Annotated in this window: 50 protein-coding genes and 2 pseudogenes (1 of these 52 cut by a window edge); 22 read left to right on the top strand and 30 right to left on the bottom strand. The window is 65.1% G+C overall.

The genetic code is table 11. The annotated features are described in order from the left end of the window. Positions 1-627: 627 nt before the first annotated feature. Positions 628-744, bottom strand: a pseudogene (locus J2X01_RS15150) (IS3 family transposase); the annotation flags it as partial. Positions 745-991: 247 nt separating this feature from the next. Here J2X01_RS15150 and J2X01_RS15155 point away from each other — a divergent pair. The 3 genes from J2X01_RS15155 (at position 992) to J2X01_RS15165 (ending at position 4,083) form a co-directional block, all read left to right on the top strand. Then, entirely contained in the window at positions 992-1,597 is a 606-nt protein-coding gene (locus tag J2X01_RS15155; protein ID WP_310059088.1) for a hypothetical protein, read from the top strand. A gap of 119 nt (positions 1,598-1,716) precedes the next feature. Continuing rightward, a complete protein-coding gene (locus J2X01_RS15160; RefSeq protein WP_310059091.1) occupies positions 1,717-2,442 on the top strand; it encodes a YcnI family copper-binding membrane protein in 726 nt (241 codons plus the stop codon). A gap of 165 nt (positions 2,443-2,607) precedes the next feature. Next, positions 2,608-4,083, top strand: coding sequence for a PepSY-associated TM helix domain-containing protein (locus J2X01_RS15165; RefSeq protein WP_310059093.1), 1,476 nt, complete (start codon positions 2,608-2,610; stop codon positions 4,081-4,083). Between the two features lie 298 nt (positions 4,084-4,381). Here the strand turns inward: J2X01_RS15165 and J2X01_RS15170 are convergent, their stop codons facing one another. Beyond that, complete coding sequence (locus J2X01_RS15170; protein WP_310059096.1) at positions 4,382-4,624, bottom strand: hypothetical protein; 243 nt, start codon at positions 4,622-4,624, stop codon at positions 4,382-4,384. Between the two features lie 875 nt (positions 4,625-5,499). On the opposite strand from J2X01_RS15170, the gene J2X01_RS15175 reads away from it, so the two are divergent. The 3 genes from J2X01_RS15175 to J2X01_RS15185 all read left to right on the top strand — a co-directional run bounded on the left by J2X01_RS15175 (position 5,500) and on the right by J2X01_RS15185 (position 7,592). Beyond that, a complete protein-coding gene (locus tag J2X01_RS15175; protein ID WP_310059099.1) occupies positions 5,500-5,775 on the top strand; it encodes a YegP family protein in 276 nt (91 codons plus the stop codon). After that, a complete protein-coding gene (locus tag J2X01_RS15180) occupies positions 5,772-6,449 on the top strand; it encodes a PAS and ANTAR domain-containing protein (RefSeq protein ID WP_310059101.1) in 678 nt (225 codons plus the stop codon). The genes J2X01_RS15175 and J2X01_RS15180 overlap by 4 nt, the downstream gene beginning before the upstream one ends. Positions 6,450-7,022: 573 nt before the next feature. Continuing rightward, positions 7,023-7,592 (top strand): DapH/DapD/GlmU-related protein, encoded by a 570-nt coding sequence (locus tag J2X01_RS15185; protein ID WP_310059104.1) that lies wholly within the window; start codon positions 7,023-7,025, stop codon positions 7,590-7,592. A 510-nt stretch (positions 7,593-8,102) separates the two neighbouring features. Here J2X01_RS15185 and J2X01_RS15190 read toward each other — a convergent pair. Further along, complete coding sequence (locus J2X01_RS15190) at positions 8,103-9,287, bottom strand: cation:proton antiporter (protein ID WP_310059107.1); 1,185 nt, start codon at positions 9,285-9,287, stop codon at positions 8,103-8,105. Positions 9,288-9,327: 40 nt separating this feature from the next. Next, entirely contained in the window at positions 9,328-9,723 is a 396-nt protein-coding gene (locus J2X01_RS15195) for a hypothetical protein (RefSeq protein WP_310059111.1), read from the bottom strand. Between the two features lie 593 nt (positions 9,724-10,316). Between J2X01_RS15195 and J2X01_RS15200 the strand changes: the two genes are divergently transcribed. After that, the gene (locus J2X01_RS15200) at positions 10,317-10,448 is read left to right on the top strand and encodes a hypothetical protein (protein ID WP_310059114.1); all 132 of its coding nucleotides are present in this window, start codon (positions 10,317-10,319) and stop codon (positions 10,446-10,448) included. Positions 10,449-10,536: 88 nt separating this feature from the next. On the opposite strand, the gene J2X01_RS15205 is transcribed toward J2X01_RS15200, so the two are convergent. The 4 genes from J2X01_RS15205 to J2X01_RS15220 form a co-directional block, all read right to left on the bottom strand. Continuing rightward, on the bottom strand, positions 10,537-10,968 hold the full coding sequence (locus J2X01_RS15205; protein ID WP_310059116.1) for a DUF1003 domain-containing protein: 432 nt from the start codon (positions 10,966-10,968) through the stop codon (positions 10,537-10,539). 116 nt (positions 10,969-11,084) lie between these two features. Continuing rightward, positions 11,085-12,797, bottom strand: a complete 1,713-nt coding sequence (locus J2X01_RS15210) for an ABC1 kinase family protein (RefSeq protein ID WP_310059120.1) — start codon at positions 12,795-12,797, stop codon at positions 11,085-11,087. Between the two features lie 5 nt (positions 12,798-12,802). Continuing rightward, a complete protein-coding gene (locus J2X01_RS15215) occupies positions 12,803-13,345 on the bottom strand; it encodes a PadR family transcriptional regulator (protein WP_310059334.1) in 543 nt (180 codons plus the stop codon). Positions 13,346-13,470: 125 nt separating this feature from the next. Continuing rightward, positions 13,471-13,713, bottom strand: a complete 243-nt coding sequence (locus J2X01_RS15220) for a DNA-3-methyladenine glycosylase (RefSeq protein ID WP_374724980.1) — start codon at positions 13,711-13,713, stop codon at positions 13,471-13,473. A gap of 97 nt (positions 13,714-13,810) precedes the next feature. Here J2X01_RS15220 and J2X01_RS15225 point away from each other — a divergent pair, with 97 nt between their 5' ends. Beyond that, positions 13,811-14,173, top strand: coding sequence for a DUF488 domain-containing protein (locus J2X01_RS15225; protein ID WP_310059122.1), 363 nt, complete (start codon positions 13,811-13,813; stop codon positions 14,171-14,173). A 398-nt stretch (positions 14,174-14,571) separates the two neighbouring features. Here J2X01_RS15225 and J2X01_RS15230 read toward each other — a convergent pair whose 3' ends face one another. From J2X01_RS15230 to J2X01_RS15260, 7 genes are all read right to left on the bottom strand, one after another. Beyond that, on the bottom strand, positions 14,572-15,123 hold the full coding sequence (locus J2X01_RS15230) for a molybdopterin-dependent oxidoreductase (protein WP_310059124.1): 552 nt from the start codon (positions 15,121-15,123) through the stop codon (positions 14,572-14,574). Continuing rightward, positions 15,027-15,878, bottom strand: coding sequence for a cytochrome b/b6 domain-containing protein (locus J2X01_RS15235; protein ID WP_310059126.1), 852 nt, complete (start codon positions 15,876-15,878; stop codon positions 15,027-15,029). Before J2X01_RS15235 ends, J2X01_RS15230 begins: the two co-directional genes overlap by 97 nt. A 549-nt stretch (positions 15,879-16,427) precedes the next feature. Continuing rightward, complete coding sequence (locus tag J2X01_RS15240) at positions 16,428-18,314, bottom strand: transketolase (RefSeq protein WP_310059129.1); 1,887 nt, start codon at positions 18,312-18,314, stop codon at positions 16,428-16,430. Positions 18,315-18,348: 34 nt separating this feature from the next. Next, positions 18,349-19,872: a glucose-6-phosphate dehydrogenase gene (gene zwf / locus J2X01_RS15245; RefSeq protein ID WP_310059132.1), complete on the bottom strand. Its 1,524-nt coding sequence runs from the start codon at positions 19,870-19,872 to the stop codon at positions 18,349-18,351. After that, on the bottom strand, positions 19,869-20,186 hold the full coding sequence (locus J2X01_RS15250) for an HAD hydrolase-like protein (protein ID WP_310059134.1): 318 nt from the start codon (positions 20,184-20,186) through the stop codon (positions 19,869-19,871). Before J2X01_RS15250 ends, zwf begins: the two co-directional genes overlap by 4 nt. 332 nt (positions 20,187-20,518) lie before the next feature. Next, positions 20,519-21,073 (bottom strand): ABC transporter permease, encoded by a 555-nt coding sequence (locus J2X01_RS15255; RefSeq protein ID WP_310059337.1) that lies wholly within the window; start codon positions 21,071-21,073, stop codon positions 20,519-20,521. A gap of 708 nt (positions 21,074-21,781) precedes the next feature. Beyond that, positions 21,782-22,222 carry a hypothetical protein gene (locus J2X01_RS15260; RefSeq protein WP_310059137.1) on the bottom strand — a complete coding sequence of 147 codons (441 nt, stop codon included), beginning with the start codon at positions 22,220-22,222 and terminating at the stop codon, positions 21,782-21,784. Positions 22,223-22,466: 244 nt separating this feature from the next. Here J2X01_RS15260 and J2X01_RS15265 point away from each other — a divergent pair, with 244 nt between their 5' ends. After that, complete coding sequence (locus J2X01_RS15265) at positions 22,467-22,688, top strand: hypothetical protein (RefSeq protein WP_310059141.1); 222 nt, start codon at positions 22,467-22,469, stop codon at positions 22,686-22,688. After that, positions 22,685-23,455, top strand: a complete 771-nt coding sequence (locus tag J2X01_RS15270; RefSeq protein ID WP_310059144.1) for an MIP/aquaporin family protein — start codon at positions 22,685-22,687, stop codon at positions 23,453-23,455. The genes J2X01_RS15265 and J2X01_RS15270 overlap by 4 nt, the downstream gene beginning before the upstream one ends. 106 nt (positions 23,456-23,561) lie before the next feature. Here the strand turns inward: J2X01_RS15270 and J2X01_RS22050 are convergent, their stop codons facing one another. Together J2X01_RS22050 and J2X01_RS15275 are read right to left on the bottom strand one after the other, a co-directional pair. Beyond that, positions 23,562-23,774 carry an SRPBCC domain-containing protein gene (locus J2X01_RS22050; RefSeq protein WP_374724982.1) on the bottom strand — a complete coding sequence of 71 codons (213 nt, stop codon included), beginning with the start codon at positions 23,772-23,774 and terminating at the stop codon, positions 23,562-23,564. A 70-nt stretch (positions 23,775-23,844) separates the two neighbouring features. Then, positions 23,845-25,032 carry an FAD-dependent monooxygenase gene (locus J2X01_RS15275; RefSeq protein WP_310059147.1) on the bottom strand — a complete coding sequence of 396 codons (1,188 nt, stop codon included), beginning with the start codon at positions 25,030-25,032 and terminating at the stop codon, positions 23,845-23,847. Between the two features lie 98 nt (positions 25,033-25,130). On the opposite strand from J2X01_RS15275, the gene J2X01_RS15280 reads away from it, so the two are divergent. From J2X01_RS15280 to J2X01_RS15290, 3 genes are all read left to right on the top strand, one after another. After that, complete coding sequence (locus J2X01_RS15280; protein ID WP_310059150.1) at positions 25,131-25,535, top strand: VOC family protein; 405 nt, start codon at positions 25,131-25,133, stop codon at positions 25,533-25,535. A gap of 918 nt (positions 25,536-26,453) precedes the next feature. Beyond that, positions 26,454-27,572 (top strand): glycosyltransferase family 4 protein, encoded by a 1,119-nt coding sequence (locus tag J2X01_RS15285; RefSeq protein ID WP_310059152.1) that lies wholly within the window; start codon positions 26,454-26,456, stop codon positions 27,570-27,572. A 15-nt stretch (positions 27,573-27,587) separates the two neighbouring features. Further along, complete coding sequence (locus J2X01_RS15290; RefSeq protein ID WP_310059154.1) at positions 27,588-29,735, top strand: amylo-alpha-1,6-glucosidase; 2,148 nt, start codon at positions 27,588-27,590, stop codon at positions 29,733-29,735. Here J2X01_RS15290 and J2X01_RS15295 read toward each other — a convergent pair. The 9 genes from J2X01_RS15295 to J2X01_RS15335 form a co-directional block, all read right to left on the bottom strand. Beyond that, on the bottom strand, positions 29,732-30,454 hold the full coding sequence (locus J2X01_RS15295; protein ID WP_310059157.1) for a DsbA family oxidoreductase: 723 nt from the start codon (positions 30,452-30,454) through the stop codon (positions 29,732-29,734). The genes J2X01_RS15290 and J2X01_RS15295 overlap by 4 nt on opposite strands. 55 nt (positions 30,455-30,509) lie before the next feature. After that, positions 30,510-31,046, bottom strand: coding sequence for a GNAT family N-acetyltransferase (locus J2X01_RS15300; RefSeq protein ID WP_310059161.1), 537 nt, complete (start codon positions 31,044-31,046; stop codon positions 30,510-30,512). 121 nt (positions 31,047-31,167) lie between these two features. Continuing rightward, the gene (locus J2X01_RS15305) at positions 31,168-32,016 is read right to left on the bottom strand and encodes a sugar phosphate isomerase/epimerase family protein (protein WP_310059163.1); all 849 of its coding nucleotides are present in this window, start codon (positions 32,014-32,016) and stop codon (positions 31,168-31,170) included. A gap of 88 nt (positions 32,017-32,104) precedes the next feature. Beyond that, on the bottom strand, positions 32,105-33,328 hold the full coding sequence (locus J2X01_RS15310; protein WP_310059165.1) for a substrate-binding domain-containing protein: 1,224 nt from the start codon (positions 33,326-33,328) through the stop codon (positions 32,105-32,107). Further along, a complete protein-coding gene (locus J2X01_RS15315) occupies positions 33,328-34,440 on the bottom strand; it encodes an ABC transporter permease (protein ID WP_310059168.1) in 1,113 nt (370 codons plus the stop codon). The genes J2X01_RS15310 and J2X01_RS15315 overlap by 1 nt, the downstream gene beginning before the upstream one ends. After that, entirely contained in the window at positions 34,437-35,474 is a 1,038-nt protein-coding gene (locus J2X01_RS15320) for an ABC transporter permease (RefSeq protein ID WP_310059171.1), read from the bottom strand. Before J2X01_RS15320 ends, J2X01_RS15315 begins: the two co-directional genes overlap by 4 nt. Then, the gene (locus J2X01_RS15325) at positions 35,471-37,051 is read right to left on the bottom strand and encodes a sugar ABC transporter ATP-binding protein (protein ID WP_310059174.1); all 1,581 of its coding nucleotides are present in this window, start codon (positions 37,049-37,051) and stop codon (positions 35,471-35,473) included. Before J2X01_RS15325 ends, J2X01_RS15320 begins: the two co-directional genes overlap by 4 nt. Positions 37,052-37,116: 65 nt before the next feature. After that, complete coding sequence (locus J2X01_RS15330; RefSeq protein ID WP_310059176.1) at positions 37,117-38,139, bottom strand: sugar phosphate isomerase/epimerase family protein; 1,023 nt, start codon at positions 38,137-38,139, stop codon at positions 37,117-37,119. Position 38,140: 1 nt separating this feature from the next. Further along, positions 38,141-39,304: a Gfo/Idh/MocA family protein gene (locus J2X01_RS15335; protein ID WP_310059340.1), complete on the bottom strand. Its 1,164-nt coding sequence runs from the start codon at positions 39,302-39,304 to the stop codon at positions 38,141-38,143. 391 nt (positions 39,305-39,695) lie between these two features. Here J2X01_RS15335 and J2X01_RS15340 point away from each other — a divergent pair, with 391 nt between their 5' ends. Continuing rightward, positions 39,696-40,907: an ROK family transcriptional regulator gene (locus J2X01_RS15340; RefSeq protein WP_310059180.1), complete on the top strand. Its 1,212-nt coding sequence runs from the start codon at positions 39,696-39,698 to the stop codon at positions 40,905-40,907. A gap of 112 nt (positions 40,908-41,019) precedes the next feature. After that, positions 41,020-42,213 carry an MFS transporter gene (locus J2X01_RS15345; RefSeq protein WP_310059183.1) on the top strand — a complete coding sequence of 398 codons (1,194 nt, stop codon included), beginning with the start codon at positions 41,020-41,022 and terminating at the stop codon, positions 42,211-42,213. A gap of 192 nt (positions 42,214-42,405) precedes the next feature. Here J2X01_RS15345 and aceB read toward each other — a convergent pair whose 3' ends face one another. Beyond that, positions 42,406-44,070, bottom strand: coding sequence for a malate synthase A (gene aceB, locus J2X01_RS15350; RefSeq protein ID WP_310059185.1), 1,665 nt, complete (start codon positions 44,068-44,070; stop codon positions 42,406-42,408). A 105-nt stretch (positions 44,071-44,175) separates the two neighbouring features. Continuing rightward, positions 44,176-45,489: an isocitrate lyase gene (gene aceA / locus J2X01_RS15355; RefSeq protein ID WP_310059188.1), complete on the bottom strand. Its 1,314-nt coding sequence runs from the start codon at positions 45,487-45,489 to the stop codon at positions 44,176-44,178. A gap of 142 nt (positions 45,490-45,631) precedes the next feature. Between aceA and J2X01_RS15360 the strand changes: the two genes are divergently transcribed. Together J2X01_RS15360 and J2X01_RS15365 are read left to right on the top strand one after the other, a co-directional pair. Then, positions 45,632-47,140 (top strand): helix-turn-helix domain-containing protein, encoded by a 1,509-nt coding sequence (locus tag J2X01_RS15360; protein ID WP_310059192.1) that lies wholly within the window; start codon positions 45,632-45,634, stop codon positions 47,138-47,140. Between the two features lie 98 nt (positions 47,141-47,238). Continuing rightward, the gene (locus tag J2X01_RS15365; RefSeq protein ID WP_310059195.1) at positions 47,239-48,987 is read left to right on the top strand and encodes a pyruvate dehydrogenase; all 1,749 of its coding nucleotides are present in this window, start codon (positions 47,239-47,241) and stop codon (positions 48,985-48,987) included. A 29-nt stretch (positions 48,988-49,016) separates the two neighbouring features. Here J2X01_RS15365 and J2X01_RS15370 read toward each other — a convergent pair whose 3' ends face one another. Further along, positions 49,017-49,886, bottom strand: a complete 870-nt coding sequence (locus tag J2X01_RS15370; RefSeq protein WP_310059198.1) for a hydroxymethylpyrimidine/phosphomethylpyrimidine kinase — start codon at positions 49,884-49,886, stop codon at positions 49,017-49,019. A gap of 142 nt (positions 49,887-50,028) precedes the next feature. Here J2X01_RS15370 and J2X01_RS15375 point away from each other — a divergent pair, with 142 nt between their 5' ends. Both J2X01_RS15375 and J2X01_RS15380 read left to right on the top strand, forming a co-directional pair. Beyond that, the gene (locus tag J2X01_RS15375; protein ID WP_310059200.1) at positions 50,029-51,441 is read left to right on the top strand and encodes an MFS transporter; all 1,413 of its coding nucleotides are present in this window, start codon (positions 50,029-50,031) and stop codon (positions 51,439-51,441) included. A gap of 277 nt (positions 51,442-51,718) precedes the next feature. Next, complete coding sequence (locus J2X01_RS15380; protein ID WP_310059203.1) at positions 51,719-52,414, top strand: queuosine precursor transporter; 696 nt, start codon at positions 51,719-51,721, stop codon at positions 52,412-52,414. 115 nt (positions 52,415-52,529) lie between these two features. Here the strand turns inward: J2X01_RS15380 and J2X01_RS15385 are convergent, their stop codons facing one another. Continuing rightward, positions 52,530-53,543, bottom strand: coding sequence for a LacI family DNA-binding transcriptional regulator (locus J2X01_RS15385; RefSeq protein ID WP_310059206.1), 1,014 nt, complete (start codon positions 53,541-53,543; stop codon positions 52,530-52,532). A gap of 154 nt (positions 53,544-53,697) precedes the next feature. Here J2X01_RS15385 and J2X01_RS15390 point away from each other — a divergent pair, with 154 nt between their 5' ends. From J2X01_RS15390 to J2X01_RS15400, 3 genes and pseudogenes are all read left to right on the top strand, one after another. Further along, on the top strand, positions 53,698-54,876 hold the full coding sequence (locus tag J2X01_RS15390; protein ID WP_310059209.1) for a Gfo/Idh/MocA family protein: 1,179 nt from the start codon (positions 53,698-53,700) through the stop codon (positions 54,874-54,876). Beyond that, positions 54,873-55,892 carry a sugar phosphate isomerase/epimerase family protein gene (locus J2X01_RS15395; protein WP_310059212.1) on the top strand — a complete coding sequence of 340 codons (1,020 nt, stop codon included), beginning with the start codon at positions 54,873-54,875 and terminating at the stop codon, positions 55,890-55,892. Before J2X01_RS15390 ends, J2X01_RS15395 begins: the two co-directional genes overlap by 4 nt. A gap of 188 nt (positions 55,893-56,080) precedes the next feature. Then, a pseudogene (locus J2X01_RS15400) lies at positions 56,081-56,143 on the top strand (Gfo/Idh/MocA family protein) (its annotated part continues 249 nt past the right edge of the window); the annotation flags it as partial.

The raw sequence follows: 56,143 nt of genomic DNA on the forward strand, positions 1-56,143 counted from the left end.
GCCTGGACCGGCCTCGTCATCGCCGCCCTGTCTGAACTGAGCTTCCTCTCGATGGCTATCGAGCCGATCCAATTCCTGCTCCCGATCGGGCGCTTCGGCGGGCTCCTCTGGCTCATCGCAGTTGGCTTCCTCCTGCCACAAAACAGGGCCGCCGCGAATCGGGAAGCACGATGACCGGTGCCGCGCGCCTCGACGGGAAGTTCGCGCTGGTCACCGGCGCGAGCCAGGGGCTTGGACCGGCGGATCTACGCTCACGCCGCTGGGGTGGAGGCAGCGGCTTCGGACGTACATGCCGGCATCGATAGCAGCATGTCTGTGGGACTGAAGGAAACTGCGGGGACTGAAGGAAGTAGGTGCCTGCGCAAAATGATCGTGCTGAGCCGCCCATCAGTAGTCGTACAGTGTCGTTCCCATACGGCGAAAGGTTCGCCTTATGAGGACCGGCGCTCCGGTCAGTCGCGGCCGCCGTTGCGTCCGCGGCAACCCAAGTACGAACAACAGTGGGCCCGCCGACTGTGCCCTCGATATGGATCGTCTGTGGAATTGCTGTGCGGAACCGTTGGGACCGCTGAAGGGTTTAGTTGACAGCTGGAGTCGATGGTTCCCATGCGGCTCAGGCCGCGGTTCAATTGTCTCAAACTCGATGGGTGTAAGCCGTTTGAAGGCGCGTTGACGGGTTTGCGGGCGGTAGCTGTGCTCGATCCAGGTCGTAATGGCCAGCATGAGGTCGACACGGGTCTCCCATACCCGCAACCCGGTTGCGGTTCCGGGGCTGCTCGGGATCAACCAGGAGGACCCACCAGGTTCTCCACGGGACGACCCGTCGTAAGGGGTAGTTTGAACCATCCAGAATTGGGGTTTCCCTGACTTCGGAAGGACTGGACGATGGTATGTGTCATCGTCACGAATGTTCCCGTAGGGGAACCGACAACGCCGGAACCGTAGGATTTGTCGTGGTGACCACCTGGGCCCGGACCGGAAAGGATCGCCAATGACGACGTGCGCTTCTTTCCGGTTGCTCCGTACCGGGTTGATCAGTTCAACTATTCTGGGCCTGGCCGCGGGAGGGCATCTGGCCGGCGGCGGCACACTTCCCGAACCTGTGATCCTCATGGCGCTGTGCGCTTTGACGGTGCTGCCCGTCTCAGTTCTGACGACGTTCCGTTTGAGCATGCCTGTCCTGGCCGGGCTGCTCGGTGCCGGACAGCTCTGGCTGCACTGGGCTTTTCACGCTCTCTCCGGCGCGGCGCCTGCGGCCGGCCCGGCTCTGTCCGGCCACGCCCACCACACGCCCTTCCCGGCCATGGGATCATTTAGTGCCGCCCCCCCGGCCGACACAACGGCCGGGGACTGGCAGATGTTCGCCGCCCATGCCGTGGCGACTCTGGCCACCGCTGTGGTGCTCGCCCGTGGTGAGCAGACCCTGTGGGCGCTGGCCGCCTGGCTGCGCCCGCTGGCCCAGCTTCCCGTCTCGTGCACTATCGTTCCGGCGCGCGTTCCCGGCCCGTGTATGGCTCCCCTCGTCCTTCCCAGGGACCAACTGGTCCGGCGCATGCCTGCACGGCGCGGCCCACCGGCGAGCCTGCCGGCCGACTGAACCCAACCGTTGCCTTTCCCTAACGGGCAGGGATCCGGCGGCAGACCGCTGCTCTTCCCGGCCCGGACGTGTTTCGGGCCAGGTTCCCGACCCGTTTTTGTGTGAAAGGCATCCTTGCCATGAAATCTTCTCTCCGCCGTACCCTCAAAACCGTCTCGGCCGCCACGATGGCCGCCGCGCTGCTCGCCGTCGGCGTTACCGCCGCGTCCGCCCATGTCCACGTCGATCCTGATGACACCGCGGCCGGCGGCTACACCCACCTGACCTTCAACGTCCCCAACGAATCGGCCACGGCCAAGACGAACAAGCTGGAAGTGACCCTGCCGACCGAGACCCCGTTCACCTCGGTGTCAGTGAAGCCGGTCGAGGGCTGGACCTCCCAGATCATCACCGCCGATCTCCCCAAGCCCGTGACCATCGCCGGAGCCACGGTGACCAAGGCCCCCAGCTCCGTGGTGTGGACCGCGGACGCCGCGCACCAAATCGGCCAGAACGAGTACCAGGCATTCTCCCTCTCCGTCGGTGTCCTGCCCGATGCCGGCACCACCGTGACCCTGCCCGCGTCCCAAACCTACACGGACGGCACGGTGGTGAAATGGGACCAGAAGACCGCCGAGGGCCAGGCCGAGCCTGAACACCCTGCGCCCTCGTTCGTGACCACGGCCAAGGACACCGGCACGGCCGCCCCGGCACCCTCCGCGGCAGCAACCCCGGCGCCGGCTGCAGCGCCTGCCGCCGGGGATGGCGGATCTACGGCAGGCTGGTTCGGACTCGCCGCCGGCCTGATCGGCCTGGCCGCCGGCGTCACCGCCTTGGCCCGCACCCGCCCCACCAAGGGCAACTGACCCGCCACCGGCCACACGCGACCCCCGCTGTCCCGGACCCACCGGCACCGCCGGGCTCGTGCTGCCCGCACGCCACCTTGACGGGCGGCCACACCCGCGCATGGCGGTACCTCACAGTCGCGCCCTGCCGCAGACCACAAAACTCCTCTTGAAAGACGCACAGTCATGACTCTTCTGACCAAGCCCCCTGCCGGGGCATCACCCACTCCATCGCAACCCGATCCAGACACCCAGCCGGCCGCGGACCGTGGCTGGTTCCGGGCCTTCCTGCTCAGGATCCACTTTTACGCCGGGATCCTGGCCGGTCCGTTCCTGCTGGTCGCGGCCGTCAGCGGCGGCTTGTATGCGATGGCCCCGCAGCTGGAGCAGGCCATGTATTCCAAGGAACTCCAGGTTCCCGCCGTGACCGAGCCGCTGCCGCTTTCGACTCAAGTCAAAGCGGCCATGGACCATGCCGATGGGGATGCCCTGGTCACCGTCCGGCCCGCCCCCGGACCGGAAGACACCACCCGGGTGCTGTTCGCCGATGCGTCCCTGGGCGAATCCCAGTACCGGACACTGTTCGTTGATCCGGGCACGGCGGAAATCCGCGGGGATCTCCCCACCTACGGCAGCAGCGGCGCACTTCCTGTGCGGACCTGGATTTCCAACCTCCACCGGTCCCTGAACCTCGGCGAACCCGGCCGCGTCTACAGCGAGCTCGCAGCCTCCTGGCTGTGGGTGATCGCCCTGGGCGGCCTGCTGCTGTGGATCGAGAGGATCCGCCGCAAACGCACCACCAAGAACACCGCCCCGAAGCCACGCCCGGCCACGGGGCGCGCCCGGACTGTCTGGCTGCACGGAACCACCGGAACCATCCTGTTGGCGGCGTTTCTGTTCCTCTCCGCGACCGGTCTGACCTGGTCAGAGAACGCCGGCGCCAACGTCAGCACCCTGCGCACCGCCCTGGACTGGACCACCCCGACGCTGAAGACATCGCTGACCGGGCCTTCTTCCGCTGCGGCAGGAGACCACTCCGGCCACGGATCCACTGCCGCGTCTGCCGAGTTGCCGGCGTTCGATCCGGTCATGTTCGACACGGTGACAAGGATCGCCCGCGCCGACATCATCAGCGCACCAATGATCGACATCAAACCCCCGGCCAAACCCGGCACGGCATGGTCGGTCACCGAGACGGGGAGGGAATGGCCCGCCTCGGCCAGCGCCGTCGCCGTCGACCCGGCCACGGGCCAGATCACCAGCCGGCTCGATTTTGATGACTTCAACCCCGCAGCCAAGCTCACCCGCTGGGGCATCGCCGCGCACATGGGGCTGCTGTTCGGCCTGCCGAACCAGCTCGCCCTGCTCGGAATCGCCGCCGGGCTGGCCGCCATGGTCGGATGGGGCTACGTGATGTGGTGGAAGCGCCGCCCCAGCCGTGGCAGCGCCCGTGCCTTCGGCCGCCCGGCACCGCGCGGGGCCTTCCTCCGTGGGCACTGGGCCGGGGTCCTGACCGCGATCACCGTCATGGTCGCCGTCGGGCTCTTCCTGCCGCTGCTGGGCTACAGCCTGCTGGCTTTCATCGCTTTGGACACGCTAGTGGCCGAGGTCAAGCGACGCCAACGCCGCCACCCACTAGACACCACAGCGCCCGGGAAATAACCCTGTCCTCAGTCCCGGCACAGCGAAGCCACCGAGAATTAAAGTTGGAGCCCCCGGACATCCCCAGCCCGGGGGAGGCCCGGAAATCCCGCTGATCAATGCGGGCCTGAAGCCCTGGATCAGGCCCGCATTGCAGCTCGCGCTCAAGGGCGCGTCAAAAGGTTGTGCAGACGGCTTTGAACATTCTGTGCAGACGACTTCGGAAAATGACAGGTGGACTGCTGCCGCGTCGAAACACGTGCGTAGCCGATCAGTTTCGCGCCTGGACGTCTTCGGGACCATGCTCCGTGACGCGTCTTTAACCGCGGTAGGAGGCGAGGTGCGGCAAATGGAGTTCGGTCAGGCGCTCATTGAGGACTAGGACTAGTGCCAGCAGGTTGCAGTCGTGGGCGGGCAGGGGCATCAGTCCGTTCAGATAGGCATCGATGACCCACCGATCCTTGTTGCCCCCATACGCGAAGTACATTAACCAGGCTTCACGGACCTCGAGGTCCGTGAGCAGGAAAGCAACATGCATCAATTTCTGCTGAGATTCAGCCATTAGAATTCATCCCCCGGAGATCGCTCACTTTCGAGAAGTGCGCGACGTCTAGCCTCTGTTGACGGCAGGAGAAACATTTCCGCTCGCTCTTGTGAGGCACAACTGCCCGCACCGCCGCCGTCTCCATGTCAGGCTACCGCGCAGGGCAGTGTTTGACCCGGGCCGGAGTGCCTAAACGATTTACGTTCCCGTTGAGTAGGGCCAGGGGGCTCCCGGCCCGCCGGCAGCCCGGACGTGGACGGCGGTCTTCCATGACGTCCTTCTCGGGCGGCGTCCAGTGGAGTTAGGGGCCAAGGATCAGCTGTTCCGCATTACGCCGTCGGAAATTCCAGGATGCCAGTTTGCCATCAGCGCGTCCGCGCGATGGTGGTCACCACGGGAGCCCTGACGCGGGCCGAGGCTTCCGGCAACCCCGGATAAGGAATACGTGCTCGCAAGCCGTCGGCACGGTCGGTTGCTCGGGTAGTACCAAGCCCCGATGAGCGCCGTGGGGAGCGTATGGACAGCTGTGAAGGCGATTGCCGCGCTCAGGTACGACAATGCGTGCTTTGCACTGGTTCATCCATCGGCAGACCGTTTCAGTACCCGGAGGGGTTACTCGTGGCCGCCGTGAAACTGCTTTCCCGAGGTCGTCTCTGAGCCCCGGGGCCGGCGCAGCCGTGGGTTGCCTAATTTTCCTGCAGGAGCTATAGGGCGTTCAGCTATTTGCGACCAGTGGGAAGGGATTAACGGGCGTGCGAGGTAGAAGGCGATCCCAGCAGCCGCTTACTCGCTCGTACGCGGGTTCATCCGTACCGTTGAGGGTGGGTGTGGCTGGGGTCACAGGGGGTGCGCCCTCTCCCGTTACCGGGCCGGCCGGGGCGCAGCGTTGCGTTTTGGATTTTGATGAGGTCGCCTTTGGTTTTCCGCCGGGCGCCAGAGGGGTAACTATGAGCGGAGCGTTCGAGCTTTTTCACGACGGGAACCTGTCTTTCGGGTTTAGGCTGAAGGCTCCCGATGGGACGGTTGTGGCGGTATCCGGACCGTTCCCGGACAAGGTGTCGGCCGTCGAGGGTATCCGTGTCGTCCGCGAGTGTGCCGGAACGGGTTTGATCACCGATCTTTGCCCCCTACTGGGGGATTCCCACGACGGACTGGTGCGAACGGTATGAGTACTTTGGACAGCATGTTCACCTACTCCAGCGCGCTGGAGGCCACCGATTGCACCGCGGGGGCGTTTCTCACCGATGTCGTGACCGGGGTGATGGTGTGGTCCGATGCGCTTTACCGGATCCACGGATACCAGCGCGGAGAGGTCGTGCCCACCGTTGAACTCGTCCTGGCGCACAAGCACCCCGGTGACAGGGCAAAAATGCGTGAATTGCACACCGACCTGGCCGATGTCGGGGGGTACTTCTCCAGCTACCACCGCCTGATTGACGCCCATCAGCGCGAACACCGGGTACTGACGACCGGGGAGGCCGTCCTCGACGCGAACGACAGGCTCGTCTCCATCACCGGAACCATGGTCGACTTGACCTCAACTGTCCGCGCGGAAACTGAACGGGCCGCCAGGGATGCCGTCGCCGGAGCCGTCCGCGCCCGCGCCGTCATCGAAAAAGCCGTGGGCATTCTTATGGGACGGCTCAGCGTCGGTGCCGATGCAGCTTTCGCTCTGCTCTGTGTCCACAGCAACCACACCAACAAAAAACTGGCCGTCATCGCCTCCCAGCTTGTCGGCCTCGCCGAAGACCCCCGCAGCGCAGCCGCGCTCACTACGCTCGTCCATGACCTTCAACGCCACACAGCTCATGCCACTGCGGTACGCCGGGAGAACGCCCAGTGAGGGTTTGGCTAAGGTATGGGAACCGCCGTCTACTGGTTAATGCAGAAGGCTTCCAGTGGGCAGATGACACATTCCATCTCAAATACGATCCATTACTGAGACGGTCGGCCCATTCTGTTATGCGGAACCGCCGCAAACAGACTCGGGGAGCTCACGAGCGGGTCCGGGCATGGGCCGGCGCTTCCCGCCGCGACCGCACGTCCTAGGAAGATGTAATCTGACCGGAGCCCACTAGGACGGCCTGAACGGTACACGCCTGAGCTGTTCAGTCCAGCGTCCCGAAAGTTCCAGCCATGACGGGGTCATTCTCGATTCACTTGTGGGAGAACTTGGGGGACGGTCAGATTAAGCCGCAGTCCGCGGATTCTTGCAACGGGGGAGTGCCCCACTTGCGCGTCCTGGTTCCAAGGATGTGGGCCCTTCAGGGGGATGTTGTAGGAATCCGGCAACGGCAGCCATCGTTAGTGCACCAGCTGCTCCACCAGCACGATCATCGCGGCGCACAGAAGGCCTTGTAACTAAGGACCCAGTTTTTGTGCCCAAGCCCCGTCCCAGCTTGATAGAACGGACACCATGGAACTCGACGATCTCCTTGAGGCACTGAATGCCGGCGATACCATCACCGGGGACTCGCCCTTGCATGAGGTCATGCACCGGGTCAGCCAGGATGCCCTGCGCATTACCGGCGAACTCAACGGCGGATATCAGGAACCGGCGCGTATACGGGAGCTGTTGGCTCAGCTGACCGGCAAGCCGGTTGACGAATCCGTGACGGTTTTCCCGCCCTTCCACTCCGACTTCGGGAAGAACATCACCCTCGGGGAGCGGATCTTCATCAATTCCGGGTGCAAGTTTCAGGACCAGGGCGGTGTCGTCATTGGGGACGACTGTCTGATCGGGCACAACACGGTGATTGCCACACTCAACCACGACCTTGCACCGAGCCGCCGCGCGGACATGCACCCGGCCCCTGTCGTCATCGGCCGCAATGTTTGGATCGGATCTAACGTCACCATTCTGCCGGGCGTGACTATTGGTGATGATGCAGTCGTGGCGGCTGCGTCCGTGGTCACGAAAGACGTACCCGAAAAGTCCATTGTTGTGGGCTCGCCTGCACGAGTAGTGCGCTCACTGGCCAACTGAGCCGCGCTGGTTCAGCCTTGCTCGGGTCCTCGCGCTACTCCGCTCACCAAGGGTCAGGAGGCGCGGTTTGTTGTGATACGTCCGGGCCTGCCCTGTGCAAAGTCGGCGGCATCTGAACACCGTACGAGCAGCCCCCTGTCCACTCAGGGTCCAAGCTGTTGACAACATCATTGAGACCATACTTCCGAAGTCGGCGCCGGACTAGTTGCTGGGCGGCATCGGTTCGGCGATGCTGCCGGAATCGCCTCGGACGATCAGTTGGTAGTCGTGCCACAACGTTCCGATCTTGCGTCCGTCAGGCAATGTCCATGCTTCCCAGCTGTCCTGGGTGACAAGCCGGCGGCCTCTGTGGCTGCGAGGGCTTGTCGAACTGTCGTCCAACTTCGGGCCGGATCTGGCCGTGAGCGGTCACTGAAGCGCGATGCACGTCGCCCACACGGGGCCGGTTCCAAACGACTGGCACACAAGGGAACTGGCAGACTAGCGAAGTCGCCCTATAGCTTAGGTGAACTACGCAGCCGCGGTCGGGCCGCCCTCGGATGACTTGCCCGCCGACGCCGGGGCGGGCTGCGTAAACGTGCGGGCGGCCAGTGAGCCCGCGGTGGTGCTTGCCCCGATGCTGATGAGGGCCCCGAGGATCATGGCCGCGGCTTCTCCCGGTTCCAGCAGATGCAATTGGGAGCCGATAGTGGCGGCGGCAACCGGTACTCCCAATTGGGACGCTGCAAGAATGGCCAGCGGCAGAGGCTGGCCGAGCAGCCGCAGGCTTCCGTGGACCAGCAGGGTTCCCAGGCCAAGGCAAATCCCTAGGAGAATCATTCTGGGGTTACCCGCAAGGGTGCGCAGATCGAGCGATGCGCCCAGCCAGACGAAGAATACCGGCCCTAGAAATCCATCGCTGACGGCGAAGAGTTGGTGTGCCAGCCGTCGGGGTTCGCCCACCGCTGCGACCACCAGGCCGAAGGAGAACCCTCCCAGCAGGATGGACACGTGGCCCGCGACGGCAAGCCCGGAGAGCGCGAAGAGCAAGGCGAGTTGGATCCGCAGTTCCAAGGCGAATTTCCGGTCTGCGGACATGTCATGCAGCCGTCCGCGGTTACCGCTGTTCTCCAGCCAGCGAAGCACAAAGAACAAAACCGCAGCGCACGCCGCGACGGCGGCTGCCCCGACGGCTGCCCTCGGCGCATTGGGAGGGTCGACAGCAAGCGGAAGCGCGACAATGCAGGCGATGTCCGCTACCGCCACCTGTGCCGTCGTCGTCAGGACCTTCGGTCCCGTCAGCCGCAGCGAATCGACGATCGGCAGGACCAAGGCTGCCGACGAGGAAGCGAGCAGAACGATGTAAAGGGGAGCATGTCCGGTGCCAAAGGTAACGGCAATGACGATTCCGACGGCGGCCGCGAGCACTGCGGCGATGCCGGCACGCATGGCGCCACCACCGAGTGCGGGGCGGATGGCTTTGTCCCGCATCGGGACGTGCGTCCCGGCGACGAACATGATGAGGGCGAACCCGACGTCGGCCAGAAAGGTGAACGTGGGATCCGAGGATTCCACCAGCCCCAGACCCGTGCGCCCGATGACGATACCCGCCAGCAACTGACCCAGCACCACGGGAATGTGCCATTTCCGAGGCAGTGCCAGCAGCGGGCCGAGGAGCGCGACCGCGGCGATCAGCGAAAGCTGTAAGAACGACACGTTCCTCCTTCTAACGGCATGGCGGTTGGCTTGCAGGTGGTTATCGGGGTGCGTCAGCCAGTTTGACTGGAATGTCGGTGTTTTCGTCCGTGTAGTAGCTTGCGCATACCCGGTGGTAGCCATCGGCGACCTGCGCGGGAATGCCCCGGGCCAGGTCGCCCTTGATCATCAGGATGGGCGAGAGCTTCTTGCCTTCCTTGATTTTCTTCAGGTCCGAGGCCACGTGGGCGTTGTCCTTGGGCAGCAGCACCAGTCTCGCGGCCCGGAGGATGTCCTTGGCCTTGCGATGCTGGATTGGGGCGACCCTGAGCGACGCGACAATCGAGGAAACCACATCGTCGGATTCAAGTAAGGAAAGATACCCCGCAGCGCTCGGATAATCTTGGTCCTCAGGCTGTGGCAACCAGCGGACCTCGCCCTTGTTTTCGTCAGGCATGCGTTGTACTCCTTGGCTAGCTGTATCGGCCTGCAAACGTGGGCGGCGCCGGCCGGAAGAACCTGGAGGTCCGCGCCGGGGCGTAGTCGTCGTAATTCAAGAGCGAGGGCTTCCTGGCGCCGGGGGCCCCAGCCCAACGGGTCGTTCGCGGAAAGGCGGGCTTGAGCAGCCAGCTTAGCCGCCGGAGCAGCCGGTTTCGATGGGCTGGGCTGCCAGGGCTTCCGGTCCGCCTTCAGCGGCGGGACGAGCCCTGGCGGCAACCCCGGACGGGCCGGGTTTCAATATCGGTCGTCAACGCCGGAGATGAACTTAGGCTTAGAAGCGATGTTGGGGCCGGCATCTCAACTGGACTGTCAGGGTGGGCGCGCCGCTGTGCGGGTCGGAATGTTCCGGAACCCTAGTATGCACTTATTCCCTCATGACGGGGGCCGGTGCCGCGGCGCGGACCGGTTCCGTTCTTGTCCTGACACTGATCGCATTGTGGGTGTTGGTGGTTCTCTCGCGGCCGCTGAACCGGTGGCGGGTATTGATCATTGGTGTCATGTATGCCGCCCTTACGCTCGTGCTGACGGTGCCTCCACTCCGGGATTTTTTTGAGTTCACCGCTGGGCCAGGAACACCTGACGACATCGGTGCTCGTCGCCCTCGCTGGCGTCCTCGCCGTCGAACTCCTGTTTCGGTTCCACCGTCGGCGCCTCAACGGTGATCCGGCCTCCGACATCTAGGGTGGGAACCCTTCCGTGGGCGGCTCTTGAACCTTGACGCCCTTGACGCCCTGGCCCCAAAAAAGGGGGTATACGGCACTGACCGTTCTCAGGGGCTCGACCGGCCCTCGAAGTTGAGGCTCTCCAGAGTCGCTATGTTCTTCAGGTCCTGCAGCATTACCAGTTGCTCACGGTTAATGGATATCAGAAGTTCAATCTCTTCCTTTGCCCTTATATTGGTGTCGAAATCGTGCTGGGCCATGGATGCGGCTATGGCGTCCTGTCGTTTGGCGGCGATGAGGAGAATGGCACCCTGGAGCCCCGCCAACATGGAGAGCAGGAGGTTCAGGAGTATGTAGGGGTATGGGTCCCAGGCCTTGGTCGCCAGCGCCCAGGTGTTGATAGCGGCCCAGATAGACATGAAGCCGATGAAGCTTCCCACAAAGGGCCAGCTTCCCATCCCGTTCCGCATGATGTCGGCCGCGCGTTGGCCTACGGTCAGGGAACCTTTGTGTCTCTCGTGCCAGGCCTTCGAACTCATCGGCCAGCCCCTCCCGACCACCATCGGAGGCAAGTAGCCCGACAAACAACCACCGGAACCCGCAAAATCCCCGCCACGGCGGGGATTTCACGCGTCACCACAGACGTAACTTCGGTTTAGAGACCGCGGCGCCCTACCCACAGACCATGCAGCAGCGGAACCGCCGATGCGATCATCAGCACGCTGCCGAGCACCGTGTCCTCCGCTCGGACCGCGGAACCTGCGATGAGCAGGGCTCCGAAAACCAGCGCCGATGCCGACCGTTGCGCCATGCGGCTAAGCCGTGCCAGTTGCCGTTCCAGGCGCGGGTTGGCCACCGTCAGTGAACCCTCCTCGATTCGGGTGAGAAGCCCATCAACGCGTTTGGGCAGACGCAGGGCGACCCCGGCGGCGTCGAGCGCTTGCCGAGCAGCGTCCTGCACGATGTTGCCGCGCTCGTCGCGCAGCAGCTGCGCCGCATAGGGTTCAACCGAGTCCCACAGATTGAACCGGGCGTCCAGTGAGCTGCACACACCCGACGTGAGTGACATCGCGCGGATGATGAGCAGGAAGTTCTCCGGCAACTGAAAGGGCAACGAGCGAACCACGTCACCGAACTCCAGCGCAAAGTCACGGAACTCCCGCGGGTCCACCTCACGAAGCTCGGCGAAGCCCATCCCGCCGAACCTGGCGAAGAGGTGCGTCATGGCCCGCTCAAGCTCGGCCGTGTCGGCCGACGGAACCAGCACTCCCACGCCTCTGATCGCTGTCACCAACCCCTTACCGTCACGCGAGGCGGCTGCGATCAGCAGCTTCCGCAGGCCACTGCGTGTCGTGGGCGGCACCTCTCCCATCATGCCGAAGTCGATGAACGTCAGCTTCCATGGGTGCTGTGCGGATGAATCGGCATTCGGAGTGACAAAGATATTGCCGGGATGCGGATCGGCATGGAAGAAGCCCGTCGTGAATATCTGGTCGAACATTACCGACGCGAAGACCGGGGCAACCTGCACGGGATCGATGCCCGCCGCAAGAAGGGCCGCCACGTCCGTGATCTTGATCGCCGTAACATCTTCTAGGGTGAGAACGCGGCGGGTGCTCCGCTCCCAGAGGACGTCAGGGACGATCACTCTGTCGTCGTCGTCGAAGTCAGCGGCGAAGCGCTCTGCATTCGCCGCCTCATGGAGGTAGTCGATTTCCTCGAGGCTGGTCTGCGCAAACTCCTCGACCAGTGCGGGCATGTCAGCACGATCGGACACGAGGCGCACGTGGCTGAGCCAGCCGCCAACTTTGCGTAACGCGGCCAGATCGACGTCGACAATCGCGTCGATGCCCGGTCGCTGCACCTTCAACACTACGTTTTCGAGACCGGTGTCCTCGGCATCGGTGCGAAGAAGTTCAGCCCGGTGCGCCTGCCCCAGGGATGCGGCGGCGATGGGCGTCGCCTCGACCGAGGCGAACACCCGGTCCAGTGGCGCACCCAGCTCCGCCTCGGCAAGGGCACGGATTGCTGGGAACGAGACGGGAGGCGCCTCGTCTTGCAGCCCTTCCAGTTCAGCGGTGATCTCCGGCGGGAGCACATCGAGCCTGGACGACAGGAACTGACCAACCTTGATCATCAGACCGCCAAGGTCCACTGCGAGCACATGGAAGCGCTGCGCGAAGTGCCGCATCCTCTTGGCCCGGGTGCGTTCGGCAATCCTGGCCAGCCCGATGCGAGAGAGGAAGAGCTCAAACCACCATGTCACCGCGAGATGCCATGCGGCGAAGCGCAGGATGCGCCGGTATCGGGCACGGGTGTTCCCGGCGCCGGGTACCGGATCTGCCCGGTCCCGGCGAACCGACGCCACCCTCGTCAGTCCTCGGCGAGGATCGAGTACAGCCGACGACGTGCCTCGTCGAGCACCTTTACCGCCTCCTGCACCTGCTTTGGAGAGCCTGTGCGACCCACCTGGGACGCGGCCTGGGCTAGCTCGACGCCAGCCTTGGGCAGCGCCGCGAACCCTGCGCCCGATGCCGGACCCGTAGACTCCCAGAGCTCTGACGCATCGGCACCCGCTACCTCTTCGCGGCCTGCTTCCATCAGAGAGTAGATCTTGCGGCCGTTGGATTCCGCGGCACTGATGAACCCCTCATCGGCCAGCAGTTGAAGCGTTGGGTAGACGGAGCCGGCACTCGGCTTCCAGCTGCCACTGCTGCGCTCCTCGATTTCACGGATGATCTGGTAGCCGTGCATCGGCCGCTCCGCAAGCAGGGCCAGTATCGCCGACCGCACCTCGCCTCGACCCGCGCGGGTGCCCGAGCGCTTCTCAAACCTCGAACGCAGCTCCTCAACGGCCTGCCACATGCCATCGATGTTGGGGCCGACGAATCCACCCGCCGGGTATGAATTACGCATCATGCTCTCCTTCGTGAACCGTGAACCGTGAACCGTGAACGATATACAACGATACTCAACGATACATGGAGACCTGCCCTCTCGGTCCTCTCATTAACGGCACCCCGGCATCTCAAAAACGACCATTAGTGAGACGGTCCGACCGCTCTTGAGGTGACGTAAGGAGTGCCGAGGATGTGGCCCGCAGGTCCGAACATGGTGTTATTTCGGTTGGTTTTGCCGCGGTAGGCGTGCGCTCCGGGATCGCGTTCGCCGACATATGCTTCGACCTCGGTTATCCGGACGGAGACGGTCCCGTCGCCATCCGTGCGTTGAAGGACGCAGCCGAGCACGTGGCTCCTCGGGGGATCGGGAGAGCATAATGTCACCGAGGACGAAGACCCAGAGGGGTTTTCGCCGCTTCGGGCGTCACTGTTCGAAGGATGGTAGCCGCGCCGTGCCGAAAGTCAGCGAGGAGGCTGGGGAATGTCGACTGCAACGGAAGTCCAGGTGCGCCGGGTCTATGACGGGACCAGGGATGACGACGGCGTACGGGTTCTGGTAGACCACATCTGGCCGCGCGGGATGACCAAGGCCAAGGCAGCGCTGGACGAGTGGTGCAAAGACGTCTCCCCGTCAACGGAGCTGCGCAAATGGTACGGCCACGACCCCGCCAAGTTCGACGAATTTGCCAAGCGCTACAAAGCCGAGCTTAAAGACCCTGCCCGGGCGCAGGCGCTTGACCATCTGCGCGAACTCGCTAAGGGCCAACGGCTAACGCTGCTGACGGCAACCAAAGCCGCCGACATCAGCGAGGCCCAAGTCCTGGCCGACCTGATCGGACGGTAGCCACTTTACGTCCGGCGCCCCCAAGAGACAGGCGTCGGGAAGGACCGATCAGTGACCATGAACGGGATCCCCTGACGCTGTCGGAGCTGATTCCCGTCATGTGGTGTGCAACCCCACGGCGCGAGGATCGTGCTGAGGACGATTCCCTGGCCGCACTGCATTCGGCCTTCACGGAAGCGCGGCTCCACGGCGTCGTTACCTCCGTACGGACGGGGGCAGAGGGCCTCCCGTCGCCCAGGTAGAGCCCGACAAGGCCCGCTACTCAAGAGCCCGCCCCAACACGACTTGGCGCCGTGCCGTACACGGGCGGTGGCTTCGGCACCACGTTTTTTAGCGTGGCCCGGTTCTCATGGCAGGTTCCGGGATTTCGTCGGGCATGCCGGGTGTGGGGCGTAATGCTAGACGGATTGGCGGTAGCCGAAGAATTCGTGGTCGTTGTTGTATCCGCCTTCGCCGCCGCCGATGTGGGAGAAGTCTTTGACGAATTCGATGCCTTTGATCCATTTGACGAGTTTGAAGCCGAGCTGGACCTCGTTGCGCAGACGCAGCGGGGCGCGGTGTCCGTAGGTCAGCGGCGCGTTGTTCATGTCGTAGGCGAGCATGGTGAGGTGGTAGCTCATCTGTTCGATCGGCTGCGCGTCGTAGTAGATGCCGCCGTCGGATCCTTCGGCGAAGGAGTAGAAGATCACCCACTTCGCCTCGGGGTCCGGCTGCACCAGGTCGATGATGGTTTGCATGGAGACGCCGCCCCACTTGGCCACGCCGGACCAGCCCTGGATGCAGAAGTGCTGGGTGATCTGCTCGTGGTGGGCCAGATCGTGAAGCTGGGCCAGGTCGAGTTCCACCGGGTTCTTTACGAGGCCGGAGACCTGGAGGCGGTAGTCGGCGAAGCCTGTGGCGAGGAGCGTTTTGTATTCGGTGGATTCGGGGTACTTGCCGTTGTGCCACATATACGGGGAATGTCTTTTTCGGTGTACCGGCAGGGTTTTGAATCGAGGTGCTCGAACAGCTGTTGCGCCGGGCCGATGGGGGCAAACCCGATCCGCTGGACCATCCGTGGATGCCGGTAGGTGAGCGGGGTGACGCCCACCCAAATCACGATCATGAGGGCCAGGGATGCGGCGAAGATCCAGAACCCGTACCAGTCGCCGGAGTTGCGGTCCGCGTACATGTAGTTGAAGTTCCGCAATGCCTCTGTCGCGACGACGAGGGAGACGTGCATCACGATGAACAGCAGGAACCAGACCAGGACAAGGAAATGCAGCGACCGGGCGGCTTGGATGCTGAAGACCCTGCTGATCCACCTGAATTTTGTGGACAGGGCCGGGGACATGCCCAGCCCGGTGATGAACGCCAGCGGTGCGGCGATAAAGACCGTTATGAAGTAGGCCATGACCTGGAGACTGTTGTAGGCGACCCAGCTGTCGTCGGTTGGCCAGTTCAGGGAGGCGTACTGGATGGACATCGAGAGGGCATTGGGGATGACCTCCCAATTGGTGGGCACCAGACGGAGCCACTGATCCGTGGTGAAGATGAGAATGTAAAAGACCAGGCCGTTGAGCAGCCAGAGCGTGTCCATACCCAGGTGCCACCAGCGGGCCAGCCCGATCGAGTGCCGCCGGCCCGGCAGACCCACGCCGTCCGGGAGGGTGATGGAGTCCTGCTTTGCGGTGTAAAGCGGGTCCGTGGGTACCGGCGTCTGCATCCGGAACCATTCCTTGCCCGGGGTTGAGTGCCGGGTCCAGTACAGCCGGGATGATCGGCAAGGATGGCTAACCCTGCCCGGATGATGGGGATCAGGAGCAGCATGTTGAAGAAATGCTGCCACCCGATCCAGGGAGGGAACCCTGCCCGGGCTTCGGCTCCGGGCGGAACAACCCGGCCTGGATATTCCCTGATGAACTCCGCGACTGTGGGGACACTACGCAGTCCCTTGGCGAGGGCCACGGCGGTGATCAGCAGCACGAAGCCGATCGGCAGCAACCACAGCAGGTTGAACCATTTGCTGTTCCCTATGCGCACCCGCGGCGCCACCCCGTATTGCGCGGGGGCGGAGCCGGCCCATGAGTCATCGACGACGGTGTTCGCTTCCGTTGAGAGTTCCTCTCGGAAGCTGGCCGGCGTCCTCGGGCCTGTGGCGGAGACAGCGGCTCACAACCGTCCGGGTTGTCCTGATTATCCTCGCGTGCCACGATGTGCCTTCGATCATTGATGCCCCTGCAGTTCCGGGAACGCCTGATTCCTGATCCCCAGATTACGCTTCCGCCGCGGACTGGCCCTCTAGGGCTCCGACCAGGGTTCGGGCGGCCGCAGTGATGTGCCGTGCAGAGATGCCGGCCGCATCGAGCAACTCCGCGGGTTTGCCGGAGGTGGGCAGTCCTTTGACGGCCAGTAGGGTGATGTGCAGGTTGGGAGTGTCCGTTCCGGCGAGGGCCTCAAGCACGGCTGAGCCGATGCCGCCCTGAGGGTAGTGGTCTTCGGCTACGACGATGTGGCCTCCGGTATCCAGACAGGTCCGGCGTAGGGTGTCCGTGTCGATGGGCTTGATGGAATAGAGGTCGATGACGCGGGCTTTGATTCCGGCCTCGGCGAGTTGCCCGGCGGCGGAGAGACATTCGTGCAGTGTCACCCCGGCGCCGATGAGAGCCACGACGTCGTCGGGGCCGGCATTGTGGACTTTGCACCCGCCTATCGGGAATTCCTCCTCCGGGCCGTAGATCACCGGGTACGCTCCGCGGGTGGCACGCAGGTAGGAGATTCCGGTGGTGTCGGCCATGGTCTGCACGAGCCGGGCGGTGGAGGGTGCATCAGAGGGGTACAGCACTGTGGAGGTGTGCACGGCGCGCATGGCGGCGATGTCCTCCAACGCCATTTGGGAGGGTCCGTCCTGGCCGATTTCGACGCCAGCGTGGGTGCCCACGAGCCGGATGCTGACCTCGGATACTCCTGCCATCCGGATGAAGTCGTAGGGCCGGGAGATGAGGAAGGCGGCGAAGCTGGAGGCGAACGCGACGTAGCCGCGGACGGAGAGTCCGACGGTGGAGGCGACGAGTTGTTGTTCTGCGATGAACATTTCGAAGAAGCGTTCCGGGGCGGTCTCTTTGAATTCCCCGGCGTGGGTTGAGTTCCCGACTTCACCGTCCAGGACGACGACTTCGGGGCGGACTGCCATAGCGGCGATCGCGGCCCCGAAGGCCACCCGGGTTGCCACCTGATCGCCTACCTCCCAGCGGGGCAGGGTGATGGCGGCCTGCGGGTCGGGCGTGATGGCGGGCGTGCCGGGTTCGGGCATGCTGGTCGTGATCTGCAGATGGGTGGGTCCGCCCAGGGCAGCCACGGCACGCTCGGCCATCTCCTCAGGGAGCGCCTTGCCGTGCCAGCCGTTTTTGTCCTCCACCTCGAGCACACCCTTGCCCTTGATGGTCTTGGCCAAAATGACCGTGGGCTGGTCCGGATCAGAGCGCGCCCGTGTCAGGGCGTGGTCGATTGCGGTGATGTCGTGACCGTCGATGATGATGGCGTGGGCACCGAAGGCCTTAACCCGCCCGGCGTAGCCGTGCATGTCCCATTGAAGTTCGGTAGGCCCGTCCTGGCCCAGCCGGTTGACATCGACAATGGCGGTGAGATTGCCGAGCTTGTAATAGGCTGCCTTGTCCAAGGCTTCCCAGATTGAGCCTTCGGCCAGTTCACTGTCTCCGCACAGCACCCACGTGTGGTAGGTGAGCTCGTCCAGATACCGTCCCGCCAGGGATACTCCGACGGCGTCCGGAAGTCCCTGTCCCAGCGATCCGGTCGCCACATCCACCCAAGGCAGGAGGGGGGTGGGGTGGCCTTCGAGCCGGGCCCCGAACTGCCGGTAGGTATTTACCAGTTCCTCCTCGCCGACCATACCGGCCGCCCTATACATGGAATACAGCAGAGGAGAGGCATGGCCCTTGGAGAAGATGAGGTGGTCATTGTTGGGCAGCGCCGGCTGGTCCCAGTCGTAGCGGAGGTGCCGTTCGAGCAGGACGGCCATCAGGTCCGCCGCGGACAGTGACGAGGTCGGGTGACCGGATCCGGCCCGGGTGCTGCACCGGATCGAGTCCACCCGCAGCTGATTTGCCAGGGTCTCGATAAGACCCGCTTGTCCGGTGTTCATGGGTGCCGGCCTCACGTCCTGATAATCGGTCATCTCAGTGCCTTCCGAGGCTGTTGGTTCTTCTTGCCCGGCCCTTATCCCTGCCAGGGCCGTCCGTTCCGGGGTTCCGGAAGGTGCCAGCTGGCCGGGGCGATGAGCCGATCAGCCTCGGCCGGACCCCAGGATCCCTGCCGGTAGGGCAGTGGCCGGGGCGGGTGCGCCAGCAGTGGGCGGAAATTTCCCAAAGGCGTTCTATTCCGCCAGCCTGGGTGAACGTGGTGTGGTCCCCGGTCATGGCGTCGTGGAGCAGGCGTTCGTAGCCCAGGAGCCCATGGGCGGCGGCGAAAGAGTCCGCGTAGTGGAAGTTCAGGGACGCGTCATCGAGTCTGGTGTCCGCCCCGGGCGCCTTGGTGCGAAAGCTGATCGTGATCGACCCGGGGTCGGAGAGCTCGAAAATCAGCTCGTTGGGCGCCTCCCTGCCCGAGGTACCGTCGGCCGGGCCGAAGAGGTCCTGCGGGGCTTTCGTGAAGGTCAGGGTGATGGTGTGCCGGCTTTGCGCCATCGCTTTTCCGGTGCGCAGGTGGAAAGGCACCCCGGCCCAGCGGGGGTTGTCGATCTCCACGGTGAGGGCGGCGAAGGTCTCCACCGTGGAGTCCGTTGCCACGCCGGGTTCGGTGGTGTAGCCCTCGTACTGGCCCAGCACCGTCCGATCCGGGTCAAGGGGATTCAGCGCCTGGAAGACGCGTTCGGCCTGTTCGTGCAGGGATGCGGCGTCCAGGCGTTCGGGTGCTTCCATCGCGAGGAAGCCAAGCAGGTGAAATAGATTGGTCACAACCATGTCCCTGAAGGCCCCGGTTTGTTCGTAAAAATCGGCCCGGTCTTCAATGCTGAGCCGTTCCGGCACATCGATCTGGACGTGGTCGATATGATCGGCGTTCCAGACCGACTCAAACAGGCCATTGCCGAAGCGGAACGCGAGGATATTCTGGACTGCTTCCTTGCCCAGGAAGTGATCGATCCGGTAGATCCGGTTTTCATCGAACACGGTGCGCAACTCCCGGTTCAGGGCCTTTGCGGAGGCCAAATCGTGGCCGAAGGGTTTCTCGATGACCAGTTTTGCGCCTGTGCCCAGGCCCGTAGCTCCGAGCATCCGGACCGTCGCAACGAAGGCATCCGGCGGGACGGCCAGGTAGATCAGGCGCTGAACCTGCCCTTCCAGGTCCTGCTCGGCCCTGGCGACGGCGTCCAGCAGTGCATGTGGCTCCGTGGGGGTAGCCGGGGCGAAGTCCAGATTGACCGCGAATGGCTCCCAGCTCCCGGCACGGTGCCCGGTCCGCCCGTAGTTGTCGACGGCGGCGCGCACATGGGCGCGGAAACCATCGGTGCCCGGCGCGTAATCCGGGAGGCCGGAGCCGATGATGCGGTAATGGGCTGGCATCATGCCCGCGGCGGCCAGGTGGAACAGGCCTGGGAACAGTTTGCGTTTGGCCAGATCCCCGGTGGCGCCGAAGAGGATCAGCAGCTGGTCCTCCGGGAGCGCGGATTGGACAGCCCAGGAGCCCGGGCCTGCCGCGGTCACGCTGTGACCTCCATGCCTTCCAGCGGCAGCCCCCCGGTCAGGGAAGTGACAACACAGTCCGCGCCGGCCCTGCGGGTCTGGTCGGCGGTGAAGTGGAGGCTGGCGACGCCCAAGCAGGCGATTCCCGCGGCATGGGCGGCCGGCACGTCGGGCGGGTTGTCGCCGCCTACGACGGCCCGGGCGGCGGTGACAGGTTGGCCATAGGCCAGGGCGGCACGCCGCAGTGCCATCCTGGTCAGCTCGCCCCGGTAGGTAGAGTCCGATCCGTATCCGCCGAAGGAGAAGAAACGGAGCTTGGAAGGGAAAGCAGCCATTGAAACCTCGATCACAGATGTGGAACTCTGGTCAGCTTCTGTGCGTCAGCTTACTCTCGGGCGCTGGTACTGGCGCAATGCCCTCAGATTGACTCATCCTCTTGACTTTCCGCCCGCTTCTTCGGCACCGGAACCATGCCCTTGACAGTGCCGGGACGTGGAGTGGGGGTGAAGTCACTGCCATCGACGTGAAGGCCACTGGCCCCAGCTCGGGCGTGCGTCGCAGTTCCACGTCTGCCATTCGGTTCAGGGTCCGCTCAGTGAGCATGCGGTGGTGGTCGCTCAGGATCGCACAACAAGGATCGGCCAAAATACGCGATCCCGAGCCTGCGTCAGTTACGGGCGGGGGTGCTGCGTTTGCGGAAGGTGCCGGCGATGGAGAGTTTGCTTGAGTATTGGATGGATCCGTAGCGGAAGAGGTGGACGGCGAGGCGGAGGATGAGGATTCCGATGATGAAGAGTTCGGCGATGACGATGGTTGCCTCTACGGGTGAGAGGGTGCCGAAGCCGTTGCGGAGCATGGCGGTGACGGGAGCGGAGAGCGGAAAGTAGGTGAAGATCTGGACGATGGGGGCGCGCGGGTCCGAGACGCTGAGGGTCATGGCGTAGAAGGGGACGAAGATTAGCGCCATCAGGGGTCCGACGACTGTGCCGGCGTCTTTGGCGGTGGGCATGACCGCGCCGATCGCGACGAGGACGCCGGTGAAGATGGTGAATCCGCCCAGGAGCAGCAGTGCCCCGACGATCATGGTGCCCGGGTCGAAGCTGAGGGTCGACAGGTCCAGGTCGGGCATGGCCAGTTTGTCGCGGAAGAAGGCGTAGCCGACGGCGATGGGTGTGAGGAAGAACAGGATCTGGACGAGGCCGACCATGAACAGGGCGATGATTTTGCCGCGACTGAACGCATGCCAACGTCCGGTAGGTCATAGGCGGCCGACCGAAAGCTGGCCGCCAGGCATTCGTAGTTTCAGGGCCATAGGGCTCTTACCGTTACTCTTGCCCGGACATAGGTATTGATATGCCGCAGCGGGTTCCCCCCCCGATGGGCGGGTGCGGTGATGGTTGGCCCGGGTGCCGTTGGAACTCGCCCGGGCCGCCTCCGCACCGCGGGTGCGTGATGGGGCGGGAAGTCCGGGGTGCGCCGGTGGGCTTTGAACCATCGTCCCGCGGATTAGGAGTTCACTGATCTGCCAACCGAGCTACGGGTGGGGAGGTTGCCCGCCGGGTGCTCGTTCCTTGTGTGGGTGCGGCGTCGGCTGCGTTGTTTAGGGGGCGCTGTCGTTTGCACGGTTCCGTGTCGCCCTGGGACGGTAACGGACCGCTCCCGCTCTCCCCGGAAGACCAGGCATGCCTCAAACCGTGGCTGACTCAAACACCGGTGGGTCACCCGGTGCTGCTGGCCACGCCCTCCCTCTGGAATCGGCGAGGCAAAGAATGCGCCGCGCCTCGGGTGAGCGGCCGGCCGGCTTCTCACCCGGGCTGCTGGCAGGGTAGTCAGTGACCAGCAGTGCCGTTTACAGCGGCACCGAATATTGCGTCAGTCTGGGGTTTCACTACGGCGCTCCCGGCCTGTCCTGCGGGGTGCAGGTGCCGGACTATTCCTGTTTATCTTTATCTGTCCCGGTGCCGGTGCCGGAGCCGGAGCCGGTGCCCGTATCGGTGTTGGTCTTGGTGCGCGGTTTGCGGCCGGGATCCACGGAACCGCTCGCTCCGTAGTTGCCCTCTGGATACTGACCGATTTCGGATTCAGCGGTGCGGCCCGGGGTCGATCCGGCGTCGCCGAAGTTGGCTTCCACGTAGCGTCCCGATTCCTTGGCCTTGTCTCCGAGGGGTTCGGGCAGTCCGCCTTCGCTGCCGGCCGCCCCGTAGTCCCCTTCGATGTATTGGCCTTCCTCGTCGTCCGCATGGCGGCCGCTTTGCGCTCCGGCCTTGCCGTAGTTGCCTTCGACGTACCGGCCGCGCAGGTCTGGTTCTTCCGGCTTTTTCTCCGGGCCTGGCTCATCCGGGGTGTCTTCGATGCTGCTGTTGTCGGTCATGTTGGTGCCTTTCCCGAACCGAAATCCGCGTCTTTGCGGCGCATTTAAGTCTGGCGAGGGCCCGCGCTCCTCGACAGAATCCGCCTCCGCGCCTGCCGGGACGGGACGGCAGGGGCGGGCGTAGGTGCTGCCCACGGCGGATAGATCTTAGACCGTTGCCTACGGACACTATCGGCGTAGCATAAATGTACTGGGGTTGTCAAATGTCGGTTGGTAGATCAGATAACTCGAGGAGGCACTCGCGATGAGCGATATCAGTCCACTCAGAAATGCAGTCCGTCATGGCAGCGGCCTTAAGCAGCTGGGCGGCACTTGGGGTGAACTTCTTGCAGAGTTTCTCGGCACATTTGTGCTGATCTCTATCGGCGACGGCGTTGTGGCCATGGCAGTCGCCGCTTTGCCGGGATCCGGCCGGGCCGCTACATCGACGACGATCTTCATGGGGCCGCCGGAGACTGGCTGTTGATTACCTGGGGATGGGCCCTGGCGGTGACGATGGCCATCTATGTGGCCGGTGGCGTCAGCGGCGCACACATCAATCCGGCAGTGACCCTGGCGTTCGCGGTCCGGCGTAAATTTCCCTGGGGCAAAGTGGGGCCGTATATCGTCGCACAGGTTCTGGGCGCCTTCGCCGGCGCCGCGATGGTGTACCTGCTGTATCACGACGCCATCGATGCCTATAACCAGGCCGTCGGGACCGGGCGTGCAGATCCGAAGGGGCTTGCCAGCTTCTCCATTTTCGCCACCTTCCCGGCACCCTACTTCAACGGCAGCCCCGTGGGGCCGCTGATCGACCAGATTGTCGGCACGGCCTTCCTCCTCATGTTCGTGGTGGCCATCATCGACATGCGCAATACCGCGGTCCAGGCGAACCTGGGTCCGTTCATGATCGGGCTGGCCGTGGCAGCCATCGGCATGTCGATCGGCGCGAACGCCGGCTATGCCATCAACCCGGCCCGTGACTTCGGGCCACGGCTGTTTGCCTGGCTGGTCGGATGGGGGGCAGACGGCGCTGCCGGGCACCGTGGACGGGGCCTTCAGCTGGTATTTCTGGGTGCCGATCGTCGGGCCCTTCATCGGCGCCGTGATCGGCGTGCTGATCTACGACTGGTTTATCGGCGACGTCCTGCATGCACGCATCAGGCTGCAGGAATCCACGCCTCCGGGCCGGGTAGGCGGAGAGACACCTCCGGCGACCGAAACGAAAAGGACGGCCGAAACATAGGCGATTAAGGATCCTCAGAGATGGGCGTCGCAGGGAGATTTGCTCCTCCGATTCAGAGGCGCTGGCTCGGCCCGGGCGTGGCGGGCGTGCAACCACAATGGCAGGCCATTTTCATCAGGTTCGAATACTCCGGACTGGCGGATACCCACTCCTCGGTCTGCGCAGCGTTTCCGTCAGCTTCTTGAGTATCTGTCCGTGCCAGCCGCCGTTCATGATGCGGTGAGCTATCACGTGACTGGGCTCCTTCGGGTCGAACCCTTCGTGAATGAGGATCAGCCGCGTGCCGGCGCCTTCGGGAATCAGAGACCACGTCACCGCGCTGTTCAGGTCGTTGCCTGCTCTGCGGGTCTTTCATGCGGCTTCCACTAATGGTCACTGGGGATGGCGTGGGTCGGGCTTATTTTGCAATTCTGCCAACGATCTGGCGGGCCACCAGTCGGTCGATTCCTGGCAGATGGGTTGCCCGTATGGTCCACCGGCGCAGGAGGCGCTGGGTCCGGTTCGCGGGGAGGAATGGTGACGCGGTGCGTCTCCCTGCGGCCTGGGCCTCCTCGACCACGGGTCGCCAGCGTCGCTCGAATTCGGCGAGGGCCGGGCTGATCCTCTCAGGTGAAGCGACGGGTCCCAGAACATCTCCCAGTAGCGCGGCACCGGCGATGGCGAGCGAGCCGCCCTGACCCGCGAGGAGCGATACGGCCCCGCAGGCGTCCCCCACGAGGACGGTCCGCCCCCTCTGCCAGCCCGGCATGACGATCTGTGCGACGACATCGTCGTAGGGATGCTCGGGGCACAATTCCAGCAGCCGGTCGACCGCGTGGCCGAGTCCGGCGAACTCGCGGCGCAGCCGCTCCCGCGGACTCCCGGAACGCAGGTGCCGTGGGGCGCCTGTGGCGTCCCGGTAGACCATGAATGCCGCCACCTCGTCCGAGCGGAGGCCGTAGAGCCCGGCCATCCGGTCGATGCTGTCGGTGAGGACGAACCGGTTCCGGAAACGGGCATTCAGGATCGGTTCGGTCACGATGAAGGCGGCAGCACGCATGCCCAGGGGGCGCAGGTACTCCTCTTCGGGACCGAAGACCCGGGCGCGCACTCCGGAATGGATGCCATCAGCGCCCAGGAGGACGTCCGCGGCGAACGTCACGTCCGGCGAGCCATCGACGGCGACCCGCACGCCGTCGTCATCACTCCATACCTGGGATACCGGCGCCCCGTAGTGGACCCGCACCCGGCCGGAGGCCACGTCCTCGAGCGCAGCGAGGGCGGCGCACTCCATGTCGGGGCGCAACAGGCTCAGGACCTTCCCGCCGGCAAGCCGGGAGAACCGGTCGTAGTCGAGGCTGGACGTGGGGCGTCCTGCCTTATCGACATACTCGGCTGCCTCGACATGGTAAGCTACCGCTGCGAGCCGCGGGTAGAGCCCGATCCTCTCCGCCGCCTCCACTCCCGGACCAAAGAAGTCCATCATGTAGCCATCGGGGCGCGGAGCGGCAGATTTCTCGAGGAGCACGACGTCCCAGCCGGCCAAACCGAGCTGACGGGCCGCGACGAGGCCCGCTATGCCCGCCCCGACAACCGCGGCCTTCATGTCCCGCCTCGAACGATCGTGGGCGTGTCTGATATTCGGCGCGTTGACAGGCCGCGAGGTGGCGCGTATTCCTGAGTGCAGAGCAAGGAGGTCTCCTTATGGCCACCGTAAGCGTGCGCTACATCGTCGATGATGTCGATACAGCCATCAATTTTTACCGCGAACATTTGGCATTCACGCTCGTCATGCATCCGGCCCCGCCTTTTGCCATGCTCGAGCGCGGTGATTTGCGGCTGCTGCTCAGCGCTCCGAGCGGCCAGGGCGGAGGAGGGCAGAGCATGCCCGACGGCACCAGGCCCGCGCCGGGCGGGTGGAATCGATTCGCGCTGGAAGTATCTGACCTCGCGGCAACCGTGCGGACCCTCCGCGATGCAGGCGTGCAGTTCCGCAATGACATCGTGACGGGCATGGGCGGAAAACAGGTCCTGATCGAAGACCCCTCGGGCAATCCGATCGAACTATTCGAACCGACGATTCCCGAGGCGCGGCTCGCGACATCCTGATCCCAGAGGCGGTGGGCCCACACAGTCACAGTCGTGCCCTTCGTCCGAAGGGAATGAGGCATCAAGTCTTGAGGCCTACGCCGGGCATGCAGGACACGGGGTCCCGAACGTCAGCAACCGTTGCTGCCAGCAGACGGCAGTTGGCTCCATGAGGGTCGCCGGGGGCGCGCCGGAACCCTGGTCGGGCGGCCTGTGAACGCCGCCCCGGCCGCACTCCCGGCACATGGGAAAGCCCTTCGAGGCAGGGGCTTTCGCGGTTACCGATAGACGTTGGGGAGGGACGCAAGCCCACTCGCGAAGCGGGTCATTCTTATCAAAGACAAATTTCAACCGCGATCCGAGGATCGAAGTGTCCCTACTGCGCTGGTCGACGGGTGTGGCCAGGCTTCAACGACATGGCGACCCGCCGACCAGATTTGGCAGCGGACTGGGACGAGCAGTTGAACGGCGGTGTTAAAGCATCAGAAGTGTCGGCAACTTCCGTGAGGCAGTACGCATGGAAGAACCCTACCGGCGGACCCCCCCGATTTCAGTCCCCCTATATCCGTGGACGCCGAGGCTAGGCGCCTCCGCCGCAGGTTGGTTTGGAGTGCCGTCTAGCCATGCATCTTCGCCCAACTACGACATGCAACCACATCCAACTAAGTGAGAAGGAACCAAGACTTTTTCGCGCGCCGGGTCGATCCGCACCAACTTCGGTGAAGGAACGCCACGCGCCTGTCGCAAGAGACCTGCCTAGCTGGTGGCCTCAGTTGAGCGCGAAAATATCAACTGGCTCGGGAACCGTCAACAAAAAAGGGCTTGAAATGGGGCCTGTGGCGGGGCGATAGTCGGAACAACAGGTTATGCAGAAGCCTTTTGGAACAAATAAGGTCGACAGGTCCGGGACCCGGCCTGTCATCCTCCTGGAGACCGAACATGCGGATCGGACTTGTTGCGGGGCCGTGGATTCCGGTTCCACCCGTCGGCTACGGCGGGACAGAGAGGATTATTGACTCCCTCGCGCGGGGTTTCATCGCAGCGGGGCACGAGGTGTTGTTGGCCGCAGCCTCGGACAGCACTTGTCCTGCGCCCCTGGTACCGGCTATGCGGCCCGCGGAACCGGAGCAACTCGGGTTCACGCTGTCAGAGCTCAGTCACGTGATCAGGGCCTACGACGGACTGCAGGGTGTGGACATCATTCACGACCACACGCTGGCCGGCCCGCTGGTGGCCCGGGCAGTGGCTCCCGCTCCGGTGGCGACGACCATTCACGGCCCGCTCACCCAGGCTTCGGCTGATTTGTACCGTGCCATGGCGGCCAGCACTGCCATCATCGGAATTTCACGTGATCAGACCTCCCGGGCCCCCGACGTCCCGGTCACCCGGGTAATCCATCATGGAATGGACGTCGCGGCCGTGCCGATCGGCTCCGGGAGGGGCGGCTATGTCTGCTTTGTTGGCAGAATGTGTCCGGACAAGGGGGTGCTGGAGGCAATCCACATCGCTCGCACGGCAGGCATTCCGCTGCGCATTGCAGCCAAAATGCGCGCACCTCAAGAGATCCAGTACTTCCGCTCAGTGATCGAGCCGCTCCTGGGCTCGAACGCGGAATTCCTCGGTGAGCTGGGGGACACGGACAAGTACCGGCTCATGGGTGAAGCGATGGCACTCCTGAATCCCATCCAATGGTCCGAGCCGTTCGGACTGGTGATGATCGAATCCCTTTCCACAGGAACCCCCGTGGTGGGCACACCGATTGGATCCGCGCCCGAGATCGTGGACCACGGCAAAACCGGGTACCTGGGCCCCACTGAACAGCTCCATGGCCTCCTGCCTCTGGCCGCAGCGCTGGACCGGTCGCTCTGCAGGGACCGTGCACTCAAGCTTTTCAGCACCGAGAGGATGGTGGCCAACCACCTGGACCTGTACGCAAAACTTGTGGAAAAGAGTCAGGTTCCAAGGGTTCCGGACGGCTCCCACGTGCAGCAGAATCGAGTAGGGAGGACCGTTATCGGGGCGCCGGAATCGCGCCCAATCTCCACCCAGCGGCAATGAGGAAGGAGCGCATCCATGACTGCATGGAATGCCAACACCGAAGCCGAAATCGCCGGTGCCGACGCCGTTACGCTGCTGGAGGGATCCTCCTTCTGCATTTCTGCCGTCAGCGGCGACATCAGTCCTGACGGCGGAACCAACGGCGCATTTTACCAGGACACCCGGATCGTGTCCCGCTGGATCCTCCGCATTAACGGCGCACTCCGTGAGCCGCTGGTGGCGCAGCGGCCCGACACCTTCGAAGCCACCTTCGTGGGCCGCGCCTCGTGGCCCGATGGCAAGTTCGACAGCCCGCTCATCGTCAGGCAGGAACGCCATGTCGGGCCAGGCCTTCGCGACGACATCACCCTGGAGAATTATTCCGCGGAGGCAGTCGATTGTGACATCGAAATTCTTGTGGACGCCGATCAGGCGGATCTTTTCGAAGTCAAAGGTGGCCGCCAACCCAACGGCGCCGCCGTCAGCCGAAGCGTCCGGGACGAAAGGCTGCTGGTCGAAGCGGTCCGCAACGGACAGCGGCGTGGCTCCGCCATCCGGGCGGCGGGCGCCGAAATCACCGTAGACGGCCTGCGCTTCCGTGCGACCATTGCGGCAAGGGGCAAATGGTCCACCAGCGTTATCGTCGTTCCGCTCATCAACGATGTGGCTCCCAAAGAGCCCTTCACCGAGGCGGGGGTGCCCCGGCAACGGACGGGCGTGCAGCGTCACCTGGCGTGGGGGGAAAGCGTCCCTCGCATCTCCGTGGCGGACCACGGCGTCGAGGCAACCCTGCAGCGCAGCCAGACTGATCTGGGGTCGCTGCGGATATTCGACGCCGAGAACCCCGGTCGTGTGGCCGTGGCCGCCGGTGCGCCGTGGTTCATGGCGCTGTTCGGCCGCGACTCGCTCCTGTCCTCCTACATGGCTCTCCTGATCGATCCCACTCTGGCTGCCGGTACGCTCCAGACCCTGGCTGATATCCAGGGCACCAAAGTCGACGCGGACTCTGAGGAACAGCCCGGTCGCATTCCGCACGAAGTACGGTTCGGAGTCACTGCCGGCCTGTCCCTGGGAGGGACTGCCTATTACGGGACAGCTGATGCCACGCCGCTGTTTGTCAGCCTGTTGGGCGAGCTCAGCCGCTGGGGCCTTTCGGGCGACATCATCGATTCGCTGATGCCGAATGCGGACCGCGCCCTGGCATGGATTGAGCTGTACGGCGACCGCGATGGCGACGGCCTCGTGGAATATCTTCGCCCCAACATCCACGGACTCCTCAACCAAGGCTGGAAGGACTCGTGGGACGGAATCAATTTCGCGGATGGGCGGATGGCCGAGCCTCCCACAGCACTGTGCGAGGTCCAGGGCTACGTGTATTCGGCGTACGTGGCTCGATCATTGCTGGCCCGAGCAAAAGGGGACTTTAGCACAGAACACCGCTGGGCGGGGCGTGCGGCCGCCCTCAAGGAGGCGTTCAACGAGAAATTCTGGCTGCCGGACAAGGGCTACTTCGCCCTCGCACTGGACAAGGACAAGAACCCGGTCGACTCCTGCACATCGAACATGGGGCACTGTCTCTGGACGGGCATCGTTGACGAGGAGAAGGCGCCGTCAGTGGTGGAACGGCTCATGTCGCCGAAGATGTTCACCGGCTGGGGGATTCGGACACTGGCCTCGGACATGGGTGCCTACAACCCGGTCAGTTATCACAATGGGTCCGTTTGGCCCCACGACACCGCCCTGGTGGCCACCGGCCTGATGCGCTACGGCTTCGTCGATGAAGCCACGAAGATCGCCAGCGGCATTCTGGACGCCGCCGGGCATTTCGACGGTCAGTTGCCGGAGCTGTTCTGTGGCTTTGACCGGTCGGAGTTCCACGGCCCGGTACCCTATCCCACCGCCTGCTCGCCGCAGGCCTGGGCAGCCGCAACGCCCATCCAGCTGGCCCGTATCCTGTTGCGGTTTGATCCAGATTTCACCCGCAACGCGGTCCATCTGGCACCGATCCTGCCGGAAAAATTCGGGGACTTCAGGGCGGAAAACGTCCTGCTTGGACCCTCGCGCATAACCATCAACGCGGCCGGCCGGGAGGGCAGCGTCGGCGGCCTCCCGCCAGGCCTGAAGCTGCTCAAGGAACCGCGGCCACCCCTGGACGAAGGTCTCGGCGGCCGGAACGGGGACTAGCCGGCGGCGCAGCCATCCGGGCCGCAAGCGTCTGCGGTTCCGTCGGCGTCTCCGCTGCCGGCGGAGCTGACCATCTGCAACGGCCGGCTGTCATCCCACGCCTGTTCGAGGGCCGCCGCGAATGTTTCGGCGGGCTGGGCGCCGGAGAGCCCGAACTTACGATCGATGACGAAAAACGGGACGCCGGTGATGCCAAGCGCACGGCCCTCCTCGAAGTCCCTGCGGACGTCGTCGGCGTACTTGTCCGTTGTGAACAGTTCATCCAACTCGGCGGCGCCGATCCCCAGGCCCAGTCCCAGCGAGGTGAGATACTCCCGGCTGCCGATGTCCAAGCCCCGCTCGAAGTGGTCGCTGAGCAGGCGCTCCTTTGCGGCGTCCTGCTGGCCGTGCGCCGCGGCGAGATGGATCAGCCGGTGGGCGGTGAAGCTGTTGGCGACCACGACGTCGTCGAAGCGGTAGGTGAGACCTTCGCCGCTGGCCTGCTCGGTCACATGCGCGAACATCCCGGCGACCTGTGCGGGGGCCATGCCCTTGAGGGTGCTCAGGTAGTCCAGCTCGGTGCCGTCATAGTGCTCCGGCAGCGATGGATCGAGCTGGTAACTGCGCCACTTGACCTCCACGGAATCCCGGTGCGGGAAGGCCGCCAGTGCAGTCTCAAAGCGGCGTTTTCCGATATAGCACCAGGGGCAGGCCACGTCGGACCAGATCTCAATCTTCATGCTCGCCACAACCCCGACGGCGCCGGCTCCATTCCCCGGCTGAATGTCTGCTTGGTCACGGGGTGAGCGGGCGCTCCATGACGAAGTCGTGCTCCACGGTGCTGCCGAGGGTAAAGGACTTGGTGCCGACCTTGCGGAAGCCGGATTTTTCGTAGAAGCGGATGGCGCGGGCGTTCTGGTCGTTCACCCCGAGCCAGAGCCCCCGTGCGCCGGCAGCAGCGGCCGCGCTGATGCTGGCGTGCATCAGTTCGGCGGCAGCGCCCAGACCGTGGTGATCGGGGTGGACGTAGCATTTGCTGAGCTCCGTTGAGGGCAGCATGGTCAGGACCGCTGCCACGCCCGGATCCTGGGCCGGCCGCGCGGCCAGCAGGCTGTAGCCACAAAGCTCGCCGACAGCGTCAATGACGAGTACGGTGACGGCAGGATCGCCGAGGTAGCTGACGAAGTTTGCCTCGCTGAGCGTGTTCGCGAGGTGCGCGGCGATGTCTGCCGGTGATGTGCTGGGCGGGCAGGCCAGCGGGAAGGTGACGGCCGCCAGCGCGGCCAGCCGGCCGGCGTCGTCCCTGTCCGCCTTCCGGATTACGTGCGTCATGGTAGTGTCTCCCGGCCGGTGGTGAGGTACTTGTCCAGAAGCGCCGTCAAACGGGGCCTCAGACGGCGTTAGCTTGTCAGAAACTCTAGTCGTTTGGAGGCATCCGTGCCCTTCAGCGCGCTCACAGGCTGCGCAGGAACGCTAGCCCTCGTTCAGCCAGTTGGTCTTGGCTGGGCGCCAGGGGCCGCCAGATCGACGCCGCGATGGAAATGGCAGCATTGTCCGCCGTGAAACTTTCAATATTCAGCGGACCCCCGTAGCCAACTTCATCTAGGACTCGCAGGAACCCTTTCCAATCGGTCTGGTCGCCGCCGGGTGCGCCGCGGTCGTTGCCGGAGACCTGCACGTGAACCAGATGTTCTCCGGCGGCCCGGACTGCCGCCGCCACGGAACGCTCCTCGATGTGAAGGTGGTAACTGTCCAGCGCGAGGCCGACGCCGTTGCCGAGCAGCGGCCCCAGCGCTTCAAGTGCCTGGTCCACCGTGTTAATCAGCGACGTTTCGTACCTGTTCAGCGGTTCGATGCCCAACACCACGCCCGCTTCCTGGGCCCGGGCCGCGACCGGGTGGAGGTTTCGGCGCAGCTCCGCGTAGGCGTCGCGTCGCTGCTCGTGCGACATCCGCCAGACTCGACCGGTTTGGGCGTAGAAGGGTCCGCAGACTGTGGGTGAGCCGATGCTGCTGGCCATGGTGATGCAGGCTGACAGGTAGGCCTGGGTCCTTTCCACGGAAGCCTGATCCGCGGCTACGAGGTCCCGCCCCGGTGCCATGGCCCCCACCACGAACGGTTGGAGCCCGTTTCCTGCGAGGGATTCCCGCACCGCTGCGGGCGTGAAGTCGCCCTCGTTTTCCAGCGGGAGTTCGACGGCGTCAAACCCCATGGCGGCGATTTTCGCGAGTAGTCCGGGGAGGATGGAGTCGGTCAAGGGGGATTCCCAGACCCAGGTGCTGATTCCGGTCAGACGCTCCAAGCTCTCTCCTTCCGTCTGTTTGTCCTGCCGACCGTTCCAGACGCGGCGGTCCCGCGGGGAGGGGGTTCCGCGCGACCGCCGGGCCGCGTCAGGGAATCTGCCGTTGCTGCCAGACCTCCGGGTAGCCGGCCAGGTCCTCACCGCCGAACTTGGCGTAGTGCCCGCTGGGCATGCCCTGGTTGCGCTGCAGCCACTGGTCCAGTTCGTCCGCGAGGATGGGCTTTTGCGGCAGAACCCATTCGGTCGGAATCGGTTCGCCTTTGAAGATCTTTTCCAGTGCCAGCAGCGGGGTGCGCCATTGGAAGTTCGAATAGACCGGGGCCATGGCGTCGATTCCGGTTTGCTTCCACTTGGTCAGGAAGCTCATCTCATCCTCGCCGGTCATCACGGGCAGCTTCTTGCCTGCATCCTCGAAGGCCTCGAGGGCAGCCACCGCACCGTCTCCGGCGTCCATCCAAACGCCCTTGACGTCGCCCGTGGCCAGTTCATCGGAGATGATCTTCTTGATCTCGGTGGGGTCGGCGTTGGTGAAGTAGTCCTTGGCTTGGATTCCCTTTTCCTCGAAGATCTTCTTGGCCGCCGCCCAGCGGTGCTCCAGGACATCCACGCCCGGGAGGATGCGAAGGGCAACAACCTTGTCCCCGGACTGAAGCTTGTCACTGATGAAAGTGGCGGTGTCGATGCCCCAGGCGAATCCGCCGATCGGATGGATGAATGTGGTGGCGCAGTCGGTCTGCACACCGCGGTCAAACACCACCACGGGCTTGCCTGTCTGGCAGGCACGTTCGACGGCCTGCGTGAGGGCGGCCGTGGAATTGGGTGAAATAACGAACGCATCGCACTTGCCTTCGGCGATGAAATAGTCGATGTCCGCAATTTGGGTGTTGTCATTGTCCTTGGCATCCCTGGTTTCCATTTCGGAAATGACCCCGGTGCCCTGGAGTGCCTTGAGTTGCTGGTTCATGGTGATCCAGCCGGTTTGCCGCCAGGGGTTGGAGATGGAGGCGTTGGCGAAGCAGACCTTGTGTGCTCCAGGGGCCTTGAACTTGGATGTGTCCGTCATGGGGCCCGCGATGTACTGCAGGTAGGGCTGCTCCGGGTTCCCTTCAAAGGTTGCCGAGCGTTGCTGGTTCTGGGTGTCGTAGAGCGTCTGGTCAAACCAGTCTTTGCTTGCCGGACTGGATGCCGCCGCAGAGCCGGTGCCGGTCCCCGACGTTTGGGTGACGGATGGGTCGGTGGTGGTACATGCGGTCAGGGCCACCAGCGGCAATGTTGCGGCAAGGGCGATCGCGCGGACATGGTTATTGCGCATCAGACTCTTTCTCCTCCTTGTTCGATGCCCTCGGCGGGCGTGGGTGCTGCAGCCAACTGGTGCTGTTCGTCGTGGGCAGCGGGACTGGCTCCCTTGCGCTTGCGCTGCCACGACCTGGATGCTGCGGCCACAGCGATGATGATGATTGCTCCTTGGACGGTGTCCCGCCACGTCGCCTGGACACCCATGAAATTCAGGAGGGTGAACAGCGACTCGAGGGCAAACGCCCCGGCCGCGGCGGACAGGACCCAGCCGCGTCCGCCGCCCAGCACAACGCCCCCGAGGACGACGGCGGTGATCGCCGTGAACTCGTACCCGCGCCCCACCGACGGGTGCACGCCCGCATAACCCACGAGCAGGATGCCGGCCACGGTGGCCGACAGCGAGGACATGATGAAGGCACGCGTCCGAACCCACCAGACGCGGGAGCCTGCCAGTGCGGCAGCCGCAGGATTGTCGCCGATCCCGATAAGCATGCGGCCGTACGGCCGGCGCATCAGAACGAACGCCGCGACCGCCACCGCTGTCAGGATAATGACCGGGTAGGGAATGATGTCCAGGACCGGAACGTCCTGGATGCCGCCGCGCCCGATCTGCCGGAAGCTGTCCGCAGGGTTCCCCTGGGCCGCGCCGCCGGTCCAGTAAAGGACCAGCCCGAGCAGCGCCAGCATCATGCCCAGCGTGACAATGAAACTCGGGACTTGCAGCAGGGTGGTGATCAGTCCGTTCACCAGCCCGATGAATGCACCCAGCACAAACATCAGGACCAGCACGGGGATCACCTTGGAATCGTCCTGCCGTATCAGGTTGCCGGCAACGATGACCTGCATCGTCACGACCGATCCCATCGACAGGTCGAATTCCCCGCCGACAATGACGAAGTACTGGCCGATGGCGGCGATGGCAATGGGGGCAGTCCTGCCGACGAACCGGATGAAGGAACTCGGCTCCCCGAAGGACGGATTCAAGACGATGATGGCCGCCAGGAGGCCGATCAGCAGGAGGAAGACGGCGCCGCCGGGGGTGCGTACGGCGCGCAGGAGCCGCTCGGAGCGGCTGGCACGGTTCTGCTTGAGAACCGTGCTGCGCTCGGGGTTCAGTGCCGTAGTCATGGCCCCTCCACGGTCACAGGCTGGGCAGCGCGTGTTTCGGCGGAACCTTTAGCGGGGAACCGTTCCGGTCTGGTGACGATCCGGCGCCGGGCATAGATGGCGACGGCGGCGACGATGACTACGCCCCTGACCACGTCCTTCAGGAAGGGGTTGACCTGCATGACGGACATGATGTTGTCCAACATGGCAAAGATCAGTACGCCGCCGAGCGTGCCGGTGATGGTCCCCTTGCCCCCGGAGAGCAGCGTGCCGCCGAGCACGACCGCTGCGATGGAGAGCAGATCGTAGCCGCCCTGTGAACCTACAGTGGGACTGCCCACGCCCAGCCTGCTGGCCAGGAGCAGTCCTGCCATCCCTGCCAGGACTGAACAAATGACGTGCGCTGTAATGACTGGCACGTCAACGCGGATCCCTGACGTACGGGCCACGGCAACGTCGCCGCCGACAGCGTACAGATGGTGCCCCACGCGGGTGCGGTGCAGGAGCAGCATCGCCAGGCCGGCGCAGGCCAGCATAATGATCGTGGAGATCGGAACCGGGCCGATCCCTGTGGCCCCGACCAGACGGAACGCAAGCGGTGTCTGGCCGAAGCTGCCCTTGAAATTGGTGGCGAGGTAGCCGCTGATAATCAGGCCCACACCAAGCGTGGCGATGAATCCGTGCACGTTCAGGCGGGCGACGATGAGCCCGTTCGCGAGTCCAATGACGGCTGCCGTCCCCAACGTCAGCAAGACTGCGGACAGGACGTTGTTTGGGTTGTTGGCCATCACCCCGGCGGCGATGAGGCTGGCCAGGCTGGTGACGTAGGGGACTGACAAGTCGAGGCTGCCTGCCAGGATGACCAGTGTCTGGCCGATCGCGATGAAGCCCAAGACGCTGGTCCCGGTCAGGATGCTTGAGATATTTCCCGGGCTGAAAAAACTCCGGCCGATCGAATTCACCAGCAGCGCACCCAGGATGAGTGTCACCAGCGCCACGAGGTAGACGATCTGGGTGGAGGACAGTTGCTGGAAAAAGCCCGTTCGCTGTTTCATGCCTCTCCTTCGGGTGCCGTCCGGGCGCCGGTTCCCAGCTGGAGGATGGCTTCTTCCGATGTTCCGGCCGGCAGTTCACCGACGAGCCGGCCATCACGCATCACCAGGATCCGGTCCGACATGCCGATAACTTCCGGGAGCTCGCTGGACACCATCAGGATGGCCTTCCCCTCCGCCGCGAGCTGGCGCATCAGCCGGTAGACGGCCACCTTGGCTCCCACGTCGATGCCACGGGTGGGTTCATCCAGCAGGACGAGCCGGGGCCGGATGGCCAGCCACTTGGCGAGGACGACTTTTTGCTGGTTGCCGCCCGACAAATACTGCACCTCCTGGTCCAGGTCACGGGCGATAACCTCGAGGGAGGAGAATACGCCCGGGATTTCTGTCCTGACGGCTCCGGTGCGGCGCGGAAAAACCGACCGGATAACGCTGAGTGCGTTGTCCAGGATGGACTGGTTCAGGCTCAGGCCCTCAGCCTTGCGGTCCTCTGTGATCAGGGCCATCCGTGCCCGCACGCCTTGGCGCGGCGACTTGGGCAGCAGCTCCTTGCCGGCCATTTTCATTGTTCCGCGGGTGAACGGTGCTGCGCCAAAGATGCCATGAAGCAACTCCGTGCGTCCGGACCCTTGAAGCCCGGCCAGGCCGACAATCTCGCCGGGCCGAATGCTGAGGTTTATCCCGTCCAGCTGGCCGTTTCCGGCTCCCTGCAACTCGAGGATCGGCTCCTCCTCAACGCCGTCAGCGTCCACGTTCTCCGGGGGTAGCTTGTCCGGGAAGAACGCCGAGATGGGCCGGCCCACCATCAGCCGGACCAACCGGGCGTCGTCGAGTTCCGAGGCCGGTTTGGTGCTGACCACCTTGCCGTCCTTCAGTACGGTGATGACGTCGCAGAGGTCGAACACTTCGCGGAGGCGGTGGGAGACATAGAGGATGGCCGTTCCACGTTCACGGAGGCGTGCCACGATCTCGTAGAGAAGTTCAACTTCGGCGCCAGCCAGGGCGGCGGTGGGCTCGTCCATGGAGATGATCCGGGCGTCGTAGCTGACCGCCTTCGCGATCTCCACGACCTGCTGTTCAGCCACCGTCAGGCTCCGCACCTGCATGGTGGGCCGGATAGCGGTGATCCCCACGGACTCGAGCAGCTCCGCGGTTTTCGAATTCATCAGGGCCTTGTTCACCAGCAATCCGCGGCGCGGCTCCCGGCCCAGGTAGATGTTCTCGGCCACCGTCCGGTCGGGCAGGAGGTTGAACTCCTGGAACACGGAGGACAGCCCGGCTTCGTGGGCCTTGGTGGGGTGGCTGAAGTTAACTTCCTGTCCCTCCAGCAGCACGGTTCCGGCGTCGGGCTGGTACACCCCGGCCAGCACCTTCATGAGGGTGGACTTTCCCGCGCCGTTTTCCCCCATGAGCCCGTGCACCTGGCCCCGGTGAAGGCTCAGATGGGCGTCTTTTAACACAGGAATGCCGAAGAAACTCTTGGTCAGTCCGCGGACTTCCAGGATTGGCGGTGGCGCCGCGGGGCCGGAATCCAGCGCCCCGGAAGCAGACAAGGCATCAGGTTCTTTATGGTTGTCCATCGATGCGTCCTCCAGGAGCTAACTGTTACAGTGCGGTTCTGTCCCGTCAAGGAAGGAACGAGTGCTCACAATGCCCGCTTTTCCGCCGGATCCCTGGCGCTGAACGCGGCGTCGAAGGAGGTGTTCGACGCTGGGAAATCGTACTTCTTGAGGGCGGCGAGGGCTTCGGGGGCTCCGTGGAGCCGGTCCATGCCGGCGTCTTCCCATTCAACGGAGATGGGGCCGGTGTAGCCGATCGCAGCCAGGGCGCGGAAGGACGATTCCCAGGGCACGTCGCCGCGGCCGGCGGAGACGAAGTCCCAGCCCCGGCGCGGGTCGCCCCAGGCCAGATGCGAGCCCATCACGGTGTTGCGTCCGGTGGGGCGCAGCTTCGTGTCCTTGCAGTCCACGTGGTAGATCCGGTCCTTGAAGTCCCAGATGAAGGAGACGGGGTCGATGCCCTGCCACATGAAGTGGGACGGGTCCCAATTCAGGCCGAACGCTTCGCGGTGGCCGATCGCTTCGAGCGTGCGGACGGTGGTCCAGTAGTCGTAGGCGATCTCGGAGGGGTGGACCTCATGGGCGAAGCGGACCCCGCAGTCGTCGAAGACGTCCAGGATCGGGTTCCAGCGGTCGGCAAAGTCCTGGTAACCGGCGTCGATGACCTTTGCCGGGACGGGCGGGAACATCGCGACGTACTGCCAGATCGAGGAGCCGGTAAACCCGACGACGGTGTCGACGCCGAGGGCCCTGGCGAGCCGGGCGGTGTGCTGCAGTTCCTGTGCGGCGCGCTGGCGGACGCCTTCGGCGTCGCCGTCGCCCCAGACCTTGGGCCCGACGATGGCCTTATGCCGGAAGTCGATCGGGTCATCGCAGACGGCCTGGCCCTTGAGGTGGTTCGAGATGGCCCAGACCCTGAGGTTGTACTTCTGAAGCACGGCGAGCTTGGAGTCGACGTAGCCGGGTTCGTCCCAGCGCCAGGCATCGAGATGGTCGCCGGAGACGGCGATTTCGAGGCCGTCGTAGCCCCAGCCGGAGGCAAGGCGCGCGACTTCCTCCAAGGGCAGGTCGGCCCACTGACCGGTGAACAGGGTGTAGTGGCGGGGCATGTCAGGCTCCTTCAGTGACAGCAGCGGCGTTGGCGGCGGGGACGGCGGTTACACGGGAGTCGTCCAGCGGGACAATGGCGCTCCTGGCCGCGGCGCTTTCCTCCACGGCAGCCAGGATGCGCTGGACCGTCAGTCCGTCCTCGAACGACGGCGCAGGCTGTTCTCCGGTGTCTATCGCGACGAGGAAGTCGCGGATTTCGTGCGTGAAGGTATGCTCCCAGCCGATGACGTGGCCCTGTGGCCACCAGGCGGCCCCATACGGGTGCACGGGTTCGTTGACCAGGATGCGGCGGAAGCCCTGCTCCCGGGCAGGAACCGTGGCGTCCAGGAAGTGGAGTTCGTTCAGGTTCTCGAGGTCGAAACGGAGGGAGCCCTTGTCGCCGTAAATTTCGAGTTTCAGCGAATTCTTCTGTCCGGTGGCCATCCGGGAGACTTCAACCGAGGCGATGGCCCCGGAGGCAAGTGCCAGCGTCGCCCAGGCGGCGTCGTCGACCGTCACTTCCTCCAGCCCGTGGGCTCCCGGGCGGTGCGGGGTGAACGTGTGCAGCCGCCCGGAAACCTCGGTGACCTGGTCCCCGAGCAGGAACAGCACCTGGTCGATGGCATGCGAGGCGATGTCGCCCAGCGCCCCGGAACCTGCCGTCTCCCTGCGCAGACGCCACGACATCGGCGTTGTATCGTCAGCGAGCCAGTCCTGCAAGTACGCTGCCCGGACCTGCCGGACGGCGCCCAGCCTGCCCTCTGCGATCAGCTCGCGGGCAAGGGCCAGGGCCGGGACCCGGCGGTAGTTGAAACCGACCATCGACTGAACACCCCTCGCCCGGGCAGTCCGGGCGGCCGCGGCCATGGCCTCAGCCTCGGCCAGGGTGTTGGCCAGCGGCTTCTCCAGCAGCACGTGCTTGCCCGCGGCAAGGGCGGCAATTGCGATCTCGGCGTGCATAAAACCGGGGGCGCAGATGTCCACGATCTGGATATCGTCGCGGCCAATGACCGAGCGCCAGTCCGTGGAGATCTCGGCCCAGCCGTACTTGGCCGCGGCTTCGGCGACTCCGTCCGGGTTCCGCCCGACGAGGGCCCGCTGTTCGAAAGCCGGAACGTCGAAGTAGCTGGCCACATTGCGCCAGGCGTTCGAGTGCGCCTTGCCCATAAAGGCGTACCCGATCATCGCCACGCCGAGCGGTGGCTTGCCGTGCTTGTTCGCCCGGAAATGCAGGTACTGCTTGCTGAGGTTGCCCGCGCCGGTGATTCCGACGCCCACCGGGCCCGAGCCGTGCGGGCCGGACGCCGTTCCCGCTGCGGGGCTCATGCGGAGGCCTTCCCCGCGCTGAGGTAGTTGTAGCTGATCGGCATTCCGTAGAGCTGGGTCGAGTACTGCACCGTCTCTCCTCGTCGTTGGGGTGTGAGCCGCAGCGGGGTACGCAGGTTCAGCCAGATAAGTGATCTGCCTCACATCCAAAGCTAGGGGGACTTGTGTCGAGCGTCAAGCAAAAGTTGAAACCACGCGTCCAGATTCTTGGAGCGTGACACGCGGAAGTGCCCCGTGCTATCACTTATTGATGAGCACGCCCACCGCTCCCGATACCTCCGGCCCCGAGTCCGCCGGCAGTTTGTCCCGTGCCGGAGACCTGTTTCAGCTGCTGCGCGACGGCAAAGCCCGCACGCGCGCCGAACTGGCCCTCACCACCGGACTGGCCCGTTCCACCGTCGCCTCCCGCATCGGCGCGCTGATGCTCTCCGGACTCGTCGGACCGGCGGGCGAGGCGAGCTCGAGCGGAGGCCGACCGCCGTCGCGCTTTGCCTTCAACCCCGCCGCCCGAGTTGTGCTGGCGGTCGACATCGGCGCCACCCACGTGAACATCGCCGTCACGGACCTGGGGGGGACGGTGCTGGCGGAGCGGCGGCTGTCCCAGGACGTCGCCGACGGTCCGGAGGCCGTGCTGGACCGCGTGCTGGCGGAGGGGACCAAGCTGCTCAGCCAGGCCGGCCGCGGCAGGGACGGTCTCGCCGGCATCGGTATCGGCCTGCCGGGCCCCGTGGAACACGCCTCCGGGATGCCGGTGAAGCCGCCGATCATGCCCGGCTGGGACGGGTTCGACGTCGTCCGGCACCTCCAGCGCTCGCTGCCGGTACCGGTGCTGGTGGACAACGACGTCAACATCATGGCTCTGGGTGAGCAGACTGCCTATTGGCCGGAAGACGACAACTTCCTCTTCATCAAGGTCGCCACCGGAATCGGCGCCGGCATCATCAGCAGTGGCCAGCTCCAGCGCGGCGCCAATGGCACGGCTGGCGACCTCGGCCACGTCCGGGTACCGCGCGGCGACGACGTGCTTTGTCGCTGCGGCAACTACGGCTGCCTTGAGGCGCTCGCCTCTGGTCCCGCGGTCGCGCACACCCTGACGCTTCAGGGCCTAATGGCGGACAACGGCAGTGACGTGCTGCGGCTCGTGGCCGAGGGCAGCCTGCCGGCGATCCAGGCCTTACGGCAGGCTGGCCGCGACCTGGGGGACGTGCTCGCCACGGTGGTGAACCTGCTCAACCCCTCCACGATCGTGATCGGCGGAAGCCTGGGCCAGGCCGGCGAACACCTCATGGCCGGCGTCCGGGAGGTGGTCTACCGGCGCTCGCTGCCGCTCGCTACCACCCACTTGCGGATTGGTCTCTCCATGGCGGGGGACCAGGCAGCCATCCTGGGGGCCAGCCAGATGGTCACGCAGTATGTGCTTTCGCCCGCAGTGGTCGAAGCGACCCTGCAGGCCACGGGCTGACGCCGGCGGGACTTGTCCGACGGGTGTAACGATGGCCGCATCCGGCGGGGCACGTGATAGCAATGGGACTGATGAAAGCATATTTCTGTCCGCCGGCCGAGCCGCGGGTCCCATGAGCGCCAACGTCCTTGCGAAGGTGCCGGGGAGCTGGATTCTGCTGGCCGCAATCGGGCTCATCGCACTGAACATGCGCGGCCCATTCGTGGCGGTGGCGCCTGTGGTCGGCCCGATGCAGGCGGAACTCGGCTTCTCCCCGGTGGAACTCGGGCTCCTGACCGGCATCCCGGTGCTGTGCTTCGCCCTTGCCTCGCCACTCGCGTCGTTCACCGGGCGCAAACTCGGCGCAGAAGTCGCCATCACCCTCACCCTGCTGGGCGTTCTGCTGGGCGTCATTGTGCGGTCTGCGGGCAGCGGCGCCCTGGTCATGCTCGGCACGGTGATTCTCGGCATCGCCATCACGATCGGCAATATCGCCGTCCCCCTGATCATCCGGCGGGACTTCGCTCCGGCCCGGCAGGCCACGGCCATGGGCATCTACACGGCCGCACTGAACATTGGGTCCTTTGTCACCGCCATGGTGATGGCGCCGCTGGCTGAACTGCTGGGGTGGCGGCTGGCGCTGGCAGCCTGCGGGGTCTTCGCCGTCGCGGCGCTCCTGGCCTGGGTGCTCGCCTTCGGCAGCCGGGCGTTCCGCCCCGAGCCGGTTCCCGCCCCGAACCCTGCCCGTGCCGGGATCAAGGCCGCGTCGCGCTGGATAACGGTCGGGCTGACCGCAGGCTTCGCCGGGCAAGCGTTCTCCTACTACGGTGTGACCGCCTGGCTTCCCAGCATCCTCGCGGACGAGCTGGGCATGACGGCGGCGGAGGCGGGCGCCGGGTCCTCGTTGTTCCAGATCCTCGCCATCGTCGGCGGACTGGGCGTTCCGCTCGCGGCCCGCTTTGCCAGTACGACGGCGGTCGGACTCACCCTGGGGCTGTTGTGGCTGACGGTTCCGGTTGGCCTGCTGCTGGCACCGGAGCTGTGGTGGCTGTGGTCTTCGTTGGGCGGCATCGCCCAGGGCGGCGGGATCACCCTGATCTTCATCGCGATCATCCGGCTGGCCCGGGACCAGGCCTCCGCTGGCCGGATGTCCGCCGTCGTGCAGGGCGCGGGCTACGCCTTCGGTGCCCTGGCGCCAACCCTGCTGGGCTACGCAAACGGCATCACCGGATCCTGGACTGTACCGCTGCTGATGGTGCTGGGCTCAGCGCTGATGTTCCTCCTGGGGACCGCACTGTCCGTCCGGCACGTGCCCAAGGCGCGCTGAGCCGAGGCGACAGTTAAGGCCCATGTTCATTGAGAACATGGGCCTTAACTGTCACCTCGACGCCGTTGTCGAGGCACCAGGGGGTCTTCCGTCGCTGGGCCGCCGCCCCGGATCTCGGGGTTGCCTGTTGCGAAGGGCGTGGCGGCCCAGCAGACGGAAATCTGCACCTGCCTTGGTGGTCCTGGACGGACCCTAGGCGGGGACGAGGGTGGGATCGTCGCTGGGGACGTCCCCGCCGTCGCGCGCTTCATGCAGGAACCGGTCGTAGGCCGGAAGCGTCAGGAAGGCCGGGAACGCGGCGGTGAGCGTGACTTCCTCGAAGATGTCCCGCGCATCGGCGAAGCGGTCACCCTCGAAGCGTTCCAGCCGGGCGAACTCCTCGTCCAGCATGTCCTCGACCCATTCGCGGGTGATGACGTCGCCGTGGTCCGTGATGGCGCGGGCGAAGATCCACTGCCAGAGCTGCGAGCGGGAGATCTCCGCGGTGGCGGCGTCCTCCATCAGGTTGTGGATGGCGACGGCGCCGTTGCCGCGGAGCCAGGACTCGATGTAGCGGATGCCGACCTCGATGTTGTTCCGGATGCCCTGCTCGGTGATGGTGCCGGTGGTGGAGGCGATGTCGAGCAGTGCGCGGTCGTCCGGGGTGACGTCCTCGCGGAGGCGGTCCAGCTGGTTCGGGCGGTCGCCGAGGACGCCGTCGAACACTTCGCGGCAGACCGGCACCAGGTCCGGGTGGGCCACCCAGGAGCCGTCGAAGCCGTCGCCGGCCTCGCGGGTCTTGTCGGCGCGGACCTTCTCGATGGCGATCGCGTTGGCTTCGGCGTCCTTGCGGTTCGGGACGGCTGCGGCCATACCGCCGATGGCCATGGCGCCGCGCTTGTGGCAGGCCCGGACCAGCTGTTCGGTGTAGGCGCGCATGAACGGCTGGGTCATGGTGACCTGGCTGCGGTCCGGCAGGACGAAGCGCGGCCCGCGGGTGCGGAAGTTCTTGATCAACGAGAAGATGTAGTCCCAACGGCCGGCGTTCAGTCCGGCGGCGTGGTCGCGCAGTTCGTAGAGGATCTCCTCCATTTCGAAGGCGGCCGTGATGGTTTCGATCAGCACCGTGGCGCGGATGGTCCCCTGCGGGATGCCGAGGAGGTCCTGGGCGAGGATGAAGATGTCGTTCCACAGGCGGGCTTCGAGGTGGTTCTCGATCTTCGGCAGGTAGAAGTACGGGCCCTTGCCCTGGGCAATCAGGCGGCGGGCGTTGTGGAAGAAGTACAGGCCGAAGTCCACGATGCCGCCGGCGATCGGGGTGCCGTCGATGAGCATGTGCTTTTCCGGCAGGTGCCAGCCGCGGGGCCGGACCACGATCGTGGGCAGCTCGCCGGCGGGGCGGAGCTTGTATTCCTTGCCCTCGGGGGAGGTGAAGTCGATCCGTCGCTCCAGCGCGTCGGTGAGGTTGAGCTGGCCCTGGATGACGTTGCGCCACGACGGGGTGGAGGAGTCCTCCATGTCCGCGAGCCACACCTTGGCGCCGGAGTTCAGCGCGTTGATGGTCATCTTCTTGTCTACCGGACCGGTGATCTCGACGCGGCGGTCCGTCAGGCCCGGAGCCGGGGGAGCAACGCGCCAGGTCGGATCATTCCGGACGGACTCGGTCTCGCCGAGGAACCGCGGGTCCTGGCCCTTGCCGATCTGCTGGCGGCGGTCCCGGCGGGCCTGCAGCAGCTCCAGCCGCCGGCCGGCGGTGGCCCGGTGCAGCTTGGCAACAAACGCCAGCGCGTCCGGCGTGAGAACCTCGCTCTGCCGGCAAATCGGCTGTGCGGTCAACGTAACCCCGTTGATGGTGAAGTTGTCAGTGAAGCTGTTCATGGGAGTTGCTCCTTGAAAGTCCGCCGTTGCCCTATCACTTTTGGTCCCCAAAGGCGGGCGATGAGGACCAAAAGTGATAGAGCAACTGGCGGGGAAAGCTGGGGATTAGTGGAACTGGCCTTCTTCGGTGGATCCCACCAGAGCCAGGGTGGATGCGTTCGGGTTGAGCGCGGTTGCGATGTCGTCGAAGTAGCCGGTACCGACTTCGCGCTGGTGCTTGGTCGCGGTGTAGCCGCGGGATTCGGAGGCGAATTCCTTCTCCTGCAGCTCGACGTAGGCGCTCATGCCTTCACGGGCGTAACCGTGGGCGAGATCGAACATCGAGTAGTTCAGGGCGTGGAAGCCGGCCAGGGTGATGAACTGGAAGGTGAAGCCCATGGCGCCGAGTTCACGCTGGAACTTGGCGATCGTGGCGTCGTCGAGGTGCTTCTTCCAGTTGAACGACGGGGAGCAGTTGTAGGAGAGCATCTGGTCCGGGAAGTCGGCTTTGACCGATTCGGCGAACTTGCGGGCCAGCTCCAGGTCCGGGGTGCCCGTTTCCATCCAGATGAGGTCGGAGTACGGGGCGTAGGCCTTGGCGCGGGCGATGCAGGGTTCGATTCCGTTGCGGACCTTGTAGAAGCCCTCCGCGGTGCGCTCGCCGGTGACGAATTCCTGGTCGCGCGGATCGACGTCGGAGGTGATCAGAGTGGCTGCCTCGGCATCGGTGCGGGCGATGATCACGGACGGGGTGCCCGCGACGTCGGCCGCCAGGCGGGCGGCGTTCAGGGTGCGGACGTGCTGCTGGCTGGGAATGAGGACCTTGCCGCCGAGGTGGCCGCACTTCTTCTCCGAGGCGAGCTGGTCTTCCCAGTGCACGCCCGAGGCGCCGGCCTGAATCATGGACTTCATCAGCTCGTAGGCGTTGAGCGGGCCACCGAAGCCGGCCTCGGCGTCGGCGATGATCGGGACCATCCAGTCCTCGACGGTCTGGATGCCTTCGGAGAACTCGATCTGGTCGGCACGGAGCAGGGCGTTGTTGATGCGGCGGACCACGGTCGGGACCGAGTTGGCCGGGTAGAGGGACTGGTCCGGGTAGGTGTGGCCGGAGTTGTTGGCGTCGGCGGCGACCTGCCAGCCGGAGAGGTAGATGGCGCGGAGGCCGGCCTTGACCTGCTGCACTGCCTGGTTGCCGGTCAGGGCGCCCAGGGCGTTGGTGTACTTGCCTTCCTTGTGCTCCGTGGTCAGCTGCTTCCACAGTTTCTCGGAGCCGCGGCGGGCCAGGGTGTGCTCTTCGGAGACGCGGCCGCGGAGGCGGACGACATCGGAGGCCTTGTAGTCACGGGTGACACCTTCCCAGCGCGGGTTGGCAGCCCACTCGAGCTCCAGTGCGGCGGCCTGCTGTTCGGGCGTCTGGGTGGGCTCAAATGCTGCAGTCATCTTTGTCTCCTTAGTGGGGCCCCGGGCCGGCTGCACTGCTTCCTCGCAGTGCGACTGGCTGATCCGGTGCGGTGTAACTTTTCCGTAAGACCTACTTTTCTGTACTTTCAATCGGCTTTCTAGATGAAAAGACTGGAAAGAAATGCACTTCTTCGCGTATTCTCAAGAAATGCACCCCGCCAGCTGGAACCGCCCCGCGTCCGCAGCTTCGCCCGCCGTTCCAGAGGTGGACGTCATCAGCATGGGCCGCCGCGTCCGCCACCTCCGCAAGGCCGCCGGACTCACACTCGATGACCTGGGCGCCACGGTGGGAACAGCCCCCAGCCAGCTGAGCCTGATCGAGAACGGCAAACGTGAGCCCAAGCTCGGGCTGCTCCAGCAGCTCGCCGCTGCCCTCGGCGTCAGCATCGACGAACTGCTCGGCGCGGAGCCCCCCAACCGCCGCGCCGCCCTGGAGATCGAGCTGGAGCGCTACCAGCGAAGCCCCATCTACGAGTCCCTGAAGCTGCCCAAGATCCGCATCAGCTCGCGTCTTCCAATGGACGTGCTGGAGTCCATGGTGGGGCTGCAGCACGAGCTGGAACGCCGGCTCAACGAGCAGGTCGCGACGCCGGAAGAGGCCCGCCGCGCGAACGGGGAGCTGCGCGCGATGATGCGGGAGCGGAACAACTACTTCCCGGAGTACGAGGCGGAGGCGCAGAAGGTCCTCGCCTCGGTGGGGCACACCAGTGGCCCGCTGTCCCACCACGTCATCGCGGACATCGCCGGGCACCTCGGGTTCAGTCTCCACCACGTGGGCGACCTGCCGCATTCCACCCGCTCGGTGACCGACCTTAAGAACCGCAGAATTTACCTCACGCAGAACGCCCGCAGCGACCACGACCCCCGTTCCGTGCTGCTGCAGGCCCTGGGCCACTACGTACTGGGCCATCAGACCCCGTCGAACTATGGGGACTTCCTGATGCAGCGCGTGGCCACGAATTACTTCGCCGCCGCGCTCCTGCTGCCCGAGCAGGCGACGGTGGAGTTCCTGCAGCGGGCCAAGCAGGCCAAGGAAATCGCGGTCGAGGACATCCGGGACGCCTTCGCCGTGTCCTATGAGACGGCCGCCCACCGGTTCACGAACCTGGCCACCCAGCATCTGGACATCCGCACGCACTTCCAGAAGACCCACAAGAGCGGCATTATCTACAAGGCCTATGAGAACGACGGGGTGACGTTCCCGCAGGACCACACCGGCGCCATCGAGGGCCAGCCGTCCTGCAAGAACTGGACCTCCAGGGTGGTGTTCGACGTCCCGGACAAGTTCAGCGCCTACAACCAGTACACCGACACCCCTGCCGGGACGTACTGGTGCACAGCCCGGACGGAACGCTCCGCCAACGGGGAGTTCTCGCTCTCGGTGGGTGTCCCGTACGCGCAGGTGAAGTGGTTCCGCGGCCGCGACACCACGGAGCGGTCCAAGTCGACCTGCCCGGACGAAAGCTGCTGCCGGCGCCCGCCGGCGGCCCTGACCTCGGAATGGGCCGGGAACGCCTGGCCCTCGGCCCGGGCACATTCGCACCTGCTGGCGGCCATGCCGCCGGGCGCCTTCCCCGGCGTGGATGAGACCGAGGTCTACGCGTTCCTGCAGGCACACTCGGGCAGCTGACGCTCCCTGCGGTTTTCGCGGGACGCTCCCTCGGGTTCTGGCCGGGCGGACTATATTGGCCGTGTCAGCTAACGGACTCGACTGCGGGAGCACCAGCCATGGCCAAGGAACTTGCAACCCAGCTCATCGAACAACTTCAAGCCGCCGGCGTGCAGCGCATCTACGGGATTGTCGGCGACAGCCTCAACCCGATAGTCGACGCGGTCCGGAAGACGGGCGGGGTCGCGAAAGGCGGGATCGACTGGATCCACGTCCGGCACGAGGAGACCGCCGCGTTCGCGGCGGCGGCCGAAGCACAGCTGACCGGCCGTCTGGCGGTCTGTGCAGGCTCCTGCGGGCCGGGAAACCTGCACCTGATCAACGGGCTCTATGACGCCAACCGTTCCGGCGCCGCGGTGCTGGCCATCGCCTCGCACATTCCCAGCAAACAAATTGGCAGCAGCTTCTTCCAGGAGACGCATCCTGACAGGCTGTTCAACGAGTGCTCGGTGTATTCCGAGCTGATCAGCACCGCTGAACAGGCCCCGCGGGTCATGCACAGTGCCATCCAGCACGCCGTGGCCCTCCAGGGAGTCGCCGTCGTCACCCTTCCCGGTGACATTGCCGGGCTGGACGCGGTGGCTCCCACCCCGGCCGCTGCCGCATTCCGGCCGGCGACGCTGACGCCGGACCCCGCCAGCGTGCAGGAGCTGGCTGACGCGATCAACGCCGCAGAAAAAGTGGCGATCTTTGCCGGCGCCGGAGTCCAGGGCGCCCACGACGAGGTCATTGCCCTGGCCGAAGCCGTCAAAGCGCCGATCGGGCATTCGCTCCGCGGCAAAGACTTTATGCAGTATGACAATCCCTACGACATCGGGATGACCGGCCTGCTGGGCTACGGCGCCGCGGCCGAGGGGATCGAGGACGCGGACCTGCTGATCCTGCTCGGCACGGACTTCCCCTACGACCAGTTCCTCCCCGGAACGCGCACGGCGCAGGTGGACCGGGCGGCCCAGAAGCTGGGCCGGCGGACCGACGTCGACGTCGCGGTCCACGGCGACGTGCTGCCGACCCTCGCGGCCCTCATGCCCCTGCTTCAGCCAAAGAAGAGCCGCCGCTTCCTCGACGCGATGCTGAAGAAGCACGACCGGTTGATGAACAAGGCCGTCGGCGCCTACACGCGCAAAGTGGAAACCACAGAGCCGATCCACCCGGAATACGCAGCATCGGTGCTGGACCAGGTCGCGGCGAGGGACGCGATCTTCACCGCCGACACCGGCATGTGCAACGTCTGGACAGCGCGGTACATCAACCCGCTCGGCACCCGCCACCTGATCGGCTCGTACCTGCACGGCTCCATGGCAAATGCGCTTCCGCACGCGATCGGCGCCCAGCTCGCCTACCCCGGGCGCCAGGTCGTTTCGGTATCGGGCGACGGCGGCCTGTCGATGCTGCTGGGGGAGCTGATCACCGTCGCCGCGCTCCGGCTCCCGGTCAACGTGGTGGTTTTCAACAACTCCACCCTCGGCATGGTCAAGCTGGAGATGCTGGTGGACGGTCTCCCGGACTTCGGCGTCGACGTGCCGGACGCCAACTATGCCGCGGTGGCCCGGGCCCTGGGATTCCACGCCGTCCGTGTTACCGACCCGTCCCGCATCGAGGCCGCCTACCGGGCCGCCTTTGCCCATCCGGGACCCTCGCTGGTGGAACTGGTCACCGACCCCAAGGCGCTCTCGCTTCCGCCAAAAATCAAGGGAGCCCAGATCCTCGGGTTCGCCACGGCGATGTCCAAAGTGGTCCTCAACCGGGGCGCCGGCGAAGCGGTCAGCATGGCCCGCAGCAACCTGCGCAACATCCCGCGCCTCTGAGGTCCGTCGAGTTCGCCGGCAACCGAGCGTTAGCGCGGGCCGCCCTGCCAAAGCGCATCGAACGGCGCTCCCGAGGCCACCCGGTTCCGGATCCCCGCAGTCACAAACGCCTTGGCACTGCGGGCGGCCTCAAGCGGCGTCGCACCCTTGGCCAGTTCCGCGGTCACGGCCGCCGCCAGCGAGCAGCCGGCCCCGGAGACCGCGACTTCGCCCACCTTCGGGGCGGACAGGACTTCCAGCGTCTCGCCGTCGTAGTAGACGTCGACGGCGTCGGGCCCGGCCAGGCGAACGCCGCCCTTGGCGAGCACCGCGGCGCCGCTGAGTTCGTGGATGCGGACGGCGGCGGCCGTGAGCGACTCGACGTCGGTGATGTGCAGGCCGGAGAGGGACTCGGCCTCGAAGTGGTTCGGTGTGACGAACGTGGCCAGCGGGAGGATTTCCGCCTTGAGGGCCAGATCGGTGTCCAGGGCGTGGCCCGGCTCCTGTCCCTTGCAGATCAGAACCGGATCCAGCACCACGTTCGTGAAGGCAGCGCCAGCCAGCGCCGCGGCGACCGTGGAAATCGTCGCCGGGCTGCCCAGCATCCCGATCTTCACCGTATCCAGCACGGACGGCGCCCCGGACGCGGCACCATAGGCAGCCGTTGTCGCCTCGAGCTGGTCGGCGATGACCTGCTGGTCGATCGGCACGAAGCGGTGGTTCCAGTTGTCCTGCGGATCGAAGGAAACGATGCAGGTCAGGTTGGCGATTCCGAAAACGCCGAGCTCCTGGAACGTCTTCAGGTCAGCCTGCGCACCGGCGCCGCCGGTCGCTTCGGATCCGGCGATGGTCAGGGCGAGGGCGGGAGTGGCGGCTTCGGAAGCCGACAGGGCGGCGGAATCAAAGGCAGTGGAAGTCATGGTCCCATCCTGCCAGTCCGCAAGCGGCGCCCACATTGTGCCCATGACCAATATGAACAGAACCCTGGCATTCCGGAGGCCCGGGAATAAGGTGGCGGACGGTGTTGCTTTCTTGCGGCGCCGGATCCAGGAAGGTTCATTGATGAGCACCCAGTTGTCCGAATCGGCACAGACGAGAAAAGCCGTGAGCAACATTCTCAAAGGCTCTGCCGGAAACCTCGTGGAGTGGTACGACCTCTACGTCTACACGGTTTTCGCGGCATATTTCCAGTCGCACTTCTTCAATTCGAAGGACGAGCTGCAGGCCGGTCTTGAGGCGATGGCCGTTTTCTCGACGTCGTTCCTGATGCGCCCGGTGGGCGCCTGGTTCTTCGGCCGCTACGCCGACCGGAAGGGACGCAAGGCTGCGCTGACCCTGAGCGTGACAATGATGTCCGCCGGCTCCTTCGCCATCGCCATCCTGCCGACAACCCAGCAGATCGGGGTCTGGGCACTACTCCTGCTGATCCTGGTGCGGCTGATCCAGGGCTTCTCCGTCGGCGGAGAATACGGCACCAGCGCCACGTACATGTCCGAGGCCGCCACATCCAAGCGCCGCGGCTTCTTCTCCAGCTTCCAGTACGTCACGCTGATCGGAGGCCAGATGCTGGCCTTGCTGGTCCTCGTCATCCTGCAGAACACCCTGGACAAGTCCACCCTGACCGAATGGGGCTGGCGCATCCCGTTCGCGATTGGCGGCGTCGCCGCCCTGGTGGTTCTGTGGCTGCGGCGCTCGATGGAGGAGACCGTTTCCGCGGAGCAGGTCGAGGCTGCCAAGGTTCCGGCCGTGGCAGGCGTTGCCCAGCCGGGCACGATGAAGCTGCTGTTCACGCAGTACTGGAAGCCGCTGCTGATCTGCATTGGCGTTACCCTCGGCGGCACCGTCGCGTTCTACACGTACACCAACTTCATCCTGAAGTTCATGAACGATACCTCCGGCATCGCGAAGACCGACACCTCCGTGATCAACTTCTGGGCATTGTTCATCTTCATGCTGCTGCAGCCGGTTTACGGCATCATTTCCGACAAGGTCGGCCGAAGGCCGCTGCTCCTGTGGTTCGGCATCACCGGCGTTCTCTTCACCTGGCCGCTGCTCTCCACCCTGGCCGGCACCCGGGACCCGTTCACCGCGTTCCTGCTGATGTTGGGCGGCCTGCTGATCGTCGGAGGCTACACGTCGATCAACGCCCTCGTGAAGGCCGAGCTGTTCCCGGCCTCCATCCGCGCACTGGGAGTGGGACTGGGATACGCCATTGCCAACTCGCTCTTCGGCGGGACGGTCCCGCTGCTGGGTGCCGCGTTCCAGAAGGCCGAACGGGTGGACCTGTTCTTCACGTACGTCACGGTGGCCATCGCCATCTCGCTGGTGGTCTACATCTTCGCGCTGAAGAACAAGAAGTCGACCCACCTGGACCACGAGCAGGGGCACGCCTGGGAGCCCGCTGCCGCCCCCGCCGTGCCGGGCGACGGCCGCAAGGACGACGACAAGGACCTCGTCGACACCGCGCGCCGCTAAGCCCGCGGGCCGCTGAGTCCGCCCGCCGCGAAGCCCGCGGGGCTGCTTCGGCGAAGGGCACGACGACGGGTTGCCGGCTGGGGGACTTCTGTCGCCCGGCCCGCAACCCGCCGTCGCCGTTAACACGGGCGCCGGCGGACCCCGTAGGGGTGAGAGAATGGAAGGCGGTTCCGGCGGCCAGCCCGCCAGGACCCATCCAGTGCTAATACAGCCGGCTGCCCACACGACCTCCCCTGAGGATTCGGGCGCCAGGCGAACCACTACGAATGGAACACCCATGACTTCCGCTAAGACATTCCCGGCCGCCGCGCCGCCGAGGTTCGCCTCGATTGGTTCCCCGTACTTCGGCATCCTCCTGGCCGTGATGGCCGTGGTGCTGATCCTCTCCAACATCGGGGCGTCCAAAGGCGTGGCCATCGGCCCGATCATCACCGACGGGGGCTTCTTCCTCTTCCCGCTGGCGTATATTCTCGGCGACGTCATTAGCGAGGTTTACGGCTTCAAGGTGGCGCGCAGGGCCATTGTGACCACCTTCGTGCTCTCGGTCTTCGCCTCCCTCTGCTACTGGATCATCATCGCCTTGCCGGGCTTCGACGATGACTTCGGCGTCGCCAAGCAGTCGGCGTTGGAAGGCGCGCTGGGACCGGTCCCGCAGATCGTACTCGCGTCGCTGCTGGCATTCCTGGCCGGGCAGACCATCAATGCCTGGATTCTCGTGAAGATGAAGGCACGCACGGGGGAGAAATCCCTCTGGGCTCGGATCATGGGCTCCTCGGTGGCCGGAGAGTTCGTCGACACGCTGATTTTCTGCAGCATCGCGGCTTCCGTGATTGGAATTTCCGACGTCGCGACGTTCGTGAACTACGTCGTCGTGGGCTTCCTCTACAAGACGCTTGTGGAGTTCCTCTTCGTCCCGGTCACGGCAAGTGCCATCGGCTGGATCAAGAAGCGCGAACCAAGCTACGGGGCATAGGCAGCCGCCGGCACTGGGTTCGCCTGGCACCCCACCCGGCACGGCGCCCGCGCGGGCGTTTCCGGCGACTGCGACGGATGGCGCGGGCGGACGTCGCAGTGCCGACGGCGGCCTGTCAGCCGGTAGCGCGGGCCGTGGTGCTGCGGACCACGAGGACGGGTTCGATCAGCTTGCGCTCAGGCTCGAGGGTGGGGTCCTGGATTCGCGCTAGCAGGGTGTTTGCGACGTCGACGCCGACAATGTCGCTGCGGTTGTCCACGGAGGACATGTCCAGATACCGCGACTTGGCCAGCTGGGAGTTGTCGTAGCCGATCACCGAGAGCTCTGCCGGGACGGAAAGGCCGTGTGCCTTGGCCGCGGCGAGAGCCCCCAGGGCCATGGTGTCGTTGGCCGCGAACAGGGCCGTTGTGTCCGGGTGGTGGTCCAGCAGCCAGCAGGCGGCCGCGTAGCCGTCCTCCTCCGAGGTTCCCTGGGATTCGCCGGCGATCCGGACCTCGACGCCGGCCTCCACGATACGGCTGCGGAAACCGTCCCGCCGGTGGGCTGCGGCGCCGCCGGAGCCCGAGAGGTGTCCAATCCGCGTGTGGCCGAGCCCGAGCAGATGCTCGGCCACCATCCGGCCGCCGCAGTCGTCATCATTGGTGATGAGCCCGGCTCCGGCGGGGACGCCGTCCCGCCAGCCCGCCACGACGGAGGGAACCCAGGTCCCGGCCATCATCGGCTCACTCGGCTCGGCCGCGATCACGAGGCCCTCCACGTGCATGGACAGCAGGCCGTCCGTGGCCTCCGTGATGCGGTTCTCGCCCGGGCGGGAATCCGCGAGCGTGACTTGGTAACCATGGGGTGAGAGGGCGGATTCCAGGCCGCGCAGCAGGTCCACGAACCAGAGATTCCGGAAGTCGTCAATGACGAGGCCGATGCTTTTCGTCTGGCTGCTGGCGAGCGTGGTCGCTGCACGGCTGGGCCGGTATCCCAGCTCGGCCATGGCCGTCCGGACTGCCTCCCGGCGCTTCTCACTGACCTTCGACGGGTTTTGAAGCACGAGGGACACCAGCGACGGGGAGACACCGGCGCTCTTGGCGACGTCATAGATCGTCGGGCGGCGGGTTCGAGGGGTATTCAACGGCATCTGCAGAGCCTTTCACGTCTCATCCGAGGATAACCGGTCAACCATTGACAGGACATATGCACATGGCTACGCTTTTGTTCAGCGCCAGTTTTTGTAGCGCTCCAATTTTCTAGCGTCGGGCCGTCGGCCTGGCCGAATTTCAAAGGAGAAATCGATGGCTGACAGTTTGGGAGTTGCCGTAATCGGCGCCGGAATGGCCGGTAAGGCCCACGCGGCTGCCTACCGCACGGCGTCGGCGCTTTACAGCCCTGTACTTCCACCCATCCGGCTGGTCTCCATCGGCGATGTCAATGCCGAATTCGGCTCCTTGGCGGCGCAGCGCTTTGGTTACGCACGCAATGACACGTCGTGGCAGGCGATCGCCGAGGCGGACGACATCGACGTCGTGAGCGTCGTGATTGCGAACTCCCTCCACCGCGAAGTCGTGGAAGGCCTGCTGGCCGCCGGCAAACACGTGCTGTGCGAAAAGCCGCTCAGCGACACGCTCGAGGACGCCCGCGCCATGGCGGAGGCGGCCCGCAATGCGAACTCAATCGCGCGCATCGGGTTCACCTTCCGCCGCACACCGGGCATCGCCTACATCCGCGATCTCATCCGTAGCGGCGTCCTGGGCAACGTCCTGCACTTCAGCGGCCGCTACTGGACGGACTACGGCTTCAGCCCGTCCGCCCCGATGAGTTGGCGGTACAAGGGCGGGCCCGGCTCCGGTGCCCTGGCCGACGTCGGAAGCCACCTCACGTATGTCGCCGAGTTCCTCTGCGGCGACATCAAGTCCATCAGCGGGGGACGCCTCAGCACCGTGATCGGCAAGCGCCCGCTCCCGCTCGGCGCCGTCATGGGCCACGACCACGCCGCGGTCAGCGACACCTTCGAGGCGGTCGAAAACGACGACTACGCGGTGTTCTCCGCCGAATTCGAGAACGGCGCCGGTGGCTTCGAGGTCTCCCGGGTCGCGGCCGGGCATGCCAACAGCCTGATCTTCGAGGTCTTCTGCGAGAACGGCGCCGCCAGGTTTGACCAGCGCCGCCCCGCCGAGATCGAGCTGTTCCTCAACGACGGCCCGGCCAACGAGAACGGCTACCGCCAGGTCATTCTCGGACCCGGACACCCCTACATCGCCGGCGGACTGGCGATGGACGCGCCCAGCGTCGGGTTCGGCCAGAACGACGCTTTCGCCTACCAGTCCCGTGCCTTCCTCGAGGAGGTCGCCGGCCTCAGCGAGGAATCCTCCCTGCCCCGCTGCGCCACCTTCGACGAAGGCGTGCGCAACATGGAACTGCTCGGTGCTGTCACCGAATCCGCACTCAGCAACGGAAAGAAGATCACGCTATGAAACTCGGTGTCTACAACGCCATCCTGCACGACCGGCCGCTTCCCGAAGCCCTCAAGGTCATTGCCAACCTCGGACTGACCGGCATCGAAATCAACACTGGCGGATTCCTGCCGGCCGTCCATGTCCCCACCATGGACCAGATCCTGGAAAGCGATGCGGCCCGCGACGACTATCTCGCGATTTTCGAGGGGACCGGCGTCTCGATCGCCGGGCTGAACTGCAACGGCAACCCGCTGCACCCCAAGCGTGAGATCGGCGAGAAGCATGCCGAGGACATCCGCCGCTCCATCCGGCTGGCACAGCGGCTGGGACAGGACCGGGTGGTGACCATGTCGGGCCTGCCCGGCGGCGAACCCGGAGCCACCACTGTCAACTGGGTAGTCAATGCCTGGAACTCGGCCGCCCTGGACGTGCTCGACTACCAGTGGGGCATCGCGGCCGACTTCTGGAAGGAAACCGACCGGCTGGCTGCCGACCACGGGGTGAAGGTGGCCCTCGAGCTGCACCCGCAGAACATCGTGTTCAACACAGCCGACGTCCGCAAGCTCATCGAGCTCACCGGCGCGACCCACGTCGGCGTCGAGCTGGACGCCTCGCACCTGTTCTGGCAGCAGATGGATCCGGTCGCCGTGGTCCGCGAACTCGGTCCGCTGGTCTTCCAGGCCGCCGCAAAGGACGTCCGCATCAACACCGCGAACGCCGCGCTGTACGGCGTCCTCGACAACAGCTTCCGCCGGCTCTCCCCGGAGGAAAACCGCACCAACCTCGGCGGCGACGAGTGGGCCAACGAATGGCCCAAGGACTCCGCCTGGGACTTCGTGGCGCTCGGGCGCGGGCACGACACCGCCTACTGGGCAGAGTTCCTCCGCGCGCTGTACGAGGTGGACCCTGAAATGCTGGTCAACATCGAGCACGAGGACGTCTCCCTGGGCCGGATCGAAGGCCTCCAGGTGGCGGCCAAGGTCCTGCGCGACGCCGACGCGGCGCTCTCGGCGTCGCTGCACCTCACGAACTGACGGCCTGGCGAACGACGTCTACGCCGAGTCGCCGGAAAGCTGCGGGGGTCGCCGAAACCTTCCGGCGACCCCGGCACAGTTCCGGCGACTTCGACGGCTGGACGCCCCCAGTGCACCCCAGAACACCCCCTGAACAGAAAGGACGACGGCGCGTGCGCATCGGAATTGTCGGATAAGGAGCCGGCGGCAAGTACTTCCACGCCCCCTTCATCGAGGCTGCCGACGGCGTCGAGCTCGCCGGAGTCGTGGCC

The sequence above is a fragment of the Arthrobacter ginsengisoli genome (assembly GCF_031456935.1).
GTDB lineage: Bacteria > Actinomycetota > Actinomycetes > Actinomycetales > Micrococcaceae > Arthrobacter > Arthrobacter ginsengisoli.

What these genes read in the sequence shown, in the direction of transcription:
- J2X01_RS15180 (WP_310059101.1), top strand. Translation starts at nt 5,772, where the DNA reads ATGAGTACTTTGGACAGCATGTTCACCTACTCCAGCGCGCTGGAGGCC.
- J2X01_RS15240 (WP_310059129.1), bottom strand. Translation starts at nt 18,314, where the DNA reads ATGAACACCGGACAAGCGGGTCTTATCGAGACCCTGGCAAATCAGCTG.
- J2X01_RS15380 (WP_310059203.1), top strand. Translation starts at nt 51,719, where the DNA reads ATGACTTCCGCTAAGACATTCCCGGCCGCCGCGCCGCCGAGGTTCGCC.
- aceA (WP_310059188.1), bottom strand. Translation starts at nt 45,489, where the DNA reads ATGACTGCAGCATTTGAGCCCACCCAGACGCCCGAACAGCAGGCCGCC.
- J2X01_RS15320 (WP_310059171.1), bottom strand. Translation starts at nt 35,474, where the DNA reads ATGAAACAGCGAACGGGCTTTTTCCAGCAACTGTCCTCCACCCAGATC.
- J2X01_RS15195 (WP_310059111.1), bottom strand. Translation starts at nt 9,723, where the DNA reads ATGCCTGACGAAAACAAGGGCGAGGTCCGCTGGTTGCCACAGCCTGAG.
- J2X01_RS15285 (WP_310059152.1), top strand. Translation starts at nt 26,454, where the DNA reads ATGCGGATCGGACTTGTTGCGGGGCCGTGGATTCCGGTTCCACCCGTC.
- J2X01_RS15365 (WP_310059195.1), top strand. Translation starts at nt 47,239, where the DNA reads ATGGCCAAGGAACTTGCAACCCAGCTCATCGAACAACTTCAAGCCGCC.
- J2X01_RS15265 (WP_310059141.1), top strand. Translation starts at nt 22,467, where the DNA reads ATGAGCGATATCAGTCCACTCAGAAATGCAGTCCGTCATGGCAGCGGC.
- J2X01_RS15330 (WP_310059176.1), bottom strand. Translation starts at nt 38,139, where the DNA reads ATGCCCCGCCACTACACCCTGTTCACCGGTCAGTGGGCCGACCTGCCC.
- J2X01_RS15370 (WP_310059198.1), bottom strand. Translation starts at nt 49,886, where the DNA reads ATGACTTCCACTGCCTTTGATTCCGCCGCCCTGTCGGCTTCCGAAGCC.
- J2X01_RS15155 (WP_310059088.1), top strand. Translation starts at nt 992, where the DNA reads ATGACGACGTGCGCTTCTTTCCGGTTGCTCCGTACCGGGTTGATCAGT.
- aceB (WP_310059185.1), bottom strand. Translation starts at nt 44,070, where the DNA reads ATGAACAGCTTCACTGACAACTTCACCATCAACGGGGTTACGTTGACC.
- J2X01_RS15375 (WP_310059200.1), top strand. Translation starts at nt 50,029, where the DNA reads ATGAGCACCCAGTTGTCCGAATCGGCACAGACGAGAAAAGCCGTGAGC.
- J2X01_RS15160 (WP_310059091.1), top strand. Translation starts at nt 1,717, where the DNA reads ATGAAATCTTCTCTCCGCCGTACCCTCAAAACCGTCTCGGCCGCCACG.
- J2X01_RS15345 (WP_310059183.1), top strand. Translation starts at nt 41,020, where the DNA reads ATGAGCGCCAACGTCCTTGCGAAGGTGCCGGGGAGCTGGATTCTGCTG.
- J2X01_RS15215 (WP_310059334.1), bottom strand. Translation starts at nt 13,345, where the DNA reads ATGCGTAATTCATACCCGGCGGGTGGATTCGTCGGCCCCAACATCGAT.
- J2X01_RS15275 (WP_310059147.1), bottom strand. Translation starts at nt 25,032, where the DNA reads ATGAAGGCCGCGGTTGTCGGGGCGGGCATAGCGGGCCTCGTCGCGGCC.
- J2X01_RS15315 (WP_310059168.1), bottom strand. Translation starts at nt 34,440, where the DNA reads ATGACTACGGCACTGAACCCCGAGCGCAGCACGGTTCTCAAGCAGAAC.
- J2X01_RS15325 (WP_310059174.1), bottom strand. Translation starts at nt 37,051, where the DNA reads ATGGACAACCATAAAGAACCTGATGCCTTGTCTGCTTCCGGGGCGCTG.
- J2X01_RS15360 (WP_310059192.1), top strand. Translation starts at nt 45,632, where the DNA reads ATGCACTTCTTCGCGTATTCTCAAGAAATGCACCCCGCCAGCTGGAAC.
- J2X01_RS15235 (WP_310059126.1), bottom strand. Translation starts at nt 15,878, where the DNA reads ATGCAGACGCCGGTACCCACGGACCCGCTTTACACCGCAAAGCAGGAC.
- J2X01_RS15170 (WP_310059096.1), bottom strand. Translation starts at nt 4,624, where the DNA reads ATGGCTGAATCTCAGCAGAAATTGATGCATGTTGCTTTCCTGCTCACG.
- J2X01_RS15290 (WP_310059154.1), top strand. Translation starts at nt 27,588, where the DNA reads ATGACTGCATGGAATGCCAACACCGAAGCCGAAATCGCCGGTGCCGAC.
- J2X01_RS15225 (WP_310059122.1), top strand. Translation starts at nt 13,811, where the DNA reads ATGTCGACTGCAACGGAAGTCCAGGTGCGCCGGGTCTATGACGGGACC.
- J2X01_RS15300 (WP_310059161.1), bottom strand. Translation starts at nt 31,046, where the DNA reads ATGACGCACGTAATCCGGAAGGCGGACAGGGACGACGCCGGCCGGCTG.
- J2X01_RS15185 (WP_310059104.1), top strand. Translation starts at nt 7,023, where the DNA reads ATGGAACTCGACGATCTCCTTGAGGCACTGAATGCCGGCGATACCATC.
- J2X01_RS15250 (WP_310059134.1), bottom strand. Translation starts at nt 20,186, where the DNA reads ATGGCTGCTTTCCCTTCCAAGCTCCGTTTCTTCTCCTTCGGCGGATAC.
- J2X01_RS15385 (WP_310059206.1), bottom strand. Translation starts at nt 53,543, where the DNA reads ATGCCGTTGAATACCCCTCGAACCCGCCGCCCGACGATCTATGACGTC.
- J2X01_RS15335 (WP_310059340.1), bottom strand. Translation starts at nt 39,304, where the DNA reads ATGATCGGGTACGCCTTTATGGGCAAGGCGCACTCGAACGCCTGGCGC.
- J2X01_RS15295 (WP_310059157.1), bottom strand. Translation starts at nt 30,454, where the DNA reads ATGAAGATTGAGATCTGGTCCGACGTGGCCTGCCCCTGGTGCTATATC.
- J2X01_RS15310 (WP_310059165.1), bottom strand. Translation starts at nt 33,328, where the DNA reads ATGCGCAATAACCATGTCCGCGCGATCGCCCTTGCCGCAACATTGCCG.
- J2X01_RS15205 (WP_310059116.1), bottom strand. Translation starts at nt 10,968, where the DNA reads ATGAGTTCGAAGGCCTGGCACGAGAGACACAAAGGTTCCCTGACCGTA.
- J2X01_RS15280 (WP_310059150.1), top strand. Translation starts at nt 25,131, where the DNA reads ATGGCCACCGTAAGCGTGCGCTACATCGTCGATGATGTCGATACAGCC.
- J2X01_RS15260 (WP_310059137.1), bottom strand. Translation starts at nt 22,222, where the DNA reads ATGACCGACAACAGCAGCATCGAAGACACCCCGGATGAGCCAGGCCCG.
- J2X01_RS15395 (WP_310059212.1), top strand. Translation starts at nt 54,873, where the DNA reads ATGAAACTCGGTGTCTACAACGCCATCCTGCACGACCGGCCGCTTCCC.
- J2X01_RS15390 (WP_310059209.1), top strand. Translation starts at nt 53,698, where the DNA reads ATGGCTGACAGTTTGGGAGTTGCCGTAATCGGCGCCGGAATGGCCGGT.
- J2X01_RS15165 (WP_310059093.1), top strand. Translation starts at nt 2,608, where the DNA reads ATGACTCTTCTGACCAAGCCCCCTGCCGGGGCATCACCCACTCCATCG.
- J2X01_RS15230 (WP_310059124.1), bottom strand. Translation starts at nt 15,123, where the DNA reads ATGTGGCACAACGGCAAGTACCCCGAATCCACCGAATACAAAACGCTC.
- J2X01_RS15340 (WP_310059180.1), top strand. Translation starts at nt 39,696, where the DNA reads ATGAGCACGCCCACCGCTCCCGATACCTCCGGCCCCGAGTCCGCCGGC.